Here is a 55,751-nt window from a genome sequence, read left to right as displayed (position 1 = left end):
CCCTCCCTCCGGGCCCACCAGCAGCAGGGTGGGCTCGGCGAGGCCTCGCGGGCAGGCCTGGGGCATGCCGGGGTGGGCCAGCAGGCCGCGGCGTTCGTCCAGCAGCCCCGGGAGCACGTCTTCGACGAAGGGGCGAAAGCCCTTCGCCAGCGTCACCTCCGGCATCACCGTATCGCGGGCCTGCTCCAGGCCCAGCACCAGGTGGGCCCGGATCTTCTCCGCCGTCAGCTCCGGTGACTGCCAGTAGCTCTTTTCAACGCGGCGGCTGTGCAGCAGGGTGATATGCTTCACGCCGAGTGCCGTGACATGCTCGAGGCTGCGCGCCAGCATGCGAGGGCGTGGTAGCGCCAGCACCAGGTGTACCGGCAGCGCCGGAGGCGGACGCTGGTCGAGGGCCGCGATGGCGAAGCGTGCCTCGTGCGCATCGACTGCGAGGAGTTCGCCGCGGCCGATGCCGCCACCCTCGATGCCCAGGGTGAGGCGGTCGCCGGGCCGGGCGCGGTGCACCTCACGCAGATGGGCCAGGCGGCGCGGGTCGCGGACCCGGGCGAGGCAGGTGCCCTCGAGGTCGGCGGGCGAGAGCAGGATCAGGTTCATGGGCCTTGTTTCCCTTGCATGGGCGGTGTCGCGGTGCACAATACCAGTATGGGGGCAGAGGCCCACCTCACGACAAGGAGCACCGCCGTGCGCGTGATACGCAAGTATGCCAACCGCAGACTCTATGATACCGAACAGAGTCGCTACGTGACCCTCGAGGATCTGCGCGGCCTGATCCTCGACGAGGTTCCCTTCCGTGTCGAGGATGCCAAGACCGGCGAGGACCTGACCCGGACCATCCTGCTGTCGATCATCATCGAGCAGGAGCAGGCCGACGGCGAGGCGGAGGTCTTCTCCAACGACCTGCTCGAGCAGCTGATCCGTGTCTATGCCATGTCCCAGCCGCTGCCGCTGGCCCGCTATCTGGAGCAGGGCACCCGGCTGATGCTCGAGCAGCAGAAGCACGTCCAGGACCAGTGGCAGCAGGCCATGCGCCACTCGCCCATGGAGCTGATGCGAGAGCTGGCCGAGGAGAACCTGCGTTTCTGGCAGCAGACCATCGGTCAGGCCGGCAACAAGGACGACGACGAGCCGAAGTGACGCCGGACGGCTCGGGAGGGCGGCGACGGCGACTTTCTGACATAATGCCGCGACGTTTCGAGATGCCCAAAGGTTGAACGGATGAAGGTTCTGATCATTGGCGGCGGTGGCCGCGAACACGCCCTGGCCTGGAAGGTCGCCCAGTCACCCCGGGTAGAAACCGTCTTCGTCGCGCCCGGCAATGCCGGTACCGCCCGCGAGCCGGGCCTGGAGAACGTCGATATCGCCGTCTCCGACCTGGAGGGCCTGGTGGCCTTCGCTCGGCAACGGGGAGTCGCACTGACCATCGTCGGCCCCGAGGCGCCGCTCGTCGAGGGCGTGGTCGATCGTTTCCGCGAGGCGGGATTGGCCATCTTCGGCCCGACCCGGGCCGCCGCCCAGCTCGAGGGCTCCAAGTCCTTTACCAAGGACTTCCTGGCACGCCATGCCATTCCCACCGCCGACTACCGGACCTTCACCGCGGTGGCGCCGGCGCTGGCGTATCTGGCCGAGAAGGGCGCGCCCATCGTGATCAAGGCCGACGGCCTGGCCGCCGGCAAGGGGGTGATCGTGGCCATGACCCTCGCCGACGCCGAGGCGGCCGTCCGGGACATGCTCGAGGCCAACGCCTTCGGCGATGCCGGCGCCCGGGTGGTGATCGAGGAGTTCCTCGAGGGCGAGGAGGCCAGCTTCATCGTCATGGTCGATGGCCAGACGGTGTTGCCCATGGCCACCAGTCAGGATCACAAGCGGGTCGGTGAAGGCGACAGCGGCCCCAACACCGGTGGCATGGGCGCCTACTCGCCGGCGCCGGTGGTCACCGACGAGGTGCATGCACGGATCATGGAGCGGGTCATCCTGCCCACCGTGCGCGGTATGGCCGCGGAGGGGCACGCCTACACCGGCTTCCTGTATGCCGGCCTGATGATCGATCCCCAGGGCAATCCGAAGGTGATCGAGTACAACTGCCGCTTCGGCGACCCCGAGACCCAGCCGATCATGCTGCGGTTGCAGTCGGATCTCGCCGAGCTGTGCCTGGCCGGCGCCCGGGGCGAGCTCGCGGGCAAGCGCTGCGACTGGGATCCCCGCGCCGCGGTGGGGGTGGTGCTGGCCGCCGGCGGCTATCCCGGCAGCTATCGCAAGGGTGACGCGATCGAGGGGCTCGAGTCCGCCGAAGCCACCGGCTGCAAGGTCTTCCACGCCGGCACCGCCGAGGAGGATGGCCGGGTTGTCACCGCCGGCGGCCGGGTGCTCTGCGTCACCGCCCTCGGGGAAGGGGTCTCGGCCGCGCGTGACCTGGCCTACCGGGGCGTGGAGGCCATCACCTGGGAGGGCGCCTTCTGCCGCCGCGATATCGCCTTTCGTGCCATCGCCCGCGAGCGCCGGGCCGGTTGATCGCCCCGTCCTGCACCCGACACCAACAACAAGACGAGGGAGCGAGCTGATGTCCCGCGAGTATCCGATCATTGCCGTGACCGGCTCCTCCGGGGCCGGGACCACCACGGTCAAGCGCACCTTCGAGCGCATGTTCGCCCGGGAGGACGTGCACGCCGCCTTCGTCGACGGCGATGCCTTCCACCGCTACACCCGGGAGGAATTGGCGCGGATCTTCCACGACGAACCCGATCGCAAGGATGAGCTCTCCCACTTCGCTGTGGAAGCCAATCTGCTCGATCGCCTCGAGGCGTTGTTTCAGGAGTACGGCGAGTTCGGCAGCGGCACCTTCCGCCACTATATCCACGCCGAAGACAAGCAGATGATCGAGGCGGGCTACCGGGTGGGGACCTTCACCGAGTGGCAGTCATTGCCCTGCGGCACCGACCTGCTGTTCTACGAAGGGTTGCATGGCGGCCTGGTGACCGCCGAGCACGACATTGCCCGCCATGTCGACCTGTTGGTGGGCGTGGCGCCGACCATGAACCTGGAGTGGATCCAGAAGATCGATCGCGACATCAAGCTGCGGGGTTACTCCCAGGAGGCGGTGATCGACACCATCCTGGGGCGCATGGGCGACTACGTGCGCTATATCCAGCCGCAGTTCTCGCGTACCCACATCAACTTCCAGCGGGTGCCCACGGTGGATACCTCCAACCCCTTCGAGGTACAGGACATCCCCACCGATGCCGAGTCCTTCGTGGTGATCCGCTTCCGCGACCCCTCCACGGTCGACTTCCCCTACCTGCTGGCGATGATCCAGGATGCCTTCATGAGTCGCCCGCACACCCTGGTGGTGCCGGGCTCGCGGCTGTCACTGGCCATGGAGCTGATTCTGGCACCGCTGGTCCGCCACCTGCTCGCCCAGCGGCGTTTCCGCTGAGTGGCTCTGATATCCCGAGTGAGAAATGGCAAGGCGCAGTAAGGTGACCATCACCGACATCGCCAAGCATGTGGGCATGACCAACATGACGGTGTCGCGTGCCTTGAACAAGCCCCACCTCGTCAAGCCGGCGACCCGCGACAAGATCCTGGCCGCGGCACGGGAGCTGGGCTATGTCCCCAACGCCTTCGCCATCCAGCTCAGGAGCCGCGAGAATCGCCTGATCGGCCTGGTCACGGCCAGCGTCGACAACCCCTTCTACAGCGAGGTCATCAAGGCGATTTCGCGTGCTGCGAAGCAGCAGAACTACACCATCATGCTGATCGATACCGATGGCTCGCCGGCCCTCGAGGAGGTGGCGATCGAGACCCTGCTCAGTTATCAGGTGGCAGGCATCATCCTGTCGCCTGTCTCCGACGGTGCCGGCTATCGCCCCGCCTATCTCGATAGGCTGCGCCAGGCCCGGCTGCCGATGGTGATGCTGGACCGCACCCTGAATGTGCCGGACTTCAGTCGCGTGATACTGGACAACCGCCGCGCCGGACGACTGCTCGGTGAGCTGCTGGCAGATCGGGGCATTCGTCGAGTACTGGCCCTGACGGGGCCGCGGGACTCACGGATCTCTCTCGAGCGCCTGGCAGGCTTCGAGGAGGCCTATCGTACCGCCGACGTAGAGCTTGTGCTCGAGTCGCGGGCAGGCGACTACACTCTGCAGCCCGCCTACCGCGACATGGCGGCCTATCTACGCCGGGGGACGCTTCCTGACGCCGTCTTTGGTTTCAATCAGCTGATCACCCTGGGGGCCATGCGCGCCCTGCATGATGCCCGTGTGTCCCGTGACGAGGTGATGGTAGTGGGAGTCGACCGCCTGCCCTATGCCGATATCTTCGAGGTGTCGGTGCCCTGTGCCGCCCATGATACCTACCAGGCGGGGCATGAGGCGTTCCGCTTGCTCTTCGAACAGATCCAGGACCCCACGGCTGCCAGCCGTGAGGTCGTGATCTCCGCCAAGCTCGTGAATTGATCGTTGCAGCGCCTATCCGTCATCTGCTGAGCAGGAGTGATATGCGATTGCTGACATCGGCCAGCCTCGTATAGCGGCCGAGGTACGGCTCAGCGCGCGTCTAGCCGCTCGGCGATGCGTGCCTCGAGACACTCTTGATCCTCGGCGAAACGGCGAATGCCCTCGGCCAGCTTGTCATTGGCCATGGCGTCCTGGTTGTGGTCCCAGCGGAAGGTGGGCTCGGTGAGCGGGGTCGGACGGGGGCCGCCGCTGCGTGTCATGGGCATCCTGGGTTTCAATTCGCCAGGCGTGGTGGCCAGCTCCTCGAGCAGCGTCGGCGAGATGGTCAGTCGTGGGCAGCCGGCCAGCGCCAGCACCTGGCTGATGTTGCGAAAGCTGGCGCCCATCACCACGGTGTCGTAGCCGCCCTGGTTGGCCCGTTGGCAAACACCACGCACGAACTGTACGCCGGGGTCGGTGTCGGGGGTGAAATCCTGACCGGTTTCCCTCTTGTACCAGTCGGTAACTCGGCCGACGAACGGTGAGACCAGGAAGACCCCGGCATCGAGACAGGCCTGGGCCTGGGCGTCGCTGAACAGCAGGGTCAGGTTGCAGTTGATGCCTTCCTTCTCCAGCACCTCGGCGGCGCGGATGCTCTCCCAGGTCGAGGCCAATTTGATCAGTACCCGGTCCTTGGCCACACCGCATCGCTCGTAGAGCTCAATCAGCTCGTGGGCCTTGTGAATGCTGGCCTGGGTGTCGAAGGACAGTTTCGCTGCCACCTCGGTGGAGACGCGGCCGGGCACCACCTTGACGATCTCGCTGCCCATGGCCACGGCGAGTCGGTCCACGGCGTGCTCGATCTGATCCTGGCGGTCGCTGGTCTCGGCCTTGACCGCGGCGAGTTCCCGATCGATCAGCGCCTGGTAACCCGGCAATTCGAAGGCCTTGAGGATCAGCGAGGGGTTGGTGGTGGCGTCATGGGGCCGGTAGCGCTGGATGGCCTCCAGGTCACCGGTATCGGCGACCATCAGGGAGTGCTGACGAAGGGCGTCGAGTTGAGGTGTCATGAAGTATTTTCCTCGATTGAGTGATCGGTCCCGTCAGGCGTAGTGATCGGTGAGAGCCCGACGATAACGGCCATAGGCCTCGTAATAGGCTGCCACGCGGTGGGGCTTGGGATCGGCCCGTGAATTTTCGTCGAGGTGAACGAGCCGTGCGGCCAGGTCCTCGAGAGAGGCGTCGGGGTAGCGCTCGCACCAGGCCGCCTGCACCGCCGCGCCCAGGGCGGCGGCATCGGTGACCTTTGGGCAGATCACCGGGGTGCCGGTGATGTCGGCGACCATCTGGCGCCACACCGCGCTCTTCGCCCCGCCGCCGATCAGGCGGATCTGGCTGGCCCCCTCTGCCAGGTCGCCGAGCAACTCGAGTCCGTAGCGCATGCCGAAGGTGGCGCTCTCGACCACGGCCCGACACAGGTTGGCCTGGGTGGTGTTGACGCTGGTCAGCCCCAGGAAGCTGCCGGTGGCCTGGGGCAGCGCCGGGACCCGCTCACCGTTGAAGAACGGCAGCACCGTGACCCCTTCGGCGCCGATCGGTGCACTAGCGAGGCGCTCACCGAAGGTCACCAGGTCGAGGCCGAACAGCTCGCGCACCCGGGTCGTGGCCGAGGTCACGTTCATGGTGCAGATCAAGGGCAGCCAGCCGCCGTGGCTGGCGCAGAAGTTGGCGACCTGAGCGTTGTCGACGATCACCGGCTCAGGGGAGTAGGCGCACACCGTGCCCGAGGTCCCCAGGCTCAGGGTCACCAGCCCCGGGGCGATGTTGCCGGTGCCGATGGCCCCCAGCATGTTGTCGCCGCCGCCGCAGGAGACTACCACGTCCTCGGCCAGCCCCAGCTCGGCGGCCAGCTCGGGACGCACCGTCCCGGCCGGCTCGTGGGCGTCGATCAGCCGCGGCAGCACCTGGTCCGGGTCGAGCTCCGGGGCGATCTCGGCGAACACGTCCTCGCGCCAGCGCCGCGCCCGGGTGTCGAAGTAGCCGGTGCCCGAAGCATCGCCGGCCTCGGCGACCCGCTCGCCGGTGAGCCAGAAGTTGAGGTAGTCATGGGGCAGCAGCAGGCTGCCGATGCGTCGGTAGGCCTCGGGCCGGGTGTCGCGCAGCCAGGCCAGCTTGGAGGCGGTGTAGCCGGTCTGCAGCACCAGGCCCAGCCGGTCGAGACAGCCCGACTCGCCGCCCAGGCGTTTGATCAGGACGGCGTTGTGGGTGGCGGTCTCGGTGTCGCACCACAGCTTGGCCGGGTGGACCGGCTCGCCCGCGGCATCCAGAGCCACCAAGCCGTGCTGCTGGCCGGAGACGCCGATGGCGCGGATCGTTCGAGTGTCGACCCCGGCCCGCTCCGCGGCCTCGCGGAAGGCGCCGCGGAAGGCCGCAATCCAGTCGGCCGGGGCCTGCTCGCGGCGGCCGTTGTCGCCCTCGTTGAGGGTATGGGGGCGGTTGGCCTCGCCTAGGATCCGGCCGCCCTCGACATCGACCACCACCACCTTGGTGCTCTGGGTGCCGCAGTCCACACCGATGTACATGTCAGGCTCCTTCTCCTTGCAGAACGCAGAATGCGGGACTAGTGAGACGTGAAGCCTCCGTCGATCGGCAGGCAGGCGCCGCTGATCATCGACGCGGCCGGGCTCAGCAGGAAAGCCACCGGCAGTGAGACTTCCCGGGGAGTGGCGAAACGTCCCAGGGGAATGGCGGCCAGCATGGGGTCGCGCTTGGCGGGATCCGCCCAGGCGCGCTCGGCCATGGGAGTCAGAGTCACCGTCGGATTGACGCTGTTGACGCGTATGCCCTTGGGGCCAAGCTCGAGGCACAGCACGCGGGTCATGGCATCCAGGGCGGCCTTGGAGGCGCAATAGCCCAGGTGTCCAGGCAGGGCGGCCATGGCCGCCTGACTGGAGACGTTGACGATACTGCCCTGGCGGCCGTGGGTGATCATGTGGCGTGCCGCTTCCCGCGCTACCATGGCACTGGCGGTGACGTTGGTGGCCAGGATTCGCTCGAGGTCCTCCCCCTTGACGTCCAGAGCGTCGTCGAGGATCGAGATGCCGGCACAATTGACCAGGCCGTCGAGGACGGGCATTTCGGCGAAGGCCTCGGTGACTGCGGCCTCATCGGTGATGTCGACGGCCAGGGTGTGGGCGCCCAGCTCTTGCTCGAGTTCGGCGAGCCTGTCCCGGTTGCGACCGAACAGCACCAGGCCGGCGCCGAGTTCGGCGAGGGACCGAGCGATGTCGAGACCGATACCACTGGTCGCCCCCGTGACGAGGATGCGCTGGTTCTGGAGTTCGAAATTCATGATGTGGTGTCACTCGCTCAGTGTGTCGTTGGCATTGAGCCGATGCATGATCGGCTTGAGCGTGGGGTAGAGCTGGCAATATAGGGAGAAGAGGTCGTCGTAGCGACGCGCTGCCACCTCGGAAGGCTTGGCGCGCTCGATCAGGGTGCCATGTCGCAGCGGTTCGGCGAGGTCGATCAAGCCGGTGGCTTGCCCGGCCAGCAGGGCGGCTCCCAGGGCCGCCTCCACGTTCTCGCGGTAGGTGTAGACCGGCATGCGGGTCACGTCAGCGATGATCTGCATCCACAGGTCCGACCGGGTGGCGCCACCGACCACGATCAGGTGGGCGTCGAGGGTCACTCCCTGTCGGGTGCCCGCCTCCATGTTGTGCCGCAGGGCGAAGGTCACGCCTTCCAGCACGGCGCGATACAGGTGATGGCGGCGATGATAGAGACTGAGACCGATGAAGCCGGCGCTGGCCTGGGCATCCCAGACCGGGCTGCGCTCGCCCATCAGGTAGGGCAGGAAGAGCAGGCCATCGGCGCCCGGGAGAAGCTCGCGGGCGGGCGGCTCGAGTTGCTCGAAGACGTCGCCAGGTGCTTCGGCGGTGGCCTGGGGATCGGCGCAGAAGGTATCGACAAACCAACTGACCGAGGCCCCGGCGGTCAGGGCGCCGCCGAAGGTGTAGAGGTCGCGGTCGCTGTTCAAGACATGCGGCATGCTGATCAAGCCCTGGCCGGCGTCGACGCGCTGGTTGATCACTCCCCAGCACATGCTGGTGCCTATCATGGCGACGTGATTGCCGGGGCGGGTCGCCCCCGCCGCCAGCGTGGCCATGGCCGCATCGACGCCACCAGCGACCACGGGGATATCGGCGCACAGGCCGAGCGAGTCGGCCAGGGAGGACAGCAGGCCACCGATCGACGCCCCCGAGTCCACCAGGCGCGTCGGCAGCTTGTCCCGGTCGAGGCCCAGGGCGTCAAGCATCTCGTTCGACCAGGTGCGTGCCGACAAGTCGTAGATGCCACCGATGTTGCCGGCCGAACAGTGGTCGATGGCGATCTCGCCACTCAGGCGATAGTTGATATAGCTGTTGGGCGGCAGCAGATAGCGGGTCTGCTCCCAGATCTCGGGTCGCTTGGCCTTGAGCCACATCATCTTGGTGAAGCCGTAGTAGCTGTCCACCCCGTTGCCGGTGATGTCGCCCAGCCGGGCCAAATCGATGTGCTCCTTCACCCACTGGACCTGGGCCTCGGCCCGGCGGTCCATCCAGATCAGGCAGGGATGCAGGGGGTGTATCTCGGAGTCAACCGGGATGCCCGAGCCGCCGTAGAGGCTGCTGACACACAGTCCTTTGACACTCCGGGGATCGATCCCGGGAGCGTCCAGGCAGGCACGCAGGCAGTCGAGCACGGCCTCCCACCACACGTCCGGCCACTGTTCGGCCCAGAGTGGGCGCGGTGTGTCGACGCGGTAGCCCTGACTATGTTCGGCCAAGATATGGCCATGGCGATCGATCACTAGCGCCTTGGTACTCTGGGTGCCGATATCAATACCGATAACGGTTTCCATGAGGTTCTCCTCTGGTCGGATGTCGCTGGTGCGCGGGGCTCAGGGTGTGCGTTTGCGGCTGATATAGATCGCCAGCAGGATGATCAGCCCCTTGATGACGGTCTGGAGATAGGGAGAGACGCCCATCAGGTTGAGGCCATTGTTGAGCACGCCGAGCAGTAGGGCGCCGATCAGGGTGCCGAGGATCATGCCGCGTCCACCGGTAATAGCGGCGCCACCCAGCACCACGGCGGCGATGGCATCGAGTTCGAAGCCGACCCCGGCGTTGGGCTGACCGCTCATCAGGCGAGAGGTCAGGATCAGCCCGGCGATGGCGGCGGTCGTGCCGCTCAGGGTGTAGACCAGCAACTTGTACCGGGAGACGCGAATGCCGGAGAGGCGAGTCGCCTCCTCGTTGCCGCCAATGGCATACAGGTAGCGCCCGGTGGCGGTGTGATGGAGCAGCACGAAGCCGAGTGCGTAGACGGCGATCATGAGCAGGATGGGGGTCTCGATCCCAGCCAGGCTGCCGCGCCCGAAGAAGGCGAACTCCGCGGGCAGCCCGGAGATCGGGTAGCCGCCGGTGTAGATCAGGGCCAGGCCGCGGGCGATGCCCATGGTCGCCAGGGTGACGATGATCGGCGGCATGCCGGCGAAGGCGATGAAGGCGCCATTGAAGGCCCCGAAGGCGGCACCCACCAGCAGCCCGAGCAGAATGGCCAGCGACGGCGGCACCCCGGCCACCATCAGCCCTGCCATGACGGTGCCCGAGAGGGCCATGACCGGGCCGACCGAGAGGTCGATGCCGCCGGTGAGGATGGCCAGGCTCATCCCTACCGCGATGATGGCGATGATCGAGGTCTGGCGGGCCAGGTTGGTCAGGTTGCTCCCCGTCAGGAAGTTGTCGTTGATGACCGCCATGGCGATGAAGACGATGATGAAACCGATCAGCGGGTAGAAGATCGGGGTACGGCGCCAGCTTTCCAGTCGCATCTTGAGGGACTGACGGGCGGTGCCAGGCGTTGAGGCGAGATGGCTCATGAGCTGAGTCCCCCCGTGGCATGGTGCATGATGGATTGTGAGTTGAGCTTATCGCCCGCGAGTTCGGCGGCGATGCGGCCGTGGTAGAAGACCGCCGCGCGATCGCACAAGCCGAGCACTTCGGGTAGTTCCGAGGAGATCATGATGATCGACACACCCTGGGCGGTGAGCTTCTTCATCAGGGCGTAGATCTCCGACTTGGCGCCGACGTCGATGCCGCGGGTCGGTTCGTCGAAGATCAGCACCTTGCACTGGTGACCGAGCCAACGGGCGATGACCACCTTCTGCTGATTGCCGCCACTGAGGTCGCCAACCGGTGTCTCGGGGCTGGGGGCCTTGACCCGGACCGACGCCATCAGTTGGGCGGCGGTACGGGACTCCTCGCCGCGTCGGATCAGCGGCATGGCCCCCTGGAATTGCGTCAGGTTGTTCAGGGAGATGTTCTCGCGGCACGAGAAGGGCAGGATCAGTCCCTGGGTCTTGCGGCTCTCCGGCAGCAGGCCGATCCCCTGCTTGAGCGCGCTGGCGGGGTGACGGAGCCTGACCGGCCTTCCCTCCATGCGCACCTGGGCATGCGCGGGCCGCGTCGCGCCGATCAGCCCCATGGCCAGTTCCGTGCGACCGGAACCCACCAGGCCGGCAAAGCCGAGGATCTCGCCACGGTGGAGCTTCAGTGAGTGCTCGGGGCCATCGGCGTCGAGGCGCAGGGCCTCGATGTCCAGCACCACATCGGCGTAGTCGGCATCGCAACGATGCTCGGGGAAGATGTTCTCGACGCGCCGGCCGACCATCTTCTCGATCAGGTCGTCGGGGGTGGTCGAGGCGACGTCGCAGTCATCGATCTTCTCGCCGTCGCGCATCACGGTGACGCGATCGCAGATGGTGAAGATCTCCTCCATATGGTGGGAGATGAACACCATGCCGACCCCTTGTTCGCGCAGTTCGCGCATGATGGTGAACAGGTGGTCGGCCTCGGTGGGGGTCAGGGTCGCGGTGGGCTCGTCGAGTACCAGGATGCGGGCATTCAGGGACAGGGCCTTGGCGATCTCGATGAACTGCTGGTCGGCGACGCTCAGCTCGGTGATGGGACGGTCCAGAGGAATCGAGACCTTGAGGTGGTCGAACAGGCGCTGTGCCTCGCGGATCATGCCACGCCGGTTTCGCAGCCCGAGCCGGTTGCGCAGTTCGCGTCCCAGGAAGATGTTGTCCACGGCATCCAGGTGGGGAATCAGGCTGAATTCCTGGAAGATGATGCCAACCCCGGCATCGAGGGCGTCCTGATAACCGTGGAAGTCCCGGTGCTCGCCGTTGATGATGATCTCGCCCTCATCCTGGCGGTAGATGCCACAGAGGATCTTCATCAGCGTCGACTTGCCGGCCCCGTTCTCGCCGAGCAGGGCATGCACCTCGCCGGCGTGGACATCGAGTGACACATCCTGCAGGGCCTTCACCCCGGGAAACGACTTCGAGATGTGTCTCAGTGAAAGCAATGGAGTCATGGAGATACCCTCGTGTGCCGCCCTGGGCGGCACACGTTGTCAGCGTCTACGGTCGGGTTACCAACTGAAGTCGACGGCCTTGTCGCTGTCGATCAGCTCCACGTCGATAGGGATCTCCGCGGGCGCGGTTTCTGCACCCCAATGCTTGGCTAGAGCCAGGCCGAGCCCCACACGTACCATGTCGCGGGGATACTGCGCCGAGGTGGCGATGAAGGCCGAATCTGGACGCTGAATGGCCTCGATGGCTTCGGGGTGACCGTCGACACTGACCAGCTTGATGTCCCGGCCGCTGGCCTCGATGGCGATCAGGGCGCCCAGGGAGCCAATGTCGTTGACGCTGAACAGACCGTCGAGATTCGGGTGGGCCTGAATGATGTTCTCTGTCACCGTCATGGCATGGGTACGCTCCTGGCGGCCGTTCTGCTTGGTCACGACCTCGATGCCGGCATACTCGTCGAGCGCATCGGTGCAGCCTTCGATGCGCTGCAGGATCGGCACGACCGGAATGCCATCCAGCAGGGCCACCTGACCTTCACCGTCGAGCTGTTGGGCCAGGTAGTCGCAGGCCAGGTAGCCGGCGTCATAGTTCTTGGAACCCACGAAACCGTCCACTGGCCCCTCGGCCTGGGCATCGATTGCGACCGTAGTGACGCCGGCTTCTTGGGCAGACAACACGGCCGTTTCAACCCCTACGGAGTCGGCGGGGTTGAGCAGCAGAATGTCGATGCCTCGCTGGATCATGTCCTCGACGTCGCTGACCTGTTTGGCGACGTCATGGCGTGCATCGGTGATAATCACTTCAGCCCCCAAGCTGTCGGCGGCGGTCTCGAGCGCCTCCTGCATGGTCACGAAGTACTCGTTGTTGAGCTCCTGGAAGGACATGCCGATGGTCAGGGTGTGGTCACTTGCCACCACGGTGCCCGTGGCCAGGGCGGCCCCGCAGGCGGTGACGAGAGCGGCCTGGCGGATGGGTGCTGTGATCTTGCTGATGTTCATGGTTGGCTCCAGATTTGTTCTTGTCACTTTGTATGGTGAGATGGGAAGGCGTTGATGCCACTGTATGTTAACGTCAACATTTTGAAGGCTAGAAAACCTTCCCCGATCGGTCAACGACCGTTAGACCATTGTCTAGCCCTTCGGCCATCATTGTTATCGTGGTCTCCGATGTCCTCCTTACATATCGAAATTGCTGGGAAGAACGACCATGTCACGAATGGTCACGTTGCGAGGTCGGGTCAGGATATACATGATCGCATCGGACACATCGGTCGGCTCGATGATGCTGCCGGACTCCTTCGCCTTGCGCAGATTTTCCTCTGGCCAGTCGGCCAGCAAAGCACTGTTGACAGGACCGGGCGAGACCGAGGCAACCCGGATGCCGTGTTTCAGGACCTGGCGGCGTACGGTCTGGACGAAGCTGGTCATGGCCCACTTGGAGGAGGCGTACACGGGTTCCCAGGGGACGGGAAAATGCCCTGCAACCGAGCTTGTCACCACGATGTCCCCGGTACCACGCTCGATCATATGTGGCAGAACATTATGGACGTTCTTCATCACGACACTGACGTTCAGGCTCACCATCCGGTCGATGGCGTCCGGGTCGGCATCGATCAAGTCACCACCGATATAGCTGCCGGCATTGGCGTGGAAGATATCGAGCTGGCCGGTCTTCTCCAGAGCCCGTGAGAGCAGCGTTGCGCAGTCCTGCGGATCGAGCAGGTCGATGACCAGTGGAATCGCCGCATCGCCTAGCTCGTCGCAGAGCGCCATCAGGGCGGCCTCATCGCGGTCGATCAGTACCACGCGGGCGCCCGAAGAAATCATCGCCCTGACACTGGCCAGTCCGATGCCCGACGCCGCTCCGGTGACCGCTGCCACCTTACCGGTCAATTCTTTCGTCATTACATTCTCTCCTTTAATTGCCATTGGTGACCACTTCGGCCCGAAGCGGTGCAAAGTGAGGCTGTGCTGACTTTGTAAATGTTGACGTCAACATTTACAAAGCTTAGCCACCCTCCGAGGGTGAATCAATGGGTGGTAGACCAATGTCTAGTAGGTGAAGTGATACTTCGCTGGGTCTTGCTGGTGGGCGGTATGGACTGACAAGCGTGTCGAGCGGGAGTAACCTCTAGCCTTGGAGGCATCGTTCAGTCCCATTCGAATCGGAGTGCGCCATGGATTGCCTGTTCTGCAAGATCATCAACCGCGAGATCCCTTCCGACATCGTCTTCGAGGACGAGGCGGTGCTGGCCTTCGAGGACATCAACCCGCAGGCCCCGACCCATGTCGTGATCGTGCCCAAGCGGCACATCGCCACCCTCAACGACATCGAGGAGGGTGACCTGGCCCTGGTCGGTCGGCTGCAGTACACCGCGGCCAGGCTGGCGAAGGAGCGTGGCTTCGCCGACGACGGCTACCGGGTGGTGATGAACTGCAATGACCAGGGGGGACAGACCGTCTACCATATACATATGCACCTGATGGGCGGTCGACGCTTTACCTGGCCGGCTGGGTAGTCGGCGCTCTGCGGGCAACCGCGCGAGATTCGGTGTTCGGCGCATCAGGTGCATCCTTCGACGCCACCGCTCGGTGGCGTTGTGCTGTGAGCGAAGGAGCTTCTGGTGCTCCCCCTCGCTCGGTTACAATGAAGTGGTCTTTCCCGGACCGAGGCGCGACGAGGCCGCCATGAACCGCAAGCTCTCCCGTACCGACAACCTGATCCATCAGTTCGATACCGTGGTGCGTACCCTGGTGCCCCATGCCGCTCGGGCCTTGCGTCCGACGCCCGCCGGCGAGGAGATCCGCGACGAGCCGATGAGCGAGGAGGAGCGGCGCCACGCCGCCGGACTGATGCGCATCAACCATACCGGCGAGGTCTGTGCCCAGGCGCTCTACCAGGGTCAGGGGCTGACCGCCAGGCTGCCGGAGGTGCGCGGCCAGATGGAGGAGGCCGCCCAGGAGGAGATCGATCACCTGGCCTGGTGCGACGAACGCCTCCAGGAACTGCATGACCATACCAGCCGGCTCAACCCGCTCTTCTATGCCGCCTCCTTCGGCCTCGGGGCCGTGGCCGGGGCGATCGGCGATCGCCTCAGCCTGGGCTTTGTCGCCGCCACCGAAGAGCAGGTGGGCAAGCACCTGGACGACCACATGGAGCGCTTGCCCCCCGGGGACCACCGTTCCCGTGCGGTGCTCCGGCAGATGGCCATCGACGAGGCCCATCACGCCCAACTGGCGCTGGAGGCCGGCGGTGCCCGCTTCCCGGCGCCGGTGAAGTTCGGCATGTCGTTGATGGCCAAGGTGATGACCAAGAGCGTCTATCGCCTCTGAGCCCGGTGTCCCATGTCCGAGGATATCCACCGCCGTTTCGTCGAGATCGCCGAGGGGCTGAGCCCCGTCCTGGCCGAGGCGCTGCGGCGAGCCGGGCCGGTGGCCTTCCGCGCCGACGCGAGCCAGCCCCTCGCCGAGCGCCTGTGCCGGTCGGTGGCGGGCCAGCAGCTGTCGGTGAAGGCCGCCCGCTCCATCTGGAACCGAGTGCTCGTCGCGGCAGACGGGGCTCCCTTGACGGAGTTTCTTGTCGAGACGAACGGCGAGGCGATCCGGGCCTGCGGCCTGTCCGCGGCCAAGACGCGCGCGATGTGTGCCATCGCCCGGGAGGCGCGAGCCGGCGGGCTCGAGGCGGAGGAGTTGCGCGGCCTCGATCATGCGGCGCGCTCACGCCGTCTCACCGCGCTCTGGGGCGTCGGCCAGTGGACGGCGGACATGATCGCGATCTTCTACTTCGGCGATGAGGACGTCTGGCCCGACGGGGATATCGCCGCCCGCAAGACCCTGGCGCGCCTCACCAGCCCCCGGCGCAAGACCGTGCGGACGGCCGCACGCTTCACGCCGCACCGTTCCCACCTCGCCCTCTACATGTGGCGCCACGCCGACGCCCCGCCGGTGTGAGGCGCCTCGCCCTCAGCCGTCGACGATGGTGAAGGAGTGGCTGACGTCGACGCCGCCCTTGGTCAGCATGATCGAGGCACTGCAGTACTTCTCGGCCGAGAGCTCCACGGCCCGCTTCACCTGATTCTCCTTCAGCCCCGTGCCGGAGACGGTGAAGTGCACGTGGATCCGGGTGAAGACACTGGGCACGCTGTCGGCACGCTCGGCCTCGACGGTGGCCACGCAGTCGACCACGGGGGCGCGGGACTTCTCGAGGATCTCCAGCACGTCGAAGGAGGTACAGGCGCCGAGGCCCATCAGCAGCATCTCCATGGGGCGCGGGCCGGTGTTGCGCCCGCCGTGATCGGGCGGCCCGTCGATGACTACGCTGTGACCACTTCCTGATTCGGCAACGAACTGACGACCGTCGGTCCACTTGACACTGGCTTTCATGAGATCGGTTTCCTTACTGTCGGTCCACGTAATGGGGCCTGCGGGCTAGCAGGGTTTCCGGCGTGGGACGGTGAAAAATGACAGGCAGCATAGCAGTTGTCTCCAGGTTGCTCAGCCCCGGCCGGCCCGCAGCCGGCGATCCAGTGCATCGAGGCGCTGGGGGGTGCCGACGTCGACCCAGGCGCCGCGGTGGTGGTGGCCGCCGACCAGGCCGGCGCGCATGGCGCGGCGCAGCAGCGGTGCCAGGGCGAAGGCGCCCGGTGCCTGGTCGGCCACCAGCGCCGGCTGCAGCAGGCTGATGCCGGCGAAGGTGAGCTGCGGCTCGCCCTGGTCATGGACCCGGCCGCGATCATCCAGGTGGAAGTCGCCGCCCGGATGGTGGTCGGGGTTATCCACCAGCACCAGGTGGGCCAGGTCGTCGCCGAGCGGCGGCAGGCAGGCGGGGTCGAGGTCGCACCAGATGTCGCCGTTGATCAGCAGGAAGGGTGCCTCGCCCAGCAGTGGCAGCGCCTGGAGGATGCCGCCGCCGGTCTCCAGGGGCGTCTCCTCTTGGCTCCAGGCAATGGAGACGCCGTAGTCGCTGCCGTCGCCCAGGGCCGCGACGATCTGCTCGGCCCGGTAGCTGACGTTGATCACCACGTCGGTGATGCCCGCCGCGGCCAGCCGCGCCAGGTGGTGGGCGATCAACGGTCGGTCGCCCACCGGCAGCAGCGGCTTGGGGCAGTGGTCGGTGAGCGGGCGCATGCGGGTGCCGAGCCCGGCGGCCAGGATCATCGCCTTCACGGGGTACCCTCCAGGCGCCGGGCCAGCGCCGGGCGGAAGTCATCCGCCAGCCAGGCGCGGAAGGCGTCATGGCCGGGCAGGCCCGTCAGGCTGTCGTCGAGGTGGTCGAGGAAGTGGGGCAGCCGCTCGAGATAGCCGTCGCGGCCGTCGCGCAGGGTCAGCCGGCAGAAGATGCCGAGCACCTTGAGGGCGCGCTGGGCGGCCATGGCCTGCACCTGGCGGAGAAAGGCCTCGGCCGTGGCGGTGGCCGGCAGGCGCCCGTCGGCCACCGCACGCCGGCGGAAGGCCTCGACCCAGGCGGCGAAGCGCGGCGGCGGGAAGCGGCAGTAGCGGCCGCGCAGCAGCGAGATCAGGTCGTAGCTGATCGGCCCCGCCACGGCGTCCTGGAAGTCGATCAGATAGAGCTCGCCGCGATGGACCATCAGGTTCATGGCGTCGAAGTCGCGATGCACCGTGACCGTCGGCTGGCTCAGGGCGGCGGCGATGAGTGCCTCGCGCAGCGCCGACCAGCCCGGCGGGGTGCCCATTCCGAGCCACGCGCCCAGGCACCAGTCGGGGAAGAGGTCGAGCTCGCGACCGAGCAGCACGGCATCGTAGGGCGGCAGCCCCTCGGCGGTGGCACGGTTCTGCAGGGCATGCAGCAGCTCCAGGGCGCGTTCGTGCCAGGCCAGGGTCTCGGGGTGGTCGTCGCCGTGGAAGTACCACTGCAGCGGGGTGTCGCCCAGGTCGTCGAGTTCGAGGAAGCCGGCGTCGAGGGCCTCGCCATGGAGCCGCGGCACCGGCAGCCCGGCGGCATGCCAGTGCCGGGCGATGGCCACGAAGGGACGGCTGTCCTCCTGCTCCGGGGGCGCATCCATCAGCATCCGCGTGTTGCCGTCGGGGAGACGCAGCCGGAAGTAGCGGCGGAAGCTGGCATCGCCGGCGGCCAGGGACAGTGCCAGGGCCTCGCGCGGCAGGCCGTGTCGCGCGGCGGCCCAGTGACGCAGTCGTTCGGTTCGCGTGGCGTGAGGCATTCTGGCTCCTGGTTCGATGGATGGGCGGGCCCGGTTGACGGTTCCGTGGCGTCACCGCATGCTGAGCCCACCGCCGCTGGCGTCCAGGATGCCGGGCGTCGACGGGACAGGCTCCGTGCGGCCTGTATAATACCGGTTCATCCCGCCAAGGACATCGAGGAACATGGGCAAGCGACTCACATGGACGGCCCTGGCCGGTCTGGCGACTTCCGGCCTGTTTGTCGGGCCGCTCTCGGCGGCGCCTCCCGAGCCGCTGCCGGCCGAGTCGCTGGATTGGCAACCCTGGGGCGACGATCGCCCCGCGGACGCCTTGTGCCGCGGGACCTACGTGATGCCCGACTACCGGCTGCCGCCTCCCGAGGGTGGCCGGGTCAGCAGTGAGTCGGACAGCGCCCACTACGGCGCGGACGGCGAAACCATCCTCGGCGGTGAGGTGATCCTGCGACGGGACACCGCCCAGCTCGAGGCGCCGCGAGTGCGGGTGCCGGGCTCGCGGGAGAGCGCCTTCGCCGAGGGTCCGCTGGCACTGCGTGACCAGAACCTGCTGGTGCGGGGGCAGGCCGCCGAGTTTTCCCTGACCAGTGACGCGGCGAGCATCGACACCGCCCACTACGTGGTGCACGACCGCCACCTGCGCGGCGACGCCGTACGCCTGGAGCGCCTCGACGACGGCCGCTATCGCCTCTCGGAGGCGAGCTTCACCACGTGCGACCCGGGCAGCGACCTGTGGCGGCTGATCGGCAACGACGTCGTGCTCGACCGCGAGAGCGGCTTCGGCACCGCCCGCCATGCCCGCATGGAAGTGGGACGGGTACCGGTCTTCTACTGGCCCTGGGTACGCTTCCCCATCGACGACCGCCGCCACACCGGCTTCCTGTGGCCGGCGCTCGGGCTCTCCAGCGATGCCCTGGACTATGCCCAGCCGTTCTACTGGAACATCGCCCCCAACTTCGATGCCACCATCACCCCGCGCTGGATCACCGACCGGGGGCTGCTGCTGGGAGGCGAGTATCGTTACCTCTTTCCCACGGACGCCGGCCAGATCGAGGGGGCCTTCCTCGACAGCGACGGCGGCGGCTCCAGTGACGACCCCGATGCCGCCTCGCGGCGCTACGAGGGGGAGGATCGCTGGTACGTCGACTACCGGCACGCCGGACGCTTCGATGCCCGCACCCGCTACCGATTGCGCTACGGGGCGGCCAGCGACGGGCGCTACTTCGACGACTTCGGCAGTGACTTCGGCGAGCGCGGTACCTCGAACATGCCACGGCTGGCGCAGCTCGACTATCGTGGCGACGTCTGGCAGCTCGATGCCCGGGCCCAGGGCTACCAGAAACTCGACGACCCGCTGCGCGATCGCGACAAGCCCTTCTACAGGCTGCCCAGCCTGACCGCCAACGCCCGCTGGTCCCAGGGGGGCGGCTTCTATCAGCAGTGGCGCTCCAACGCCACCTACTTCTGGCGGGACGTGGACGAGAACCGGGTGCCACTGCGCGAGTCCGCCGTCGGCTCTCGGCTGCACCTCTCGCCGGCGACGGGCTGGCGCTTCGATGAGAGCTGGGGGCACCTCGAGCCCCGGGTCGAATGGCTCGCCACCGCCTACGACCTGGACTACGGCGAGCGCCAGACCGAGCGCGACACCTCGTTGACCCGCAACGTGCCGGTGAGCTCCCTCGACGGTGGGCTGGTCTTCGAGCGCGAGCTGGAGCTCGGCGGGCGCGCCTATCGTCAGACCCTCGAGCCGCGGTTCAACTACGCCTATGTGCCGGCCCGGGATCAGCGCGAATTTCCCGAGTTCGACACCCGGGAGCGGGCCTTCTCCTGGAACCAGCTCTGGTCGCCACACCGCTTCTCGGGCCCCGACCGGGTGGGTGACCTCAACCGGCTCTCGCTGGGCGTCGAGTCGCGGCTGCTGGAAGACGAGCGTGGTCGCGAGCGCCTCTCGCTGGGGATGGGGCAAGCGGTCTATTTCGACGACCGCACCATCGACATGAACGGCGACCCGGACACCTTGCCCCCGGAGTCGGACGCCGAGCGCTTCTACAACGCCACCCGCGACCGCTCACCGCTGGTGACCCGGCTCGACTGGCGGATCACCGACCAGTGGCGCTCCCGCTGGGAGTGGCTCTATGACGATCGTCAGGAGCGTACCGAGCGAGCCTCCACGGATCTGCAGTATCGATCCCGCGCCGGTCACGTGGTGAACCTTGGCTACCGCTGGGAACTCCAAGGCTTCGATCCCTCGGCATTGCCGGGTGAGGATGACTTCCGCGACTACAACCGTGAGGAGTACGACCTGTCGGTCGCCTGGAAGGCGAGCCCCCGGGTCGACATGATCGGTCGCTTCCTCTACGACCAGACCAACAGCCGGGCCCTTGAGCAGCTCGCGGGTGTGCAGTGGAACGACTGCTGCTACGGTGTGCAACTGGTCTGGCGCGAGTGGATCGACGACAACGATACCGCCCGTGTCGAGGATGACTTCACCGATCGGGGAATCTTCCTGCGCTTCGTGTTCAAGGGCCTGGGTGGCGTGGGCCGTGAAGCCGACAGTTATTTCGAGGAGGCCATTCCGGGCTATCGCTCCACCGCCTTCTGACCCGGAGGCCGCCAATGAGAGAATCGATGAGAGGAAAGAACGCTATGCGCAGTCGACGTACCGCCATTCTGGGTGTCGGTCTGGCCCTGTGCCTGGGGGCCATGCTGCCCCTGGTGGCCCAGGCCCAGAACTTCCAGGCGATGGAGCGGGAGGCGCTGGACCGCATCGTGGCGGTGGTCAACCAGGGGGCGATCATGGAGAGTGAGCTGTCCGAGCGGGTCGCCCAGACCCGCAGCCAGCTCGCCGGTCGAGGCATCGAGGCGCCGCCCGAACGTGTCCTGCGCGAACAGGTGCTCGAGCGCATGATCACCGAGGAGATCCAGCTGCAGATGGCCCGCAATGCGGGGCTCGCCATCGACGACACCGAACTCAACCGCCAGGTGCGTGCCATCGCCGAGAGCAACGGCATGACCCTGGAGCAGTTCGCCGATGCCCTGGAGGCCGACGGCCTGACCCTGGCAGCGGTACGTGAGGAGGTGCGACGCGAGATGCTGCTGCGCGAACTGCAGCAGCGACAGGTCGCCAGCCGGGTCAACGTCAGTGACCGCGAGGTCGAGCGCTTCCTCGAGCAGCAGGGTGGTGGCCACGGCCAGGCGGTGATCAAGGAGCATCGTGCCCGCCATATCCTGATCGATATCACCCCGGATCGCGACGACGACCAGGCTCGCCAGCTGGCCGAACGGCTCCGCGATCGCATCGAGGGCGGCGAGAGCTTCGCCGCCCTCGCCCAGGAGTTCAGCAGCGATCGCGGTAGCGCCATCAACGGTGGCGAGCTTGGCTGGGTGCGCCCCGGTCAGACCGTGCCGGCCTTCGAGGAGGCCCTGGAGCGCCTCGAGATCGGCGAGATCTCGCCGCCGGTACGTTCCCAGTTCGGCTACCACTTGATTCAGGTGGGGGAGCGCCGCCAGCAGGACGTCAGCGGCGAGGCGCGTCGTGACCAGATCCGCCAGGCGCTGTTCCAGCGCAAGGCCAACGAGGAGCTGGAGGTATGGCTGCAGGAGATCCGCTCCCAGGCCTTCATCGACAATCGGCTCGCCGACCGTTGATGCCTGGTGCGGCGGGGCCCGTGCTGGCCCTCACCACTGGCGAGCCCGCCGGCATCGGGCCGGAACTCGCGCTGATGCTGGCGGCCGGGGAGATGCCGGCCGCCGGCATCGTGGCGGTGGGCGATGCCGCCCTGCTGGCCGAACGTGCCGCCCTGATCGGCCGCGAGGTCGAACTCGTCGAGTGCACGCCGGGCGAGCCGTTGCCCCTGCCTCGCCCCGGCGTGCTGCCGGTGTGGCCGGTGGCGCTGCGCGCGCCGTCGCGGCCCGGCGCACTCGAGGTGGCCAATGCCGCCTACGTGCTCGAGACCCTGGACGTGGCGGTTCGCGCCTGCCGGGAGGGCCATGCCGCCGGGATGGTCACCGCCCCCCTGCACAAGGGCGTGATCATCGAGGCCGGTCATGCCGACTTTCGCGGCCACACCGAATACCTGCGCGACGCCTGCGGTGTCGACGAGGTGGTGATGCTGCTGGCCACTGACCGCGCCCTGCACGCCGGCCGGCCCGGCTGGCGGGGCGGTGCCGCGTTGCGGGTGGCGCTCGCCACCACTCACCTGCCGCTGCGCGAGGTGAGCGACGCCATCACCGGGTCGCGCCTGACGCGGATCCTGCGGATCCTCGATGCCGACCTGCGGCGCTGGTTCGGCATCGAGGCACCGCGTATCGCCGTGTGCGGGCTCAACCCCCACGCCGGGGAGGGCGGTCACCTGGGGCGCGAGGAACTGGACGTCATCATCCCGGCACTCGAAGCACTGCGCGCCGAGGGCCTGGCCCTTGACGGGCCGCTCCCCGCCGATACCCTGTTCACGCCGCGCCACCTCGAGGGCGTCGATGCGGTGCTGGCCATGTACCATGACCAGGGGCTGCCGGTGCTCAAGTACGCCGGCTTCGGCCGCGCCGCCAACATCACCCTGGGCCTGCCGCTGGTGCGCACCTCGGTGGATCACGGCACGGCGCTGGAACTGGCCGGCCGTGGCAGCGCCGACCCCGGCAGCCTGCGCGTGGCCGTGGCCCTGGCCGCCGACATGGCCCGGCGCGGCACTGAAGTAGCACCCAGGTGAGGAGCGCCGGAGACAGACCGAAGCGGAGGTCCTACGCCAGGGATGGCGTCGGTAGCGCCCATGGAAGGGTTCACAGCGCCTCCGCACAGGTCTGTCTCCGGATCAGCACCGTATGACATCCAGAAGCAGACCACAGCGATAGAAGGACAACCCTGAATGGCATCCCGCCCCCCGGTTCACCGGGCCCGCAAGCGTTTCGGCCAGAACTTCCTGCGCGACCCGGGCATCGTCTCGCGCATCGTGCGTGCCATCGGGCCGCGGCCCGGCGACCGCCTGGTGGAGATCGGCCCCGGCCAGGGCGCACTGACCGAGCCGCTGCTCGAGGCGGCTGATGGGCGCCTCGAGGTGATCGAGCTCGACCGCGACCTGGTCCCCGGGCTGCGGGTGCAGTTCTTCAACTACCCCGGCTTCGTGATCCACGAGGGCGATGCCCTGAAGTTCGATTTCCGGGCGCTGCGGGGCGAGGGAGAGCCGCTGCGGGTGGTAGGCAACCTGCCCTACAACATCTCCACCCCGCTGATCATGCATCTGCTCCAGGCCGGCGACGCGGTCGCCGACATGCACTTCATGCTGCAGAAGGAGGTGGTCGACCGCCTGGCGGCCGAGCCGGGCGGCGCCGACTGGGGCCGGCTCTCGGTGATGGCCCAGTACCACTGCCGGGTCGACGCGCTGTTCGTGGTGCCACCGGAGGCGTTCGTGCCGCGGCCCAAGGTCGATTCCGCCATCGTGCGCCTGTCTCCCCATGCCGAACTGCCACACCGGGCGCACGACGAGGCGCTGCTGTTCACCCTGGTGCGCGAGGCCTTCGGCCAGCGGCGCAAGACCCTGCGCAACAACCTCAAGGGCCGCATCGAGGCGGCGGCCCTCGAGGGGCTGGGGATCGACCCCGGCCGTCGTCCCCAGACCCTGGCGGTGGGCGAGTTCGTGCGCATCGCCAATCACCTGGTCACCGCCGAAGGAGTGGTCCCATGACACTGACGCCCCCCGAAGAGCTCGGCAATGCCGTATGCGTCGACGTGGAGCCGGCCTTCCGCGTGGAGGAGTCGGCTCCCGACGAGCAGCGCTTCGTCTTCAGCTACACCGTCACGGTGCACAATCACTCCCGGCGCAGCGTGCAACTGCTCGCCCGCTACTGGAAGATCACCCAAGGCAGTGGCAAGGTGCAGGAAGTGCGCGGCAAGGGGGTGGTGGGGCAGCAGCCGATGATCGGCCCGGGCCAGACCTTTCGCTACACCAGTCGAGCGATCCTCGATGGGCCGGTGGGGGTGATGGAAGGGGCCTACACCTGTGTCGATACCGCCAGCCAGCGCCCCTTCGAAGTGGCCATTGCGCCCTTCCGGCTGGCCGGTCCCAACCAGGTGCACTGAGTCACCCCACGCGTCGCAAGGAGCGGAGATGACCACCTACGCCATTGGCGATCTGCAGGGCTGTCATGTCGAGTTCGTCGAGCTGCTCGAGCGGCTCGACTTCGACCCGCGCCGCGATCGGCTGTGGCTCGTCGGTGACCTGGTCAACCGCGGGCCCGCGTCGCTGGCCTGCCTGCGCGAGGTGATGGCGCTGGGCGAGGCGGCCACTACGGTGCTCGGCAACCACGACCTGCACCTGCTCGCGGTGGCCCGCGGGGACGAGAGCGAGAAGCGCAGCGATACCCTCTCGGACATCCTCGCCGCCCCGGATCGCGAGCGCCTGCTCGACTGGCTGCAGTCGCGCCCCCTGTTGATTCGCGATGCCGCGCCCCATGGTCGGGGGGGCGAGGCGGTGATGACCCATGCCGGGGTGCCGCCCCAGTGGTCGGTGGCCCGAGCCGCCGATCTGGCCGGGGAACTGGCGGCGACGCTGGCCGGCGAGCACGCCGGGGCCTTCCTCGCGCGGATGTACGGCAACCGGCCGGCCCGTTGGCGCGACGATCTCGAAGGCCACGACCGGCTGCGGGTGATCGTCAACACCTTCACCCGTATGCGCTTCATCGATGTCGACGGGCGGCTCGATTTCACCGCCAAGGAGGGGCTCGATAGTGCCCCTCCCGGCTTCGCCCCCTGGTTCCAGTATCCGCGTGCCGATGACCCCTGGCTGCTGTTCGGCCACTGGGCCGCCCTGCAGGGGCGAGTACCCGGCAGTCGGGTCCGTGCCGAGGCGCTGGACACCGGCTGCGTCTGGGGCGGCCGCCTGACGGCCCTGAACCTGGCGAACGGTGAGCGCGTCAGCGTGCCGAGTCGCCGGGGCCGCCCCTGATTCCCATTTTCCGACCGATGTCCCGGAGCTGCCATGAACGTGCCCACCTTTCGTCATCTGGACATTCCGACCCTGGAGGCGTGGCTCGCCGGTAACACGTCGCTCACCCTGGTCGATATCCGCGACCCCGTGAGCTTTGCCGAGGGCCATATTCCCGGTAGCCGCCACCTGGACAACGACGGGGTGCCGGCCCTGCTCGATGAGACCCCCAGGGAACGGCCGATGGTGGTGATCTGCTACCACGGGCACTCTAGCCAGCAGGCGGCCTCCTGGCTGGCCGGTCAGGGCTTCATCGAGGTCTACAGCCTCGATGGGGGCTTCACCGACTGGCAACGGCGGCATCCCGAGCGGGTGGAGCGCTGAGCCATGGTCGGGGCGCGGGACCCGCACCTGCAGGGGCTCGAGGTCTATCGGGTCGGCGGTGCAGTGCGCGATGCACGGCTCGGCTGGCCGGTCTACGACAACGACTGGGTGGTGGTCGGCGCCACCCCGGAGGCGATGACTCGCCGGGGCTTCAAGCCGGTGGGTCGCGACTTCCCGGTCTTCCTGCATCCCGATACCCACGAGGAGTACGCCCTGGCCCGCACCGAGCGCAAGTCCGGCCACGGCTACACCGGTTTCGTGGTGCACGCGAGCCCCGAGGTGACCCTGGAGGAGGACCTCGCGCGGCGCGACCTGACCATCAACGCCATGGCCGAGACGCTGGAGGGTGAGCTGATCGATCCCCACGGCGGGCTGGCCGACCTGGAGGCGCGTCGGTTGCGCCATGTGTCGCCGGCCTTCCTCGAGGATCCGTTGCGGGTGCTGCGTACCGCGCGCTTCCTGGCCCGCTATGCCGGGCTCGACTTCGTCATCGCCGACGAGACGCGGGCGCTGATGGCCGAACTGGTGGATAGCGGCGAGCTGGCCCATCTGGTGGCCGAGCGGGTCTGGGCCGAGACCGAGAAGGCCCTCGGTGAGCCCTGGCCGGAGGTCTATTTCCAGGCCCTGGACGAGTGTGGTGCCCTGGCCCAGTTGTTACCGGAACTGGTGGCCGATCGTGAGGCCCTGGACGAGGCGCTGGGACGCCTGCACCGGCTGCCCGAGGACATCGAGGCCGAGCAGGAGATCCGCTGGCGCTGGGCACGGCTGGTGGAGCACCTGGGAGAAGCGGCTCGGACGGCTCTGGCCGAGCGGCTGCGCCTGCCCAGGGCCCATGCCGCTCTGGCGCGTCAGGCCGCCCTGACCCGGGAGCTCAGGCTGGCGGCCGGGCGAGAGGCACCGGACGGCGCGAGGGTGCTGGCCTGGCTCGATGGCATCGATGCCTGGCGACGCAGCGAGCGTGTCGCCCCGCTGATCAGCCTGGTCAGCCTGGATGCCCCCGAGCTGGCCGAGGACCTGGCACTGGCCTGGCGGCTGGCGGCACAGATCCTGCCGAGGGCGCTGATGGAGGAGGGGTTCCGGGGGCGTGCGCTCGGCGAGGAGCTGGCCCGGCGCCGTCGCGAGGCGATCGACGCCGCCCTGTGAAGACGGAGGTCGCCGCCATCGACGGTTCGGGGACTAGTCGGCCCGGGAGATCGTGCGGCCGGCCCAGACGAACTCCACCGGCCAGAGGCGCTGCTCGCCGGCCTCGAAGGCCGCCCAGTGGGCGCGGTAGGTCCGGCCGGTGAGCGGATGGCATGCTGTCGGCAGCAGTTCGGCCAACGGCAGCAGCACGAAGGCGTGGTGCAGGATCTCGTCGCGCGGCAGCTCGACGCCGTCGTGGACGCCGGTGCGGTCACCCACCGTGAGCAAATCGATGTCCAGGGTGCGGGGGCTGAACTTGGGGCTGTCCTTGCGTCGCCCGTTGGCGAACTCCAGCCGCTTGCACCAGGCCTGCAGCTCGCCCACCGGCCAGTCGCTGTCGAATACCGCCACCAGGTTGTAGAAATTGCGGCCGTCCTCGAAGCCCACCGGTTCGCTCTCGAAGACCCGCGAGATGGCCAGTTCGCCGAAGGTGGCCGCCAGCGCATCCAGGCAGGCGCCTACATGGCGATCGCGGTCGATGTTGCTGCCGATGCTGACGCTGACGGCGGTCATCGGGTCTCCTCCGGCGGGGTGCCGCGCTCGATGCGCACGCCCACCGCCGCCGCGGCAGGTACGGCCCCGGGCTTGCGCACGGTCAGGCGCAGCCAGGCGATGGCGAATTCCGCGCGCAGGGTGGCCGCGAGCCGCTCGGCGAAGGTCTCCACCAGGGCGAAGTCGTGCTCTCCGGCGAAGGCCGCGATGCGCGCGCTGATGGTGGCGTAGTCCAGCGTCAGGGCGATATCGTCGTCCGCCGCAGCGGGGCGGATGTCGGTGGCGAGTTCCAGGTCGAGCACCAGGCGCTGGGTGATGGTGCGTTCCCAGTCGTAGACCCCGATCACGGTGTCCACGCCGAGCGACTCGATCAGCACAAGATCCATGGATGGGGCTTCCGGGCTGGGGGGTGGTAGAGACGGTTGTGGCGGCGATTGTACGCGAGCCGGTCGCGGGACGACACCGCGAGGGCGACGTTCCGCTGTCCTGTCGCGTCCGTGGCTGGCAGAATCCGTCGTCAGACAATCACCAGAGGTCGGCCCGTGGCGGTGCACCCCGAATTCCTACTTCCGCTGGTGGCGCTGGGTTATCTCAGTGGCACCTGGCTCGGCGCCCTGACCGTGTGCCGGCTCGCCGGGGTGCGTGACCCGCGCCTGGCCGGCTCCTGCAACCCCGGCTTCTCCAATGTACTGCGCCTCTATGGTCGGCGCCTGGCCCTGGCGACCCTGCTGGTGGATGCGGTCAAGGGCATGCCGGTGCTGTGGCTGGCCATGGCCCTGGGGATGCCGCCCTGGGCCCAGGGCCTGGTCGGCCTCGGCGTGCTGCTGGGCCACAGCTATCCAGCCTGGCATCGCTTCCGTGGCGGCAAGGCGGTCGCCAGTGCCTTCGGCGTGATGCTGGTGTTGACCCCCTGGGTGGCGCTGGTCTGCGCGGCGTGCTGGTCGCTGCTAGCCTGGCGGGTGCGCACCGCCGCCATCGCTTCCCTGGCCAGTGCCGCCCTGGCGCCGCTGGCCAGCCTCTGGCTGGCGCCGGACTATGCCGGGGTGGTGATCGCCTTCACCCTGCTGGTGCTGGCGCGCCATGTGCTCAATATCCGCCGGCTGAGCCGGGGTGACGAGCCGGGGCTGTAGCCTTGAGTGCCGGGCAATAAAGCGAAGCATCGCGGAGAGGCAGGATAACGAAGCGAAGCGATATATGCCCGGGAACGCTGGCAACGAGCGCTGCTGCGCACGTCAATCGACAGGGATGTCGATCGAGGGGCACTCGTGAGGGGCACTCGTGAGGGATTATGTTGTGCCCCGACGTGCCAGCGGCACGCGAAGTGGCAGGGTTTCGTTTCCGGGATCGCGCGTCTCGTTACCCTGCCTGCCGCCGGCTCAGTCTTGGCTCGGTGCTTCCAGGGTGTCCATCGGCCAGCGTGGCACGGCCTTCATGATGCCGATCTCGTCGTGCTCGCCGGCCAGCAGGCGTTGCGCCCCCACATAGGCGATCATCGCCCCGTTGTCGGTGCAGAAGCGCCCGCGGGGGTAGTAGGCGCGGGCGCCGCGCTTGGCGCATTCGCGCTCCAGTCGCTGGCGGAGCCGCACATTGGCGCTCACCCCGCCGGCCACCACCAGCCGCTTGAGACCGGTCGCATCGAGCGCCCGTCGGCACTTGATCACCAGGGTGTCGACCACCGCCTCCTCGAAGGCGCGGGCTACGTCGGCCCGGGCCGGTGCGTCAAGTGCCTCGGCCGCCTCCAGCTCGCGAATCGCCGTCAGGGTGTGGGTCTTGAGCCCCGAGAAGCTGAAGTCCAGGCCCGGCCGGTCGGTCATCGGCCGCGGAAAACGGAAGCGCTGCGGGTCGCCCGTTTCGGCGAGGCGAGCCACATGGGGACCACCGGGGTAGTCCAGGCCGAGCATCTTGGCGGCCTTGTCGAAGGCCTCGCCGGCCGCATCGTCCACCGACTCACCGAGCAGCCGGTAGCGCCCCAGTCCCCGCACCTCCACCAGCTGGGTGTGGCCGCCGGAGACCAGCAGGGCGATGAAGGGGAAGGCCGGCGGGGCGTCCTCGAGCATCGGCGCCAGGAGGTGGCCCTCCATGTGGTGGACGCCGAGCACCGGGATGCCCAGTGCCCGGGCCATGCCGTGGGCGGTGCTGGCCCCCACCATCAGTGCGCCCACCAGCCCGGGACCGGCGGTATAGGCGATGGCGTCGAGATCGCGGCGGCCCAGGTCGGCCTCGTCGAGCACCTGCTGGATCAGCGGCAGCAGCCGGCGGGTATGGTCGCGGGAGGCGAGTTCGGGCACCACGCCGCCATAGTCGGCGTGCATGGCGACCTGGCTGTAGAGCGCGTCGGCCATCAGGCCGCGCTCACTGTCGAAGATGGCGACGCCGGTCTCGTCGCAGGAAGTCTCGATGCCCAGTACGCGCATGGTGTGATGACTCGGGTGTGCAGGGAAGGCCCGTATTCTACGCGCTTTGGCCGAGAGACGGCAGGGTCGGGGCGGAAACGATTTGCAAAGCCGGGGCGTCGGGACTAAACTATTGTGCGCTGCAAGACTGGGTCGTGCACCCAGGTGGTGATTTTCCGTGACGCTCCCGCCGAGCCTGCTAGTGCCGTTCCGCCTCGAGGTGGGGTGGGGGCGCGCGAAGGTTCGGACATGGCGTTTGCGGCAGGAGCCACCCGCAGGGGTGTGCGTACTAACCGAACTCAAGTTTTCTAAGGTAGGTGAGTGCTTAATGCCTTCTGTCAAAGTACGTGATAACGAGCCGTTTGACGTCGCGCTGCGTCGCTTCAAGCGTTCCTGTGAAAAAGCCGGTGTTCTCTCCGAGGTTCGTCGCCGCGAGAACTACGAGAAGCCGACCGCAGAGCGCAAGCGCAAGGCGGCGGCTGCCGTCAAGCGCCACGCCAAGAAGCTTCAGCGCGAGCGCAAGCGTTTCGAACGGCTCTATTGATCCGTACTGGAGTCGGCCGTAGCGCGCTGCGCGGGCCGTCTCAGGAGGGACGCCAAGCGGCCGCCATTCGGTGGCCGCTTGTTTTTTCCGCCGTGTTCGTTGCCGCTCCGCTCGAGGTGGTTCACCAGGATGGCCGGTCAGATTCCGCAGCGTTTCATCGATGACCTGCTCGCTCGCGTCGACGTGGTCGAGGTGGTCGGCGAGCGCGTGCAGCTGAAGAAGGCCGGGCGCAACTACTCCGGGCTCTGTCCCTTCCATCAGGAGAAGACGCCGTCGTTCACCGTCAGCGCTGACAAGCAGTTCTACCACTGCTTCGGCTGCGGCGCCCACGGCAACGCCCTGCGCTTCCTGATGGAGTACGACAAGCTGCGCTTTCCCGAGGCCGTCGAGCAGCTCGCCTCCCGCCTCGGCATGGAGGTCCCTCGGGAGGGCGCGGACGATCCCCGGGCCCAGGCGCGGGAGCGCAAGCGCCAGGAGGGGGTCAACCTGCTCGAGCTCTCGGCATCCTTCTTCCGCGAGCGGTTGAAGATGCCGGAAGCCGGCGCCGCCCGGGACTACCTGGCGCGCCGTGGCCTGTCACCCGAGGTGCAGCAGGCCTTCGGCATCGGCTATGCCCCCGGCGACTGGGAGGCGCTCAAGCGCCACCTGGGGAAGCGAGGGATTCCCGAGGCGGTGCAGGTGGAGTACGGCCTGCTGGTGCGCCGGGAGGAGAGCGGGCGCACCTACGATCGCTTTCGCGACCGGGTGATGTTCCCGATCCGTGACATCAAGGGGCGAACCATCGCCTTCGGCGGGCGGGTGCTGGGTGATGCCCGGCCCAAGTATCTGAATTCGCCCGAGACGCCGGTGTTTCACAAGGGGCGCGAGCTCTACGGCCTGTACGAGGCGCGCCAGGCCGAGTCGCGGCTCGAGCGCCTGGTGATCGTCGAGGGCTACATGGACGTGGTGGCCCTGGCGCAGTTCGGCATCCGCAATGCCGTGGCGACGCTGGGCACCTCGACCAGCGAGGAGCATCTCTCCCGGCTGTTCCGGCTGGTGGGCGAGGTGGTGTTCTGCTTCGACGGCGACCGGGCCGGTCGCCAGGCGGCGACCCGGGCGCTGGAGACCGTGCTGCCGCTGATGATCGACGGGCGTCAGGCACGCTTCCTGTTCCTGCCCGAAGGCGAGGATCCGGATACCCTGGTGCGCCGCGAGGGGGCGGAGGCCTTCAACGACCGGATCACCTGTGCGAGCCCTTTGTCGGAGTTTCTCTTCGACCAAGCGGCCGCGGGGCGCGACCTGGCGCGGGTCGAGGATCGCGAGCGCTATGCCAGCCAGGTGCTGGCGGCGCTCGGCAGGCTGCCGGAGGGCGTGCTGAAATCGCTGATGCTCAGTGAACTCTCGCGGCGTGCCGGCGTCGACCAGTCGAGCTTCGAGAGTCTGATGGCGCGTGCCGCCCCGTCGTCTGTCGAGGCGAGCGAAGGGGGTAGCGAGGCCGGTGTGCCGGGAGACGAGGCGCCGCCCCCGAGGGGGGCGAGCCGGCGCGGGGCTGGCGGCGGGTCGCTGAGCCTGGTGGCGCGAATGCTGCAGCTGCTGGTGCACGAGCCGTCCCTGATCGAGCGGGTGCCCGAAGGTGATGACTGGTGCCCGGCGGAGGATGGCGATGGTGTGCTGTGTCGGGACGTGATCCGGCTGCTGCGGGCGGGCCGCTACCGCAGCGCCCAGGTATTGCTGGCGCACTTCCATGGCACCCCGGAGGGCGAGCGGCTGGCCGTGCTGGCCAGGCGCGAGCCATTGGTTCCCAAGGCTTTTCGTGCCGAGGAACTGGATAACTGGGTCCAGTACTTTCGGCGCCACAAGCTGAAACCGACTCACCAGCAGGAAATTGATGCGCTGCTGGAGAGGCAGCGGCAGGGGGAGCGTCTGACGGACGAAGAGCGGCAGCGGTTGATGCAGCTGCTGGCTCAGGCCGACTAGCGGCTGTCGCGGGAGGAGCGGCAGCGGTTGATGGCGCTGCTCACCGAACTGCACGGCTGAGATCCGGGGCCTCGGCTTGTGGAACCTTGGCGCCGGGGTTGAATTCTCTCCTACCATCACCATCTAAGGGGAGAGGTCCCGGACGCCGGCGTAACCTGACAACCTAACACACCTGAATGACCGCGCAAATAGATTGAACTGGCAGAAAGGTGCTTTCTACCGCTATACTGTTCGGCTTGTTGAGTTTTCTCCACCTCAGTGCTTCAGGTGCTTCATTCTTCTTCGTCGAGATAGGGTTTCTATGGCTGGAAATGCGCAGCAGCAGTCACGTCTGAAGGAGTTGATCGCGCGCGGCAAGGAACAGGGTTACCTGACCTATGCCGAGGTCAACGACCATCTACCCGAGGATATCGCCGACCCGGATCAGGTGGAAGACATTATCGGCATGATCAACGACATGGGTATCAGCGTCGTCGAGGAGGCTCCCGACGAGGATACCTTGATGATGTCCGATCACTCCGCCGACGAGTCGGCTGCCGAGGAAGCCGTGGCGGCGCTGGCAGCGGTGGAAAGCGATGTTGGCCGTACCACCGACCCGGTGCGCATGTACATGCGCGAGATGGGAACCGTGGAGTTGCTGACTCGCGAGGGCGAGATCGAGATCGCCAAGCGTATCGAGGAGGGCACGCGCGAGGTGATGTCGGCGCTGGCCTACCTGCCCGGCGCGGTGGAATCCATCCTCAAGGCCTACGACGCTACCCAGGACGAGGAGGCGCCCGGGCGGCTGTCCGACCTCTTCTCCGGTTTCATCGATCCCGATGAAGGCATCCCCGGCGTGGCCGAGGCCGAGATTCCCGAGCCCGAGGTCAGCGACGAGCTCGATGCCGACGAGGACAGTGACGGCGACGAGGACGACGAGGACGACGACTCCAGCACCAACGAGGGGGGGCCGGACCCCGAAGAGGCGCGGGCGCGCTTCGAGCAGATCCGCGAGCAGAACGCCCTGGTGCTGGCCGCCATCGAGAAGCACGGGCGCCGTTCCCCCGAGGCGCTCGCCGAGCAGGCGCGCCTGGCCGAGCTGTTCTCGCCGATCAAGCTGGTGCCCAAGCACTTCGAGCGGCTGGTCAACCAGGTCCGTATCAGCGTCGAGCAGGTGCGGACCCAGGAAAAGGCCGTGATGCAACTCTGCGTCAAGAAGGCCAAGGTGCCGCGCAAGACCTTCATCAAGGCCTTCCCCGGCAGCGAGTCCCGTCCGGAGTGGCTGGACGATTTCGCCGCGGCGAACCCGAAGTATGCCGACCGTCTCGAGCCGCTGCGCGGCGATATCCAGCGTGCCCAGCGCAAGATCGCCTTCGAGGAGGAGATGGTCCAGCTGCCGGTGACCGAGATCAAGGAGGTCAACCGTCGTCTCTCCATCGGCGAGGCCAAGGCGCGCCGGGCCAAGAAGGAGATGGTCGAGGCCAACCTGCGCCTGGTGATCTCCATCGCCAAGAAGTACACCAATCGTGGCCTGCAGTTCCTGGACCTGATTCAGGAGGGCAACATCGGCCTGATGAAGGCGGTGGACAAGTTCGAGTACCGGCGTGGCTACAAGTTCTCGACCTACGCCACCTGGTGGATCCGTCAGGCGATCACCCGCTCGATCGCCGACCAGGCGCGCACCATCCGTATCCCGGTGCACATGATCGAGACCATCAACAAGCTCAACCGCGTCTCGCGACAGATGTTGCAGGAGATGGGGCGCGAGCCGACGCCGGAGGAGCTCGGCGAGCGTCTCGAGATGCCCGAGGACAAGGTACGCAAGGTGCTCAAGATCGCCAAGGAGCCGATCTCCATGGAGACCCCCATCGGGGACGACGACGACTCGCACCTGGGCGACTTCATCGAGGACGGCAGCATTCTGCTGCCCATCGACTCGGCCACGGGCGAGGGGCTGATCGAGGCCACCCGCAACGTGCTCGGCGGCCTCACGGCCCGCGAGGCCAAGGTGCTGCGCATGCGCTTCGGCATCGACATGAACACCGATCACACCCTCGAGGAGGTCGGCAAGCAGTTCGATGTCACCCGCGAGCGGATCCGTCAGATCGAGGCCAAGGCACTGCGCAAGCTGCGCCACCCCAGTCGTTCGGAGCCCCTGCGCTCCTTCCTCGACGAATAAGCCCCTCGCTCCAGAACGACGACGCCCGCGGCCATGGCCGCGGGCGTCGTCGTTGGGGCGGCACGACAGGACTAGCCGGCCCGACGCGCCAGGTGCCAGCGCCGGGCGAGCAGCGCCAGCTCGACTACCGCGATCAGGATCAGCGCGTAGCCGAACAACTCGACCACCTCCTCGGCGGCGTCCTTGAAGGTGCGCGCGTAGTGCTCTTCGAGCACCGCTTCCCAGAAGGCGCTGCGTCCGTAGAGCCGCGAGAAGACATAGGTGGTCAGTACCCCGGCGGCGAACAGCCCGAAGGAGAAGCTGTTGGAATAGGCGGTGAATTCGACGAGAAAGTGCCGGCGCTGGCGGATCACCCGGAAGAGGATCGGCACGATCACCAGCGTCACCAGGACCTTCCAGGTGTGCTCGGCGACATAGGCGTCCAGCCAGTAATCCTGCTCGCGGATCAGCGAACTGAAGACGAAGGCGAACATCAGCAGCGTCAGGGTGGGCAGTACCCTCAGCACCTGGCGGGTATAGAGCAGCAGTGCCGAGGCGATCGCCAGCAGCGCGCTCTGGGCCAGCTCGGTGAAGCCGCGTTCCGAGAAGCGCACGCCATGGAAGTGGAGTGCCTCGATATAGGCCCCTTGGGCCAGGGCGGCGATCAGCAGGATGTAGAGGGTGGCGCGCACGCAGGTAGCAGCGAAGCCGATCGGCCAGCCCTGGCCGGGAGGCATCTCGTGGGGCATCAGGAAGTTCCGCGGTGATAATGACATGCAGTGGTGTATGGCATTGTATCGCCATCGCCATGCGCTGCCTATGGCTGGTTCAGTCCGGCGTGGCGGTTCGCCTCGCTTCCTCGACGATCCAGTCGTGCACCGCCAGCACCCGGCGGTCGTCCAGGGCGCCCTGGGCGTGCACGATGCCGTAGTTCATGCCGGTGGCCACCCGCTGCGGGAAGGGGGCGATCAGGGTGCCGCTACCGAGTTCGCCGCTGATCAGGGTCTGGCGGGCGATGGCCACGCCCATGCCGGCGGTGGCTGCCTCCATGATCAGCTGGTTGCGATTGAAGGTATAGCCACGGCGGACGTTGACATGGGTCGCCTCGATGGCCTGGAGGTAGTGCTCCCACTCGGCATAGTCGTGGCTGCCGCGCCAGGCGGTGACGTCGTGCAGCAGCGGGTACCAGGCCAGGTCCTCGGGGCGACGCAGCGGCGGGCGACCACGCAACAGGGCAGGGGAGCAGACCGGAAAGATCCGCTCCCCCATCAGCGGCGTAATCGAAAAGCCGGGATAGTGGCCGTCGTTGAGGTCGAGGGCCAGGTCGAAGTCGCCCTCACGCAGCGAGATGTTGCTGTCCTCGGCGATCACGTGCAGCTCGATGTCGGGAAAGCGTGCCTGCAGCCGCGGCAGGCGCGGCATCAGCCACCTGGCGAGGAAGGAGGGGATCGAGCGCAGGCGGATGATGCCGCTCATCACCCCGGAGCGCAGCCGCTTCACCTCGAGGCCCACCGCCTGGTAGGCCTGGTCGACCACCGCCGCCAGCCGCTTGCCCTCCTCGGTGAGCTCCAGCTGGCGCGGGCGGCGCCGGAACAGCTTGAAGCCCAGGCGCTCCTCCAGCTGCTTGATCTGCTGGCTCACCGCGCCGGTGGTCACGTGCAGCTCCTCGGCGGCCCGGGTGAAGGAGAGGTGGCGGGCACTGATCGCGAACACCTTCAGCCAGGCGTGGGTCTGGGCATTGAGATGACGGCTCATGGTTCAGCTCTGCTAAATTCAAGACAAGATATTATCGATTGTGCTGGTTTGCGAGTGCGATGAACATAGCGATACGCCTTATCGAGGCGCCTTGTCATGCACGGTGCGTCAGCGAGATGATTTAGCCAAGCTCATGTGTCGTGGAAAAGTTGTCATGATGGCGACGGCCGATGTCGCCCTGGAGCAAGCGAGATGTCCATCAGTGTGTTCGACCTGTTCAAGATCGGCGTGGGCCCGTCCAGCTCCCATACCGTGGGGCCCATGCGGGCGGCTCACGACTTCGTCGAGGAGTTGCGTGCGCGGGACCTGCTGGAGCGGGTGGCGCGCCTCGAGGTGCAACTCTTCGGCTCGCTCTCGGCCACCGGCATCGGCCACGGCACCGACCGGGCGGTGATCATGGGACTGATGGGCGAGCGTCCCGATCGCATCGACCCGGCGATCATCGCCCCCTGTATCGAGGAGCTGCTCGAATCCGGTAGTCTGCTGCTGGACGGTCGCCTGGCGATTCCCTTCAACTGGTCCCGGGACATGCAGCTGCACGACGAGAGCCTGCCGCACCATCCCAATGCCATGCGCCTGATCGCCCATGGCCACAGTGACGAGTTGCATCGCAACACCTACTACTCGGTGGGTGGCGGCTTCGTGGTCGACGAGGCCCAGGCCAGCTCCGGCGAGCTGGACAGCGACTCGACCCCCTTGCCCTACGATTTCAACTCCGCCGCCGAGCTGATGGCGCTGTGTCGCATGCATGACCTGCGCATCAGCGAGCTGATGCTGGAGAACGAGAAGGCGTGGCGCAGCGAGGCCGAGGTCCGGGGTGGACTGTGGGATATCTGGCAGGCGATGCAGGCCTGTGTGGAGACCGGCCTGCACAACGAGGGCATCCTGCCTGGCGGACTCAACGTGCGCCGCCGCGCCGCGGCCCTGCATCGCCGTCTGCTGGCCATGGAGGACGACGGCAGCCTGATCGCCTCGACCTTCTCCGCCATGGACTGGGTCAACGTCTTCGCCCTGGCGGTCAACGAGGAGAATGCCGCCGGCGGACGCATGGTCACGGCGCCCACCAACGGCGCGGCCGGCATCATCCCCGCGGTGCTGCACTATTACATGAAGTTCCAGTCTGGTGCGAACGAGCGCGACGTGGTCGATTTCCTGCTCGCCGCCGGGGCCGTGGGCATCCTGTGCAAGAAGAACGCCTCCATCTCCGGTGCCGAGGTGGGGTGTCAGGGCGAGGTGGGCTCGGCCTGCGCCATGGCGGCGGCGGGACTCGCCGAGGTGATGGGAGGCAGCGTGGGCCAGGTGGAGAACGCCGCCGAGATCGGCCTGGAGCACAACCTGGGCCTGACCTGCGATCCGGTGGGCGGACTGGTGCAGGTGCCCTGTATCGAGCGCAACGCCATTGCCTCGGTCAAGGCGATCAATGCCGCCCAGATGGCCCTGCGCGGTGACGGCGAGCACTTCATCTCGCTCGACAAGGTGATTCGCACCATGCGCGACACCGGGGCCGACATGCAGGAGAAGTACAAGGAAACCTCCCGCGGCGGCCTCGCGGTCAACGCCATCGAGTGCTGAACCGGCCTCCACAAGCCTTGTAGAACAAGCGGCTACTTCGATCAGGCGCGGCGCCCCAGGTGGGGCGCCGCGTTTTTGTTTGCAAGCTATTGATGTGGCTTGTCTCTACGCCATTGGTCGAGTTCGCCCAATCGGCTATTGCCGAGCGGTTCCGACTTCTCTAGCTTACGTTAACGTAAAGGTTAGAGAGTTCTCCGGGGTCGATCGTCGAGAGTGACCGCGGACCCCGATGCCGGCCAGGCCATAACAACGACAACGGCGACAACAACGACAAACGCATCAACGGCGGATCGCCAGCGGCGGTCCAGAGAGGACGACACATGACCCAGGAGTTCATACTGGAGACTCGCGGGTTGACCAAGCAGTTCCGCGGCTTCACTGCCGTGGACGACGTCAACCTGCAGGTCCGGGACGGGCATATCCACGCCTTGATCGGCCCCAACGGCGCCGGCAAGACCACCGTCTTCAATCTGCTCACCAAGTTCCTGCCGCCGACTCGCGGCGAGATCCTCTACCGCGGCAAGCCGATCACCGGCCTGAAGGCCAACGAGATCGCCCGCCTGGGCCTGGTGCGCTCCTTCCAGATCTCCGCGGTGTTCGCCCACATGACCGCCATGGAGAACGTGCGGGTGGCCCTGCAGCGGCCCATGGGCACCTCCTTCCACTTCTGGAAGTCCGAACGCACCCTCGACCACCTCAACGACCGGGCCATGGAACTGCTCGACGAGGTGGGGCTGCGCGAGTACGCCGACGTGCTCACCGTGGAGATGCCCTACGGCCGCAAGCGGGCGCTGGAGGTGGCCACCACCCTGGCCCTGGAGCCGACCCTGATGCTGCTCGACGAGCCGACCCAGGGCATGGGCGCCGAGGACGTCGACCGCATCGTCGAGCTGATCCGCCGGGTGGCCCGTGGCCGCACCGTGCTGATGGTGGAGCACAACCTCAGCGTGGTCAGCCGGCTGTGCGATCGCATCACCGTGCTGGCCCGCGGCGCGGTGCTGGCCGAGGGCGACTACGCCACGGTCTCCGCCGACCCGCGCGTCAAGGAGGCCTATATGGGCAGCGAAGCCGAGGAAGAGGAGGCCAGCGCATGAACCAGGTAGCCGAACGGATCGATTCCTATCGATACCAGGACCATGACGGGGCGGAGCTGTTGCGGGTCAGCGACCTGCACGCCTTCTACGGCGAGTCGCACATCCTGCACGGCGTCGACTTCGACGTGAAGCGCGGCGAGCTGGTCACGTTGCTGGGGCGCAACGGCGCCGGGCGCAGTACCACCCTCAAGGCGATCATGAACATGGTCGGTCGGCGCACCGGCTCGATCATGATCAACGGCAACGAGACCCTCTCCATGCCGCCGCATCGCATTCCGCGGCTGGGCGTCGGCTACTGCCCCGAGGAGCGCGGCATCTTCGCCAGCCTCGACGTCGAGGAGAACCTGCTGCTGCCGCCCACGGTGCGCTCCGGTGGCATGTCGATCGACGAGATCTACGCGATGTTCCCCAACCTCTACGAGCGCCGGCGCAGCCAGGGCACCCGGCTCTCGGGCGGCGAGCAGCAGATGCTGGCCATGGCGCGCATCCTGCGCACCGGGGCGCGGCTGCTGCTGCTCGACGAGATCACCGAGGGCCTGGCCCCGGTGATCGTCCAGGCGCTCGGCGAGGTGTTGGTCAAGCTCAAGGAACGCGGCATGACCATCGTGCTGGTGGAGCAGAACTTCCGCTTCGCCGCGCCGCTGGCCGATCGCCACTTCGTGATGGAGCACGGGCGCATCGTCGAGGAGATCCCGGCGGCCGAGCTTCCTTCGCGGCGTGACCACCTGCACACCCTGCTGGGGGTCTGAATCCCCGGTTCGTTTCCCATCATCGACTTCCGACAGCAACAGTTGGCAACAGCAGCATCATTCGGCAACAACAACAAACGGCCCCGCGTCGGGGCAGTGGAGACCAAGATGACCCTTATCAGGAAGACCCTCGCCAGCAGCATCGCCATCGCCGCCGCCACCGCCATGGTGGCGACCACCGCTCAGGCCGAGATCAGCGATGGCGAGGTGCGTATCGGCTACCTGGCCGACATGTCCGGCACCTATCGTGACCTGGCCGGTCCGGGCGGCCTGGAAGCCCTGCGCATGGCGGTGGAGGATTTCGGCGGTAGCGTCAACGGCGCGCCGATCGAGATATTCAGCGCCGACGACCGCAACAGCGCCGACGTCGGCGCCAACACCGTGCGCGAGTGGGTCGACCAGCGCAACGTGGACCTGGTCGCCGGCCTGGTGGCCTCGTCGGTGACCATCGCCGTGACCAAGGTGCTCGAGGAGAACGACGGCCTGGGCATCGTGTCGGGCTCCGCGGCCTCGAGCATCACCAACGAGCACTGCACGCCGAATCATATCCACTGGGTCTATGACACCTACCCGCTGGCCAATGGCACTGCCAAGGCGGTCGTCGAGCAGGGTGGCGACAGCTGGTTCCTGCTTACCGCCGACTATGCCTTCGGTCATGCCCTGGAGGGCGATGTGGAGAAGGTGGTCACCGACAACGGCGGTACCATCACCGGCAAGATCCGCCATCCGTTCCCGACCAGTGACTTCTCCTCCTATATCCTCCAGGCCCAGGGATCCGGCGCCAAGATCGTCGGCCTGGCCAACGCCGGTGCCGACACCGTCAACGCCATCACCACCGCCAGCCAGTTCGGCCTGACCCAGTCAGGCCAGCAGCTCGCCGGGCTGCTGATCTTCCTCAACGATATCCATGCCATGGGCCTCGAGGCCACCCAGGGCCTGCTGCTGACCACCGGCTGGTACTGGGACATGGACGACCAGGCGCGCGAGTGGGCCGAGCGCTACTACGAGCGTACCGAGCGCATGCCGACCATGGTCCAGGCCGGCATCTACTCCAGCACCATGCATTACCTGAAGGCGATGGAAGAGGTCGGTACCGACGACCCCATGACGGTCAAGGCGAAGATGGCAGAGACCCCGGTCAATGACTTCTTCTCCCGTAATGGCCGCATCCGCGAGGATGGCCGCATGGTCCACGACATGTACCTGGCACAGGTGAAGTCGCCCGCCGAGTCCTCCGGTGAGTGGGACGTGTACGAGATCCTCGCCACCATCCCCGCCGAAGAGGCCTACCGGCCGCTCGCCGAGAGCCAGTGCAAGCTGGTCAACAACTGAGCGGAACCGGCGGCGGCTGTGGCCGCCGCCCCTCTGACGGGAGGTCCATGAGATGACGATGATATTCGGGGTGCCGTTGGCGGTATTCATGGGCCAGCTGCTGCTGGGCCTGATCAACGGTGCCTTCTACGCCCTGCTGAGCCTGGGGCTGGCGGTGATCTTCGGCCTGCTGAAGATCGTCAACTTCGCCCACGGCGCCCAGTACATGCTGGGGGCCTTCGCCGCCCTGCTGGGCTTTCGCTACCTGGGGATCAACTACTGGGCGGCCCTGCTGCTGGTGCCGCTGGTGATCGGTGGCCTGGGAATGGTGGTCGAACGGCTGCTGCTGCGCCGCATCGCCCACCTCGACCACCTCTACGGGCTGCTGCTGACCTTCGGCCTGGCGCTGATCTTCGAGGGCACGCTGGTCAATTTCTTCGGGGTTTCCGGGGCCAGCTACCCGATTCCTTCCGCCCTGCAGGGCGGTTTCCAGCTGGGCTTCATGTTCCTGCCCACCTACCGTGCCTGGGTGCTGGTGGCGGCACTGGTGGTCTGCCTGGGGACCTGGTTCGTCATCGAGCGCACGCGTCTCGGCGCCTACCTGCGTGCCGGCACCGAGAACCCGGCGCTGATGCAGGCCTTCGGCGTCAACGTACCGCTGCTGGTGACCCTGACCTACGGTTTCGGCGTGGCGCTGGCCGCTTTCGCCGGGGTGTTGGCCGCGCCGCTCTACCCGGTGTCGCCGACCATGGGCTCGAGCCTGCTGATCGTGGTCTTCGCGGTGGTGGTGATCGGCGGCATGGGCTCGATCCTCGGCGCCATCCTTACCGGCCTGGCCATGGGCCTGATCGAGGGCCTCACCAAGGTGTACTACCCCGAGGCTGCCAATACCGTGATCTTCCTGGTGATGATCCTGGTTCTGATGCTGCGTCCCGCGGGACTCTTCGGCAAGGAGGCATGACGTCATGTCCGCGACCCAGACCCTGACCCCCGCCATGCAGCGCAGTCGCAACGCGCGCCTACGCCGCAGCATGCTCTACCTGGCCCTGATCGCCATCGGCCTGGCGGCGCCCTTCGTCGCCTATCCGGTGTTCCTGATGAAGGTGTTGTGCTTCGCGCTGTTCGCCTGCGCCTTCAACCTGCTGCTCGGCTATGCCGGCCTGCTCTCCTTCGGCCATGCGGCCTTCCTCGCCACCGGGGGCTATGTCACCGGCTTCCTGCTGTCGAGCTACCCGGGGCTGACGCCGGAGATGGGCATCCTGGTGGGTACCCTGGCCGCCGTGGTGCTCGGTGTGCTGTTCGGGGCCCTGGCGATCCGCCGCCAGGGGATCTACTTCGCCATGGTGACCCTGGCGCTGGCGCAGCTGATGTTCTTCGTCTTCGTCCAGTCGCCCTTCACCGGTGGCGAGGATGGCCTGCATGGCGTGCCGCGGGGTGCGCTGTTCGGCGTCATCAGCCTGCGCGACAACATCAGCATGTACTACTTCGTCTTCGCCGTGTTTCTGCTCGGCTTCGCGCTGGTCCAGCGTACCGTGCACTCACCGTTCGGCCAGGTGCTCAAGGCGATCCGCGAGAACGAGCCCCGCGCGGTCTCGCTGGGCTACAACGTCGACGCCTACAAGCTGGTAGCCTTCGTCATCTCGGCCGGCCTGGCCGGCCTGGCCGGCTCCACCAAGACCGTGGTCTTCCAGCTCGCCTCGCTCACCGATGCCCACTGGCACATGTCCGGCGAGGTGATCCTGATGACCCTGCTGGGTGGCGTGGGCACCTTGTTCGGCCCGGTGGTGGGGGCGGGCCTGGTGGTCAGCCTGCAGCACCTGCTGGCGCAGTCGCCGCTGGGCAACTGGGTCAGCGTCATTCTTGGGGTCATCTTCGTGATCTGCGTGCTCAGCTTCCGCAGCGGCATCGTCGGCGAGATCGCCAAGAGCGTGCGCAAGAACTTCAAGTGAGCCCCGCGCATGGCCTATCGGGCGCCCACGGGGCGCCCTCCTTGTGGCGGTCGGGAAGGGCGGCCACCAGGGCGGTCAGCGCGGTGCCGGCAACGTCTCGGCGATATGTTCGACCAGGTAGTCGATGAACTGGCGCACCTTGGGCGACCGGTGGCGATGGCGCGGGTAGACCGCCCACACCGCGGTGTCGCTGTGACGGTAGGTATCGAGTACCGCCACCAGGGCACCGCTTTCCAGATGCTCCTCGACGTAGTAGTCGGGCAGTTGGGCGAGCCCCAACCCCTTGAGGGCGGCATCCAGCAGGGCCGGGCCGGAGTTGGCTTCCCAGGCCCCTTCCACCCGGACCTCGCGACGCACCCCGTCGACGTCGAAGCGCCAGTGGTCCCGGGAGCCGACCAGGCAGCGGTGGTGGGCCAGCTCGGCGAGTGAGTGGGGCTGTGAGATCCGGGTGAAGTAGTCGGGGGAACCCACCACGTACTCGCGTCGCTCGCAGATTCGCCGGGCGATCAGCGTCGAGTCCTTGAGCGTGCCCATGCGAATGGCGATGTCGTAGCCCTCGTCGATGATATCCACCTGCCGGTTGGTGAAGTGCATGCGCACCTCGAGCTGCGGGTGCTGGCAGAGAAAGTCATTGATCAGCGGCGCGATGAACCGCTCGCCGAAGGTGGTGGCCGAGGTCAGCTTGAGCACCCCGCGCGGGCGGGCCTGGAGATCGTTGATGGCCGCCTCGGCCTCGCGGAAGCCGTCGAACAGGTGGTGGCAGTGCTCGTAATAGAGGGCGCCGGCATCGGTCAGGCGGATCTGGCGGGTGGTGCGGTAGAGCAGGGTGGTGCCCAGTTGATTCTCCAACTGGCTGACCAGCCGGCTGACATGGGAGTTGGAGACCTTGAGGTGGTTCGCCGCCGCGGCGAAGGTACCGAGGCGCACCACTTCCACGAAGGCTTCGATTCGATCCCAGCGTTGCATCGGTACTCCGAGGGCGAGTGGATTATTGCTCATTGGCAATAATGTAGTGTAGTTGGTGCAGTTTATCTCAGGGTGCCGCGTTACCTAGACTGAAAACTGTCCTCCATACACGCATGCCATCCAGGAGAGTCATATGAAATCACGCGCCGCCGTCGCCCTGGCCGCGGGCCAGCCGCTGGAGCTGACCGAGATCGACGTCGAGGGGCCCAAGGCCGGCGAGGTGCTGGTGCGCATCGCGGCCACCAGCGTCTGCCACACCGACGCCTTCACCCTCTCCGGGGCCGACCCGGAGGGCAACTTCCCGGCGGTGCTGGGCCACGAGGGGGCCGGCATCGTCGAGGAGGTGGGGCCCGGCGTCACCAGCCTGCGCCCCGGCGACCACGTCATCCCGCTGTATACCGCCGAGTGCGGCCAGTGCAAGTTCTGCCTCTCCGGCAAGACCAACCTCTGCGGCAGCGTGCGCGCCACCCAGGGCAAGGGGGTGATGCCCGACGGCACCTCGCGCTTCTCGCTCGACGGCCAGATGCTGCACCACTACATGGGCACCTCCACCTTCTCGGAGTACACCGTGCTGCCCGAGGTGTCGCTGGCGGTGGTCTCGAAGGAGGCACCGCTGGACAAGATCTGCCTGCTCGGCTGCGGGGTGACCACCGGCATCGGCGCGGTGATGAACACCGCCAAGGTCGAGCCGGGCTCGACCGTCGCCGTGTTCGGCCTGGGCGCCATCGGGCTGGCGGTGATCCAGGGGGCGGTGATGGCCAAGGCCAGCCGGATCATCGCCATCGACGTCAACCCCGACAAGTTCGCACTGGCCAAGCAGTTCGGCGCCACCGAGTTCGTCAATCCCAAGGACCATGGCGACCCGATCCAGCAGGTGATCGTCGACCTGACCGACGGCGGGGTCGACTACTCCTTCGAGTGCATCGGCAACGTGAACGTGATGCGCTCGGCGCTGGAGTGCTGCCACAAGGGCTGGGGCGAGTCGGTGATCATCGGCGTGGCCGGGGCCGGCGAGGAGATCTGCACGCGGCCGTTCCAGCTGGTGACGGGGCGGGTGTGGAAGGGGTCGGCGTTCGGCGGGGTCAAGGGCCGCACCGAGCTGCCGGGCTACGTGGAGCGCTACATGAACGGCGAGATCAACATCGACGACTTCATCACCCACGACCTGCCCTTCGAGCAGATCAACGAGGCCTTCGAGCTGCTGCACAAGGGCGAAAGCATCCGGACGGTGCTGCACTATTGATACACGCGCCCGAAGCCGCGCGGGTGATACGCGCCCGAAGCCGCGCGATTGACAAGCGTACGAAACCGCGCGAAGGAAGTCAGCCATATCGTTCCACCCCAGGCAGTGGCCAGTGGCCACTGCCGTGGGCATCAAGGGAGAATCGCCCATGACCATGACCGAAAGTCTGGAACTGGTGTCGGCCAACAAGAGCTTCGGCGGCTGGCACAAGCGCTACCGCCACCGTTCCCGGGCGCTCGATTGCGAGATGGTGTTCGCCATCTACCTGCCCCCCCAGGCGGAGACCCAGCGTGTCCCGCTGCTGTGGTGGCTCTCCGGGTTGACCTGCACCGACGAGAACTTCATGCAGAAGGCTGGCGCCCATCGCGTCGCCGCGGAGCTGGGCATCGCCATCGTCTGTCCGGACACCAGCCCCCGGGGCACCGACCTGCCCGGTGAGCACGACAGCTATGACTTCGGCTCCGGGGCCGGCTTCTACGTCAACGCCACCCGCGAACCCTGGAAGCAGCACTACCGCATGTACGACTACGTGTCCGAGGAGCTGCCGTCGGTGGTGCGCCAGCACTTCCCGGTCAACGGTCGCGAATCGATCAGCGGACACTCCATGGGCGGCCACGGTGCCCTGACCATGGCGCTGCGCCGTCCTGGTCACTACCGCTCGGTGTCGGCCTTCGCCCCCATCGTCAACCCCACCCAGTGCCCCTGGGGCCAGAAGGCCTTCTCGGGCTACCTGGGCGATGACGTTGGCAGCTGGACTCAGTACGATGCCTGCGAGCTGGTGGCCCGGGGCGCCTCGAGCCAGCCGCTGTTCGTCGATCAGGGCGAGGCGGACGACTTCCTCGATGAGCAGCTCAGGCCCGAACGGCTGGAGGCGGTGTGTGCCGAGCACGAGCACCCGTTGACGCTGCGGCGACAGCCCGGCTACGACCACAGCTACTTCTTCATCGCCTCCTTCATCGAGGACCACCTGCGCTATCACGCCGAGCATCTGAGCAAGGCCTGAGCGGGCGGCGGGGCCGTGGGCTTCGGCTGGCATCGCGACGATACCGGCCCGGTTCTGGTAGTGCCCCTCGAAGCGTCAGGGAACGATTGTGTTCCCCCCCTTCGACGTGCAACTATCAGCGGCACTGCAGGGTGGCAGCCAGTGGGGTCGGGATTCCCGGCCTGGCCATGAGCTTTTGCAGCTAACGACAACTCCGAAAATCGTGACACCGACCCTCGCGAGGCGTCGGGGTTTGGAGGGACAACGATGAAACACGATCCTCGAGCCCCCGCTGACCACGACAGGACGCAGACCCTAGGTTTCCTCCTGCTGGACAACTTCACGCTCATCTCTCTCGCTTCCGCCATCGAGCCGCTGCGCATGGCCAACCAACTGGCCGGTCGCGAACTCTACCGCTGGTACACCCTGAGCGTCGACGGGGAGCCGGTCAAGGCCAGCGATGGCCTGCAGGTCACCCCGGACGTGGCGATCACGGTGCCGTTGACGCTGGACATGGTCATTGTCTGCGGCGGTGTCGGCCCGAGCCGCAGCGTGCAGCGCGAGCACGTGACCTGGCTGCAGTCCCAGGCGCGGCTCTCCCGCCGACTCGGTGCCATCTGTACCGGCAGCTGGGCCCTGGCCAAGGCCGGGCTGCTGGACGGCTACGAGATCAGCATCCACTGGGAGTGCCTGGCCGCCATGCAGGAGGCCTTTCCACGGGTCGTGCTGACTACCCGGCTGTTCTCCATCGACCGCGACCGGGCCTCGTCCTCGGGTGGCACCGCACCGCTGGACATGATGCTCAACCTGATCGGTCGCGACCATGGCCGGGAACTCGCTGCCGGTATCTCGGAGATGTTCATCTGCGACCGGGTGCGCAACGAGCACGACCACCAGCGGGTGCCGCTCAAGCACGTGCTGGGCACCACCCAGCCCAAGCTGCTGGAGATCGTCGCCCTGATGGAGGCCAACCTGGAAGAGCCCATCGGCCTCGATGAGCTGGCCGACTATGTGGACGTCTCCCGCCGTCAACTGGAGCGGCTGTTCCAGAAGTACCTGCACTGCTCGCCGTCGCGCTACTACCTCAAGTTGCGCCTGACCCGGGCCCGTCAGCTGCTCAAGCAGACCCCGATGTCGATCATCGAGGTGGCCTCGGCCTGCGGCTTCGTCTCGACACCGCATTTTTCCAAGTGCTACCGGGAGTTCTTCGGCATGCCGCCCCGCGACGAGCGCCTGGGCAGTGGCACGCTCAACCTCTCGCCGGTGGCCCTGGAGAAGGAGGCGGCTGCCCTGTTGCAGGGGGCGGCGGCCTTCGAGGCCGTGCCGCTGGAACCGGTCTCCAGTGCCGTGGTCGCCCTCGACCAGGCACGGGGCGAGCCCACCTATGCCAGCGTACGGTTGAAGCCATGAGGAGGGCTTGATGCGGTTTGCCGTAATCCTGCGGCCATCCGGTCTTTCCCCTTGCGAGGCCCCGACGTGATCCGTGTGCCGTGGCGCCGGGCGGGGCGCCTGCTGGCGCTGGTGCTGCTCGGCTTCGTCGGGCTCTCGCTGCTGCTGGTGCTGTTGTTTCGGGTGCTGCCGGTGTTCGGCTCCATGGTGATGGTCGAGCGCAAGGTGCAGTCCTGGGCGGCCCGTGAGCCGATCCGCATCGAGCACCAGTGGCGTGCCCGGGAGGCACTCTCCGACCATGCCAAGCTGGCGGTGATCGCCGCCGAGGATCAGCGCTTCCCGATGCACCGGGGTTTCGATGTCGACGAGATGCGCCGCGCCTGGGAAGCCAGCCGCAACGGCAACCGCCTGCGCGGGGCGAGTACCATCAGCCAGCAGACCGCCAAGAACCTCTTCCTGTGGACCGGGCGCAGCTGGCTGCGCAAGGGCCTGGAAGCCTGGTTCACCCTGCTGATCGAGACGCTGTGGCCCAAGGAGCGCATCCTTGAGGTCTATCTCAACATCGTCGAATGGGACCATGGCGTCTTCGGCCTGGAGGCCGCCGCCCAGCACTACTTCGGCGTCTCGGCAGATCAGCTCACTGCCTACCAGGCCAGCCGCCTGGCCGCCATCCTGCCCAATCCGCGCGCCTGGGACGCCGCCCGCCCCAGCCCTCACGTGGAGCGGCGCAGCGCCTGGATCCGCCAGCAGATGAGCAATCTGGGCGGTATCGCCTACCTGGAACAGCTCTAGCACTATCTTTCCTGGCACTATCATTCGCTCATGGCGGTTCTCGCGCATGGCTATCGTCGCGATCGCGAAAGCGATGACGTTTTTGGAATTCTCTCCGTCGCTTCCAAGCGCCGGACCGGGGGTGGCCGGGGATATGCTGCCGGCAAGTCGACCACAACCCCGGAGCCCCCGACATGACCCCCAGAGAGCTGCACGACGACGCCATCGTCATCGATGGTCTGATCATCGCCAAGTGGAACCGCGAGCTGTTCGAGGACATGCGCCGCGGCGGCCTGACCGCCGCCAACTGCACCGTCTCGGTGTGGGAGGGATTCCAGGCCACCGTCGACAACATCGTCAAGTCCAGCGCCCTGATGGCCGAATGCAGCGACCTGGTGCATCCGGTGCGCACCACCGCCGACATCACCCGGGCCAAGGAGGAGGGCAAGACCGGCATCATCTACGGTTTCCAGAACGCCCACGCCTTCGAGGACCAGATCGGTTACGTCGAGGTCTTCAAGCAGCTCGGCGTGGGCATCGTGCAGATGTGCTACAACACCCAGAACCTGGTGGGCACCGGTTGCTACGAGCGTGACGGCGGGCTGTCCGGCTTCGGTCGCGAGATCGTCGCCGAGATGAACCGTGTGGGCATCATGTGCGACCTCTCCCACGTCGGCGAGAAGACCTCCACCGAGGTGATCGAGGCCTCCACCAAGCCGGTCTGCTACTCCCACTGCCTGCCCTCCGGGCTCAAGGAGCACCCGCGCAACAAGTCCGACGCCGAGCTCAAGTTCATCGCCGACCGCGGCGGCTTCGTCGGCGTGACCATGTTCACCCCCTTCCTGCGCGCCGGCGTCGACGCCACCGTCGACGACTACGTCGAGGCGATCGAGTACGTGATGAACATCGTCGGCGAGGATGCCATCGGCATCGGTACCGACTTCACCCAGGGCCACGGCCAGGACTTCTTCGAGTGGCTCACCCACGACAAGGGTTATGCCCGCCGCCTGACCCGCTTCGGCAAGATCATCAACCCCGAAGGCATCCGTACCATCGGCGAGTTTCCCAACCTCACCGAGGCGCTGTTGCGTCGCGGCTTCAGTGAATCGCAGACCCGCAAGATCATGGGCGAGAACTGGGTGCGCGTGCTCAAAGACGTCTGGGGCGCCTGATAACACCTTTCTCACTTTGCATCGCCCGAGGGGGCGACGGGGGCAGGCCGAAGAGGAGGTCCTTTTCCAGGGAAGGAAGAGGTAGCGCCCAGGGATGGGTTCACAGCGCCTCCTCGCAGCCCTGCCGCCGGAAAGCCCCTGTCGACTGACGACCAAGAACAACGAGTTTAGAGGACTACCACCGTGACCAAGATGGCCCCCGAACTGCCCATTGACGTGGATGCCGAGACCGGCGTCTGGACCACCGATGCCCTGCCGATGCTCTATGTGCCGCGGCACTTCTTTATCAACAATCACATGGCCGTCGAGGAAGCCCTGGGCGCCGAGAAATACGCCGAGATCCTCTACCACGCTGGCTACAAGAGTGCCTGGCACTGGTGCGAGAAGGAGGCCGAGTGCCATGGCCTCGAGGGCGAGGCGGTGTTCGAGCACTACATGACGCGACTCTCCCAGCGCGGCTGGGGCAAGTTCATCACCGAGGTGATCGATCTCGACGCCGGCACCTGCCGGGTGCGCCTGGAGCACAGCGCCTTCGTCTATCAGCTGGGCAAGGTGGGTCGCAAGATCGAGTACATGTTCACCGGCTGGTTCGCCGGTGCCATGGACCAGATCCTCGCCGCCCGCGGCAGCGACCTGCGCACCGTCGCCGAGCAGACCCAGAGCGCCGCCGAAGAGGGCTGCGAGGTGGGCTATTTCGAGACCCAGCCGCTGACCGGCACCGCCCGCTAAGTCCCGGGAACGAGGAGAGAGAACCATGGCATTCGACGCGATCTTCCAGCCGATCGAGATCGGCAAGCTCACCATCCGTAACCGGGTCGTCAGCACCGCCCATGCCGAGGTGCATGCCACCGACGGCGGCATGACCACCGACCGCTACGTCAAGTACTACGAGGAGAAGGCCAAGGGCGGCTGCGGCCTGTGCATCTGCGGCGGCTCCTCGGTGGTCTCCATCGACAGCCCCCAGGGCTGGTGGAGCTCGGTGAACCTCTCCACCGACCGGATCATCCCGCACTTCCAGAACCTGGCCGATGCCGTGCACAAGCACGGCGGCAAGATCATGATCCAGATCACCCATATGGGGCGCCGCTCCCGCTGGGACGGCTACGACTGGTCGACCCTGCTGTCGCCCTCCGGCATCCGCGAGCCGGTGCACCGCTCCACCTGCAAGACCATCGAGGAGGAGGAGATCTGGCGCATCATCGGCGACTTCGCCCAGGCCGCCCGCCGGGCCAAGGAAGGCGGCCTCGACGGCGTCGAGCTCTCCGCCGTGCACCAGCACCTGATCGACCAGTTCTGGAGCCCGCGGGTCAACAAGCGCGAGGACCAGTGGGGCGGCAGCTTCGAGAACCGCATGCGCTTCGGCATGGAGGTGCTCAAGGCGGTGCGCGCCGAGGTCGGCGACGACTTCGTGGTGGGCATGCGCATCTGCGGTGACGAGTTCCACCCGGACGGCCTCTCCCACGACGACATGAAGCAGATCGCCGCCTACTACGATGCCACCGGGCAGGTGGACTTCTTCGGCGTGATCGGCTCCGGCTGCGACACCCACAACACCCTGGCCAACGTCATTCCCAACATGTCCTACCCGCCGGAGCCCTTCCTGCACCTGGCGGCGGGCATCAAGGAAGTGGTCAGCGTGCCGGTGATCCACGCCCAGAACATCAAGGACCCCAACCAGGCCCAGCGCATCCTCGAGGGTGGCTATGTGGACCTGGTGGGCATGACCCGGGCGCATATCGCCGACCCGCACCTGATCGCCAAGATCAAGATGGGCCAGATCGACCAGATCAAGCAGTGCGTGGGCGCCAACTACTGCATCGACCGCCAGTATCAGGGCCTCGACGTGCTGTGCATCCAGAACGCCGCCACCTCCCGCGAGTACATGGGCCTGCCGCATATCATCGAGAAGTCCGAGGGACCCAAGCGCAAGGTGGTGGTGGTGGGCGGTGGCCCCGGCGGCATGGAGGCGGCCCGCGTCGCCGCCGAGCGCGGCCATGAGGTGACCCTGTTCGAGGCCGCAGATAGCCTCGGCGGGCAGATCACCATCGCCGCCCAGGCCCCGCAGCGCGACCAGATCGCCGGCATCACCCGCTGGTATCAGCTGGAGCTGGCGCGCCTGAACGTCGACCTGCGCCTGGGCACCCGCGCCGACGAGGCGACCCTGCTCGACCTGCGCCCGGATATCGTGGTGCTGGCCACCGGCGGTCATCCCTTCCTGGAGCAGGACCCGCAGTGGGGCTACTCGGAGAATCCCGAGGAGAGCCTGGTGGTCAGCACCTGGGACATCCTCTCGGGCAAGGTCGCCCCGGGCAAGAACGTGCTGATCTACGACACCATCTGCGAGTTCTCCGGGCTCTCGGCGGCGGACTACCTGGCCGACAAGGGCGCCAAGGTGGAGATCGTCACCGACGACATCAAGCCGGGCGCGGCGGTGGGCGGCACCACCTTCCCGACCTACTACCGCAGCCTCTACGAGAAGGAGGTGATCATGACCTCCGACCTGCTGCTGCACAAGGTCTACCGCGAGGGCGACGGCCTGGTGGCGGTGCTCGAGAACGAGTACACCGGCGCCCTGGAGGAGCGGGTGGTCGACCAGGTGGTGGTGGAGAACGGCGTGCGTCCCGACGAGGGCCTCTACTATGCCCTCAAGGAACAGTCCCGCAACAAGGGCCAGCTGGACCTGGAGGCGCTCTACGCCATCCAGCCCCAGCCCTGCCTGAGCGAGGCGGGCGACGGCTTCCTGCTGTTCCGCCTGGGCGACTGCACGGCGCCGCGCAATACCCATGCGGCCATCTACGACGCCCTGCGGATCTGCAAGGACTTTTAACTCGAGCGCGAAGCCGGAGACGCAGGCGCCGGGGGGCAGGCCGTAGCGAGGGTCATTTGCCATGGATGGCAAATGTAGCGCCCAGGGACGGGTTCACAGCGCCCTCGCAGAGGCCTGTCGCCGGAGCAGCCTCGTCGCTCAAGCTAGTCGTTCCAGACATGAGGTGAGTACCATGCTCGAGACTCTGTTGCCGATCCTGATCTTCGCCGCCCTGGCGCTGGCGGTGATCGGCGCCTGGCGGCGCGTTCGCCTGTGGCGCCAGGGGCGGCCCTCTGCCGTGCCGCTGCTCAAGGGGCTGGCGGCCATGCCGCGCCGCTACCTGGTCGATCTGCACCATGTGGTGGGGCGCGACAAGGTGATGTCCAATACCCACGTGGCCACCGCCGGTGGCTTCGTGGCCGCTGCCGTGCTGATGATCCTGGTGCATGGCCTGGGCCTGGCCCAGGGCGTGCTGGGCTGGTTGCTGCTGGCGGCCAGCGCCACTATGTTCGTGGGCAGCCTGTTCGTGGCCAAGCGGCGCCGCAATCCACCGGCGCGCCTGTCCAGGGGCCCCTGGATGCGCCTGCCCAAGAGCCTGATGGCCTTCTCATTGGGCGTCTTCCTGATCACCCTGCCGACGGTGGGCCTGCTGCCCGCCGACTTCGGTAGCTGGATCCTGGCGTTGGTACTGGCCGCGGTGGTGGTCTGGGGCCTGGGCGAGATGGTCTTCGGCATGACCTGGGGCGGGCCCATGAAGCACGCCTTCGCCGGCGCCCTGCACCTGGCCTTCCACCGTCGCCCCGAGCGCTTCGGTGAGGGCAACCGCTCGACCGGCCTCAAGGCGCTGGATCTGGACGCTTCCGACGCCAAGCTGGGCGTCGAGACGCCCGCCGACTTCACCTGGAACCAGCTGCTCGGCTTCGACGCCTGCGTGCAGTGCGGGCGCTGCGAGGCGGTCTGCCCGGCCTTCGCCGCGGGCCAGCCGCTCAACCCCAAGAAGCTGATCCAGGACATGGTCGTCGGCCTGGCCGGTGGCAGCGATGCCAACTACGCCGGCAGCCCCTACCCCGGCAAGCCGGTAGGCGAGCACCATGGCAATCCCCATGGGCCGATCGTGGCTCGCGAGGGCAAGGCCCTGGTCGATGCCGAGACCCTGTGGTCCTGCACCACCTGCCGTGCCTGCGTCGAGGAGTGCCCGATGATGATCGAGCACGTCGACGCCATCGTCGACATGCGCCGCTTCCTGACCCTGGAGCACGGCAATACCCCCAACAAGGGGGCCGAGGTGCTCGACAATCTGATCGCCACCGACAACCCCGGCGGCTTCGACCCCGGCTCGCGGCTGCACTGGGCGGCGGACCTCAACCTGCCGCTGATGGCCGACGTCAAGCAGGCCGAGGTGCTGCTGTGGCTGGGCGACGGCGCCTTCGATATGCGCAACCAGCGCACCCTGCGGGCCCTGGTCAAGGTGCTGCGCGCCGCCGAGGTGGAGTTCGCGGTGCTGGGCACCGAGGAGCGCGACAGCGGCGACGTGGCGCGGCGCCTGGGCGACGAGGCGACCTTCCAGTCCCTGGCCAGGCGCAATATCGCCACCCTCGCGAAGTACCGCTTCCAGCGCATCGTCACCTGCGACCCCCACAGCTTCCATGTGCTGGGCAACGAGTACGGCGAGCTGGGTGGCAACTATCGGGTGAACCACCACAGCACCTTTATCGCCGAGCTGTATGACGCCGGCCGGCTGGCCTTCGCGCCCTGGAAGGGCGGCAGCGTCACCTATCACGACCCCTGCTACCTGGGCCGCTACAACGGCGAATACGAGGCGCCGCGCAACGTGCTCAAGGCGCTGGGCATCGAGGTCAAGGAGATGGAACGCTCCGGCTTCCGCTCGCGCTGCTGCGGCGGTGGCGGCGGGGCGCCGATCACCGATATTCCCGGCGAGCGGCGGATTCCCGATATGCGCATGAACGACGTCAGGGAGACCGGCGCCGAGCTGGTGGCGGTGGGCTGTCCTCAGTGCACCGCCATGCTGGAGGGGGTGGTGGATGCCAGCGCCGAGGTGCGCGATATCGCCGAGCTGGTGGCCGACGCCCTGGTGGCGCGTCCCGCCGCCGGTGCGACCCACCGGCCCCAGGCCGAGGAGGTGATCTGATGAGCGAGATTCGTCGCCGCGATCCACGTCGCGAGTGGATTGCCCGTAACCGCCTGCATCCCGAGCACCTGAGCGTGCTCGCCGCACTTGGAGAAATCGGGGGTGGCGGGGCCGCTAGCGAGTGGCTGGGTCCCAACGGGGTCATTCGCAAGAATCCCCATGCCATCGGCTTCATCGGCCCCAATGGCGTCAAGCGCATCGACCGCAGTGGCGCCCAGCAGGGTGGCCAGGCCGCGGGCGGTGCCCGGCAGGCGGCCCAGGATAGCCGTCGCAACGTCACCATCGAGGCCCCGGCCTTCCTGGTGGCGGTGGTGCCGGAACTCGCCGGCGGGCGCCTCTCTGGCCACGACAAGGACCTGCTGGGCCTGGCCCGGCGCCTGGCCGATGCCGACCCCGAGCGCCCCGGCGCCGTGCTGGCCGTGGTGTTCGGCGAGCACAAGGAGGAGGCGTTTGGCGAGGCGGGCATCGATCGCCTGCTGCACCTCGCCGACGACGCCTATGCCGGCTTCGCGCCCGAGGCCCGGCTGGCGGCGCTCTCCGCCGTGGAGCGGGAGCTGGCGCCGCGCCACTGGCTCTTGCCCGACTCCCCGCTGGGCGGGGCCGACTTGGGCCGTCGCCTGGCGATGCGCCTGGGCGAGCGGCCCGCCACCGGCGTCTGGCAGCTCGAGGCGTCCGAGTCCGGCTGGCGCTGTACCGCCCGCGGCGCGGCGGAGAGCCTGGATATCCAGCGGCCCTTGCCGCGGGTCGCCCTGGCGCTCGCCGAGTGCGCCGAGCCGGTGGACGAGACCCGTCACGCCGCCGAGCCCCTGAGCCTGGCGGAGGTGATTCCCAGCGCCTTCTCGCGTATCGAGGACCTGGGCCAGGTGGCGGTCGATCCCGCCGGCGTCGCCCTGGCCGAGGCCGAGTTCATCCTCTCCGCCGGCAACGGCGTCAGGGACTGGGACGGTTACCATCGTGCCGCCGAAGTCCTCGGGGCCACCGAGGGGGCCTCGCGGGTGGCCGTGGACGACGGCTTCATGCCGCGGGATCGCCAGGTGGGCGCCACCGGCACCTGGGTCACCGCCCGGGTCTATGTGGCGGTGGGCATCAGTGGTGCCATCCAGCACCTGCAGGGCATTCAGAGCTGCGACAAGGTGGTGGCGATCAACCGCGACCCCGGCTGCGACATGATCAAGCGTGCCGATCTCGCGGTGATCGGCGATGCCGCCGAGATCCTCGCCGCCCTGGTCGAACGGGTGGCAACACGGCGAGCGGAACAACAGAGCGGAGGGCGTCGCGATGCAGCCTGAACATCAAGCCTTCGAGGTGGCGGTGCTGGTCTCGGTGGGCCGTCACCCGGTCACCGGCCGGGCGCGTCGTGCCGATCAGGATGCCCGCGGTGTCGAGGTGGCGCTGGCGCTGCCGGGTGCCCGGGTGCGCCTGCTGCACGCCGGCCCCGGTGGCGACGACAGCGAGACCGCCCTGCGAGGGTACCTCGGGATGGGGCTGGACCAGCTGACCCTGGTGGAGCAGCCGGCAGGGGCCGACGTGGTGCCGGCCCTGGCCCGGCGACTCGCCGCGGCACCGCCGCAACTGGTGATCGCCGGGGCACGCGCCGAGCGCGGCGAGGGCTCGGGGCTGCTGCCCTATGCCCTGGCCGAGCGCCTGGGCTGGCCGCTGGTCAATGGCCTGGCCGAGGTGGAAGGCATCGAGAACGGTGTGGCGACGGTGCTGCAGGCCCTGCCCCGGGGCCAGCGGCGACGCCTTCGGGTGCGGCTGCCGGCCATCATCACCGTGGACGGCGCCGCCCCCGCGGCGCGCCAGAGCGCCT

The 55,751-nt window shown here is 67.4% G+C and carries 53 protein-coding genes (2 of these 53 only partly in view); 35 read left to right on the top strand and 18 right to left on the bottom strand.

Annotation, left to right across the window (positions count from 1 at the left end; all coding sequences use genetic code 11):
• Positions 1-597, bottom strand: the 5' portion of a protein-coding gene (locus tag AC5W54_RS05575; protein WP_495961086.1) for a 16S rRNA (uracil(1498)-N(3))-methyltransferase. The gene continues 117 nt to the left of window position 1, outside the view; 597 of the gene's 714 nt are visible here — the first part of the coding sequence; it begins with the start codon at positions 595-597; its stop codon lies off the left edge, out of view.
• A gap of 87 nt (positions 598-684) precedes the next feature.
• Between AC5W54_RS05575 and phaR the strand changes: the two genes are divergently transcribed.
• The 4 genes from phaR to AC5W54_RS05555 all read left to right on the top strand — a co-directional run bounded on the left by phaR (position 685) and on the right by AC5W54_RS05555 (position 4,457).
• Positions 685-1,137: a polyhydroxyalkanoate synthesis repressor PhaR gene (phaR, locus tag AC5W54_RS05570; RefSeq protein ID WP_495961085.1), complete on the top strand. Its 453-nt coding sequence runs from the start codon at positions 685-687 to the stop codon at positions 1,135-1,137.
• An 81-nt stretch (positions 1,138-1,218) separates the two neighbouring features.
• A complete protein-coding gene (gene purD, locus AC5W54_RS05565; protein ID WP_495961084.1) occupies positions 1,219-2,511 on the top strand; it encodes a phosphoribosylamine--glycine ligase in 1,293 nt (430 codons plus the stop codon).
• A 49-nt stretch (positions 2,512-2,560) separates the two neighbouring features.
• The gene (locus AC5W54_RS05560; protein WP_495961083.1) at positions 2,561-3,433 is read left to right on the top strand and encodes a phosphoribulokinase; all 873 of its coding nucleotides are present in this window, start codon (positions 2,561-2,563) and stop codon (positions 3,431-3,433) included.
• 25 nt (positions 3,434-3,458) lie between these two features.
• Entirely contained in the window at positions 3,459-4,457 is a 999-nt protein-coding gene (locus AC5W54_RS05555; RefSeq protein ID WP_495961082.1) for a LacI family DNA-binding transcriptional regulator, read from the top strand.
• Positions 4,458-4,546: 89 nt separating this feature from the next.
• On the opposite strand, the gene tal is transcribed toward AC5W54_RS05555, so the two are convergent.
• From tal to AC5W54_RS05515, 8 genes are all read right to left on the bottom strand, one after another.
• On the bottom strand, positions 4,547-5,506 hold the full coding sequence (tal, locus tag AC5W54_RS05550) for a transaldolase (protein WP_495961081.1): 960 nt from the start codon (positions 5,504-5,506) through the stop codon (positions 4,547-4,549).
• A gap of 33 nt (positions 5,507-5,539) precedes the next feature.
• Positions 5,540-7,018, bottom strand: a complete 1,479-nt coding sequence (gene xylB / locus AC5W54_RS05545) for a xylulokinase (RefSeq protein WP_495961080.1) — start codon at positions 7,016-7,018, stop codon at positions 5,540-5,542.
• Positions 7,019-7,056: 38 nt separating this feature from the next.
• Entirely contained in the window at positions 7,057-7,788 is a 732-nt protein-coding gene (locus AC5W54_RS05540; RefSeq protein WP_495961079.1) for an SDR family oxidoreductase, read from the bottom strand.
• Between the two features lie 9 nt (positions 7,789-7,797).
• The gene (locus AC5W54_RS05535; RefSeq protein WP_495961078.1) at positions 7,798-9,339 is read right to left on the bottom strand and encodes an FGGY-family carbohydrate kinase; all 1,542 of its coding nucleotides are present in this window, start codon (positions 9,337-9,339) and stop codon (positions 7,798-7,800) included.
• Between the two features lie 39 nt (positions 9,340-9,378).
• Positions 9,379-10,359 carry an ABC transporter permease gene (locus AC5W54_RS05530; protein ID WP_495961077.1) on the bottom strand — a complete coding sequence of 327 codons (981 nt, stop codon included), beginning with the start codon at positions 10,357-10,359 and terminating at the stop codon, positions 9,379-9,381.
• Positions 10,356-11,858: a sugar ABC transporter ATP-binding protein gene (locus AC5W54_RS05525; RefSeq protein ID WP_495961076.1), complete on the bottom strand. Its 1,503-nt coding sequence runs from the start codon at positions 11,856-11,858 to the stop codon at positions 10,356-10,358. The genes AC5W54_RS05530 and AC5W54_RS05525 overlap by 4 nt, the downstream gene beginning before the upstream one ends.
• 57 nt (positions 11,859-11,915) lie before the next feature.
• Entirely contained in the window at positions 11,916-12,854 is a 939-nt protein-coding gene (locus tag AC5W54_RS05520; protein WP_495961075.1) for an ABC transporter substrate-binding protein, read from the bottom strand.
• A 177-nt stretch (positions 12,855-13,031) separates the two neighbouring features.
• A complete protein-coding gene (locus AC5W54_RS05515) occupies positions 13,032-13,760 on the bottom strand; it encodes an SDR family oxidoreductase (RefSeq protein ID WP_495961074.1) in 729 nt (242 codons plus the stop codon).
• Positions 13,761-14,032: 272 nt separating this feature from the next.
• On the opposite strand from AC5W54_RS05515, the gene AC5W54_RS05510 reads away from it, so the two are divergent.
• From AC5W54_RS05510 to AC5W54_RS05500, 3 genes are all read left to right on the top strand, one after another.
• Positions 14,033-14,374: a histidine triad nucleotide-binding protein gene (locus tag AC5W54_RS05510; protein ID WP_495961073.1), complete on the top strand. Its 342-nt coding sequence runs from the start codon at positions 14,033-14,035 to the stop codon at positions 14,372-14,374.
• Positions 14,375-14,543: 169 nt separating this feature from the next.
• Complete coding sequence (gene coq7 / locus AC5W54_RS05505; RefSeq protein WP_495961072.1) at positions 14,544-15,188, top strand: 2-polyprenyl-3-methyl-6-methoxy-1,4-benzoquinone monooxygenase; 645 nt, start codon at positions 14,544-14,546, stop codon at positions 15,186-15,188.
• Positions 15,189-15,200: 12 nt separating this feature from the next.
• The gene (locus tag AC5W54_RS05500) at positions 15,201-15,806 is read left to right on the top strand and encodes a DNA-3-methyladenine glycosylase family protein (RefSeq protein WP_495961071.1); all 606 of its coding nucleotides are present in this window, start codon (positions 15,201-15,203) and stop codon (positions 15,804-15,806) included.
• A gap of 12 nt (positions 15,807-15,818) precedes the next feature.
• Here AC5W54_RS05500 and AC5W54_RS05495 read toward each other — a convergent pair whose 3' ends face one another.
• The 3 genes from AC5W54_RS05495 to AC5W54_RS05485 form a co-directional block, all read right to left on the bottom strand.
• On the bottom strand, positions 15,819-16,238 hold the full coding sequence (locus tag AC5W54_RS05495; protein ID WP_495961070.1) for an OsmC family protein: 420 nt from the start codon (positions 16,236-16,238) through the stop codon (positions 15,819-15,821).
• A 111-nt stretch (positions 16,239-16,349) separates the two neighbouring features.
• Entirely contained in the window at positions 16,350-17,021 is a 672-nt protein-coding gene (murU, locus tag AC5W54_RS05490; RefSeq protein WP_495961069.1) for an N-acetylmuramate alpha-1-phosphate uridylyltransferase MurU, read from the bottom strand.
• Positions 17,018-18,034: an aminoglycoside phosphotransferase family protein gene (locus AC5W54_RS05485; protein ID WP_495961068.1), complete on the bottom strand. Its 1,017-nt coding sequence runs from the start codon at positions 18,032-18,034 to the stop codon at positions 17,018-17,020. Before AC5W54_RS05485 ends, murU begins: the two co-directional genes overlap by 4 nt.
• 163 nt (positions 18,035-18,197) lie before the next feature.
• On the opposite strand from AC5W54_RS05485, the gene AC5W54_RS05480 reads away from it, so the two are divergent.
• From AC5W54_RS05480 to AC5W54_RS05445, 8 genes are all read left to right on the top strand, one after another.
• Positions 18,198-20,630 (top strand): LPS-assembly protein LptD, encoded by a 2,433-nt coding sequence (locus AC5W54_RS05480; protein ID WP_495961067.1) that lies wholly within the window; start codon positions 18,198-18,200, stop codon positions 20,628-20,630.
• 44 nt (positions 20,631-20,674) lie between these two features.
• Positions 20,675-21,676, top strand: a complete 1,002-nt coding sequence (locus AC5W54_RS05475) for a peptidylprolyl isomerase (protein WP_495961066.1) — start codon at positions 20,675-20,677, stop codon at positions 21,674-21,676.
• A complete protein-coding gene (gene pdxA, locus AC5W54_RS05470; RefSeq protein WP_495961065.1) occupies positions 21,676-22,734 on the top strand; it encodes a 4-hydroxythreonine-4-phosphate dehydrogenase PdxA in 1,059 nt (352 codons plus the stop codon). Before AC5W54_RS05475 ends, pdxA begins: the two co-directional genes overlap by 1 nt.
• A gap of 156 nt (positions 22,735-22,890) precedes the next feature.
• Positions 22,891-23,706, top strand: a complete 816-nt coding sequence (rsmA, locus tag AC5W54_RS05465) for a 16S rRNA (adenine(1518)-N(6)/adenine(1519)-N(6))-dimethyltransferase RsmA (RefSeq protein ID WP_495961064.1) — start codon at positions 22,891-22,893, stop codon at positions 23,704-23,706.
• Positions 23,703-24,101 carry a Co2+/Mg2+ efflux facilitator ApaG/CorD gene (gene apaG, locus AC5W54_RS05460; protein WP_495961063.1) on the top strand — a complete coding sequence of 133 codons (399 nt, stop codon included), beginning with the start codon at positions 23,703-23,705 and terminating at the stop codon, positions 24,099-24,101. The genes rsmA and apaG overlap by 4 nt, the downstream gene beginning before the upstream one ends.
• A 28-nt stretch (positions 24,102-24,129) precedes the next feature.
• On the top strand, positions 24,130-24,966 hold the full coding sequence (locus AC5W54_RS05455) for a symmetrical bis(5'-nucleosyl)-tetraphosphatase (RefSeq protein ID WP_495961062.1): 837 nt from the start codon (positions 24,130-24,132) through the stop codon (positions 24,964-24,966).
• Between the two features lie 33 nt (positions 24,967-24,999).
• Complete coding sequence (glpE, locus tag AC5W54_RS05450) at positions 25,000-25,329, top strand: thiosulfate sulfurtransferase GlpE (RefSeq protein ID WP_495961061.1); 330 nt, start codon at positions 25,000-25,002, stop codon at positions 25,327-25,329.
• Positions 25,330-25,332: 3 nt separating this feature from the next.
• Positions 25,333-26,472, top strand: coding sequence for a tRNA nucleotidyltransferase/poly(A) polymerase-related protein (locus AC5W54_RS05445; RefSeq protein ID WP_495961060.1), 1,140 nt, complete (start codon positions 25,333-25,335; stop codon positions 26,470-26,472).
• 33 nt (positions 26,473-26,505) lie between these two features.
• On the opposite strand, the gene folK is transcribed toward AC5W54_RS05445, so the two are convergent.
• Positions 26,506-27,024, bottom strand: coding sequence for a 2-amino-4-hydroxy-6-hydroxymethyldihydropteridine diphosphokinase (gene folK / locus AC5W54_RS05440; RefSeq protein WP_495961059.1), 519 nt, complete (start codon positions 27,022-27,024; stop codon positions 26,506-26,508).
• The gene (gene folB / locus AC5W54_RS05435) at positions 27,021-27,389 is read right to left on the bottom strand and encodes a dihydroneopterin aldolase (protein ID WP_495961058.1); all 369 of its coding nucleotides are present in this window, start codon (positions 27,387-27,389) and stop codon (positions 27,021-27,023) included. Before folB ends, folK begins: the two co-directional genes overlap by 4 nt.
• Before the next feature lie 156 nt (positions 27,390-27,545).
• Between folB and plsY the strand changes: the two genes are divergently transcribed.
• Entirely contained in the window at positions 27,546-28,133 is a 588-nt protein-coding gene (gene plsY, locus AC5W54_RS05430; protein ID WP_495961057.1) for a glycerol-3-phosphate 1-O-acyltransferase PlsY, read from the top strand.
• Between the two features lie 246 nt (positions 28,134-28,379).
• Here the strand turns inward: plsY and tsaD are convergent, their stop codons facing one another.
• Entirely contained in the window at positions 28,380-29,417 is a 1,038-nt protein-coding gene (gene tsaD, locus AC5W54_RS05425) for a tRNA (adenosine(37)-N6)-threonylcarbamoyltransferase complex transferase subunit TsaD (protein ID WP_495961056.1), read from the bottom strand.
• Between the two features lie 307 nt (positions 29,418-29,724).
• Here tsaD and rpsU point away from each other — a divergent pair, with 307 nt between their 5' ends.
• The 3 genes from rpsU (at position 29,725) to rpoD (ending at position 34,054) form a co-directional block, all read left to right on the top strand.
• Positions 29,725-29,940, top strand: coding sequence for a 30S ribosomal protein S21 (gene rpsU, locus AC5W54_RS05420; RefSeq protein ID WP_086622362.1), 216 nt, complete (start codon positions 29,725-29,727; stop codon positions 29,938-29,940).
• A gap of 129 nt (positions 29,941-30,069) precedes the next feature.
• Positions 30,070-31,896, top strand: a complete 1,827-nt coding sequence (dnaG, locus tag AC5W54_RS05415; protein ID WP_495961055.1) for a DNA primase — start codon at positions 30,070-30,072, stop codon at positions 31,894-31,896.
• A 301-nt stretch (positions 31,897-32,197) separates the two neighbouring features.
• Complete coding sequence (rpoD, locus tag AC5W54_RS05410; protein ID WP_495961054.1) at positions 32,198-34,054, top strand: RNA polymerase sigma factor RpoD; 1,857 nt, start codon at positions 32,198-32,200, stop codon at positions 34,052-34,054.
• A 71-nt stretch (positions 34,055-34,125) separates the two neighbouring features.
• Here the strand turns inward: rpoD and AC5W54_RS05405 are convergent, their stop codons facing one another.
• Together AC5W54_RS05405 and AC5W54_RS05400 are read right to left on the bottom strand one after the other, a co-directional pair.
• On the bottom strand, positions 34,126-34,782 hold the full coding sequence (locus AC5W54_RS05405; protein WP_495961053.1) for a hypothetical protein: 657 nt from the start codon (positions 34,780-34,782) through the stop codon (positions 34,126-34,128).
• Between the two features lie 79 nt (positions 34,783-34,861).
• Positions 34,862-35,788 (bottom strand): LysR substrate-binding domain-containing protein, encoded by a 927-nt coding sequence (locus AC5W54_RS05400; RefSeq protein WP_495961052.1) that lies wholly within the window; start codon positions 35,786-35,788, stop codon positions 34,862-34,864.
• 192 nt (positions 35,789-35,980) lie between these two features.
• Between AC5W54_RS05400 and AC5W54_RS05395 the strand changes: the two genes are divergently transcribed.
• From AC5W54_RS05395 to AC5W54_RS05370, 6 genes are all read left to right on the top strand, one after another.
• Positions 35,981-37,360 carry an L-serine ammonia-lyase gene (locus tag AC5W54_RS05395; RefSeq protein WP_495961051.1) on the top strand — a complete coding sequence of 460 codons (1,380 nt, stop codon included), beginning with the start codon at positions 35,981-35,983 and terminating at the stop codon, positions 37,358-37,360.
• Positions 37,361-37,680: 320 nt separating this feature from the next.
• Positions 37,681-38,454, top strand: coding sequence for an ABC transporter ATP-binding protein (locus AC5W54_RS05390; protein WP_495961050.1), 774 nt, complete (start codon positions 37,681-37,683; stop codon positions 38,452-38,454).
• Positions 38,451-39,203, top strand: a complete 753-nt coding sequence (locus AC5W54_RS05385; RefSeq protein ID WP_495961049.1) for an ABC transporter ATP-binding protein — start codon at positions 38,451-38,453, stop codon at positions 39,201-39,203. The genes AC5W54_RS05390 and AC5W54_RS05385 overlap by 4 nt, the downstream gene beginning before the upstream one ends.
• A gap of 108 nt (positions 39,204-39,311) precedes the next feature.
• Complete coding sequence (locus AC5W54_RS05380; RefSeq protein ID WP_495961048.1) at positions 39,312-40,535, top strand: ABC transporter substrate-binding protein; 1,224 nt, start codon at positions 39,312-39,314, stop codon at positions 40,533-40,535.
• A 52-nt stretch (positions 40,536-40,587) separates the two neighbouring features.
• Positions 40,588-41,475: a branched-chain amino acid ABC transporter permease gene (locus tag AC5W54_RS05375; protein ID WP_495961047.1), complete on the top strand. Its 888-nt coding sequence runs from the start codon at positions 40,588-40,590 to the stop codon at positions 41,473-41,475.
• A 4-nt stretch (positions 41,476-41,479) separates the two neighbouring features.
• Positions 41,480-42,463 (top strand): branched-chain amino acid ABC transporter permease, encoded by a 984-nt coding sequence (locus tag AC5W54_RS05370; protein ID WP_495961046.1) that lies wholly within the window; start codon positions 41,480-41,482, stop codon positions 42,461-42,463.
• A gap of 75 nt (positions 42,464-42,538) precedes the next feature.
• Here the strand turns inward: AC5W54_RS05370 and AC5W54_RS05365 are convergent, their stop codons facing one another.
• Positions 42,539-43,429 carry a LysR family transcriptional regulator gene (locus AC5W54_RS05365; protein WP_495961045.1) on the bottom strand — a complete coding sequence of 297 codons (891 nt, stop codon included), beginning with the start codon at positions 43,427-43,429 and terminating at the stop codon, positions 42,539-42,541.
• 133 nt (positions 43,430-43,562) lie between these two features.
• On the opposite strand from AC5W54_RS05365, the gene AC5W54_RS05360 reads away from it, so the two are divergent.
• From AC5W54_RS05360 to etfB, 10 genes are all read left to right on the top strand, one after another.
• Complete coding sequence (locus tag AC5W54_RS05360) at positions 43,563-44,672, top strand: S-(hydroxymethyl)glutathione dehydrogenase/class III alcohol dehydrogenase (RefSeq protein WP_495961044.1); 1,110 nt, start codon at positions 43,563-43,565, stop codon at positions 44,670-44,672.
• A 148-nt stretch (positions 44,673-44,820) separates the two neighbouring features.
• The gene (fghA, locus tag AC5W54_RS05355; RefSeq protein WP_495961043.1) at positions 44,821-45,675 is read left to right on the top strand and encodes an S-formylglutathione hydrolase; all 855 of its coding nucleotides are present in this window, start codon (positions 44,821-44,823) and stop codon (positions 45,673-45,675) included.
• A gap of 246 nt (positions 45,676-45,921) precedes the next feature.
• Entirely contained in the window at positions 45,922-47,064 is a 1,143-nt protein-coding gene (gbdR, locus tag AC5W54_RS05350) for a choline metabolism transcriptional regulator GbdR (RefSeq protein ID WP_495961042.1), read from the top strand.
• Positions 47,065-47,130: 66 nt separating this feature from the next.
• Positions 47,131-47,835: a monofunctional biosynthetic peptidoglycan transglycosylase gene (gene mtgA / locus AC5W54_RS05345; RefSeq protein ID WP_495961041.1), complete on the top strand. Its 705-nt coding sequence runs from the start codon at positions 47,131-47,133 to the stop codon at positions 47,833-47,835.
• 173 nt (positions 47,836-48,008) lie between these two features.
• Positions 48,009-48,986, top strand: coding sequence for a dipeptidase (locus tag AC5W54_RS05340; RefSeq protein WP_495961040.1), 978 nt, complete (start codon positions 48,009-48,011; stop codon positions 48,984-48,986).
• Positions 48,987-49,169: 183 nt separating this feature from the next.
• Entirely contained in the window at positions 49,170-49,715 is a 546-nt protein-coding gene (locus AC5W54_RS05335) for a DUF5943 domain-containing protein (RefSeq protein WP_495961039.1), read from the top strand.
• Positions 49,716-49,740: 25 nt separating this feature from the next.
• Positions 49,741-51,813, top strand: a complete 2,073-nt coding sequence (gene dgcA, locus AC5W54_RS05330) for a dimethylglycine demethylation protein DgcA (protein WP_495961038.1) — start codon at positions 49,741-49,743, stop codon at positions 51,811-51,813.
• 172 nt (positions 51,814-51,985) lie between these two features.
• A complete protein-coding gene (locus tag AC5W54_RS05325) occupies positions 51,986-53,941 on the top strand; it encodes a (Fe-S)-binding protein (protein WP_495961037.1) in 1,956 nt (651 codons plus the stop codon).
• Positions 53,941-55,230 (top strand): electron transfer flavoprotein subunit alpha, encoded by a 1,290-nt coding sequence (gene etfA / locus AC5W54_RS05320; RefSeq protein WP_495961036.1) that lies wholly within the window; start codon positions 53,941-53,943, stop codon positions 55,228-55,230. Before AC5W54_RS05325 ends, etfA begins: the two co-directional genes overlap by 1 nt.
• Positions 55,220-55,751, top strand: the 5' portion of a protein-coding gene (gene etfB / locus AC5W54_RS05315) for an electron transfer flavoprotein subunit beta (protein WP_495961035.1). The gene runs 263 nt beyond the window's last position; only the first 532 of its 795 coding nucleotides appear in the window; its start codon is at positions 55,220-55,222; its stop codon lies off the right edge, out of view. Before etfA ends, etfB begins: the two co-directional genes overlap by 11 nt.

This window comes from Halomonas sp. LMYGS-3, assembly GCF_059509875.1.
Note: the sequence above shows the minus strand (reverse complement) of the source record. Positions and strands in the feature narration are given on the sequence as shown.

Excerpts from the sequence above, each read along its gene's own strand:
- purD (WP_495961084.1), top strand. The coding sequence starts at position 1,219 with ATGAAGGTTCTGATCATTGGCGGCGGTGGCCGCGAACACGCCCTGGCC.
- AC5W54_RS05560 (WP_495961083.1), top strand. The coding sequence starts at position 2,561 with ATGTCCCGCGAGTATCCGATCATTGCCGTGACCGGCTCCTCCGGGGCC.
- AC5W54_RS05555 (WP_495961082.1), top strand. The coding sequence starts at position 3,459 with ATGGCAAGGCGCAGTAAGGTGACCATCACCGACATCGCCAAGCATGTG.
- tal (WP_495961081.1), bottom strand. The coding sequence starts at position 5,506 with ATGACACCTCAACTCGACGCCCTTCGTCAGCACTCCCTGATGGTCGCC.
- xylB (WP_495961080.1), bottom strand. The coding sequence starts at position 7,018 with ATGTACATCGGTGTGGACTGCGGCACCCAGAGCACCAAGGTGGTGGTG.
- AC5W54_RS05540 (WP_495961079.1), bottom strand. The coding sequence starts at position 7,788 with ATGAATTTCGAACTCCAGAACCAGCGCATCCTCGTCACGGGGGCGACC.
- AC5W54_RS05535 (WP_495961078.1), bottom strand. The coding sequence starts at position 9,339 with ATGGAAACCGTTATCGGTATTGATATCGGCACCCAGAGTACCAAGGCG.
- AC5W54_RS05530 (WP_495961077.1), bottom strand. The coding sequence starts at position 10,359 with ATGAGCCATCTCGCCTCAACGCCTGGCACCGCCCGTCAGTCCCTCAAG.
- AC5W54_RS05525 (WP_495961076.1), bottom strand. The coding sequence starts at position 11,858 with ATGACTCCATTGCTTTCACTGAGACACATCTCGAAGTCGTTTCCCGGG.
- AC5W54_RS05520 (WP_495961075.1), bottom strand. The coding sequence starts at position 12,854 with ATGAACATCAGCAAGATCACAGCACCCATCCGCCAGGCCGCTCTCGTC.
- AC5W54_RS05515 (WP_495961074.1), bottom strand. The coding sequence starts at position 13,760 with ATGACGAAAGAATTGACCGGTAAGGTGGCAGCGGTCACCGGAGCGGCG.
- AC5W54_RS05510 (WP_495961073.1), top strand. The coding sequence starts at position 14,033 with ATGGATTGCCTGTTCTGCAAGATCATCAACCGCGAGATCCCTTCCGAC.
- coq7 (WP_495961072.1), top strand. The coding sequence starts at position 14,544 with ATGAACCGCAAGCTCTCCCGTACCGACAACCTGATCCATCAGTTCGAT.
- AC5W54_RS05500 (WP_495961071.1), top strand. The coding sequence starts at position 15,201 with ATGTCCGAGGATATCCACCGCCGTTTCGTCGAGATCGCCGAGGGGCTG.
- AC5W54_RS05495 (WP_495961070.1), bottom strand. The coding sequence starts at position 16,238 with ATGAAAGCCAGTGTCAAGTGGACCGACGGTCGTCAGTTCGTTGCCGAA.
- AC5W54_RS05485 (WP_495961068.1), bottom strand. The coding sequence starts at position 18,034 with ATGCCTCACGCCACGCGAACCGAACGACTGCGTCACTGGGCCGCCGCG.
- AC5W54_RS05480 (WP_495961067.1), top strand. The coding sequence starts at position 18,198 with ATGGGCAAGCGACTCACATGGACGGCCCTGGCCGGTCTGGCGACTTCC.
- AC5W54_RS05475 (WP_495961066.1), top strand. The coding sequence starts at position 20,675 with ATGCGCAGTCGACGTACCGCCATTCTGGGTGTCGGTCTGGCCCTGTGC.
- pdxA (WP_495961065.1), top strand. The coding sequence starts at position 21,676 with ATGCCTGGTGCGGCGGGGCCCGTGCTGGCCCTCACCACTGGCGAGCCC.
- rsmA (WP_495961064.1), top strand. The coding sequence starts at position 22,891 with ATGGCATCCCGCCCCCCGGTTCACCGGGCCCGCAAGCGTTTCGGCCAG.
- apaG (WP_495961063.1), top strand. The coding sequence starts at position 23,703 with ATGACACTGACGCCCCCCGAAGAGCTCGGCAATGCCGTATGCGTCGAC.
- AC5W54_RS05455 (WP_495961062.1), top strand. The coding sequence starts at position 24,130 with ATGACCACCTACGCCATTGGCGATCTGCAGGGCTGTCATGTCGAGTTC.
- glpE (WP_495961061.1), top strand. The coding sequence starts at position 25,000 with ATGAACGTGCCCACCTTTCGTCATCTGGACATTCCGACCCTGGAGGCG.
- AC5W54_RS05445 (WP_495961060.1), top strand. The coding sequence starts at position 25,333 with ATGGTCGGGGCGCGGGACCCGCACCTGCAGGGGCTCGAGGTCTATCGG.
- folK (WP_495961059.1), bottom strand. The coding sequence starts at position 27,024 with ATGACCGCCGTCAGCGTCAGCATCGGCAGCAACATCGACCGCGATCGC.
- folB (WP_495961058.1), bottom strand. The coding sequence starts at position 27,389 with ATGGATCTTGTGCTGATCGAGTCGCTCGGCGTGGACACCGTGATCGGG.
- tsaD (WP_495961056.1), bottom strand. The coding sequence starts at position 29,417 with ATGCGCGTACTGGGCATCGAGACTTCCTGCGACGAGACCGGCGTCGCC.
- rpsU (WP_086622362.1), top strand. The coding sequence starts at position 29,725 with ATGCCTTCTGTCAAAGTACGTGATAACGAGCCGTTTGACGTCGCGCTG.
- dnaG (WP_495961055.1), top strand. The coding sequence starts at position 30,070 with ATGGCCGGTCAGATTCCGCAGCGTTTCATCGATGACCTGCTCGCTCGC.
- rpoD (WP_495961054.1), top strand. The coding sequence starts at position 32,198 with ATGGCTGGAAATGCGCAGCAGCAGTCACGTCTGAAGGAGTTGATCGCG.
- AC5W54_RS05405 (WP_495961053.1), bottom strand. The coding sequence starts at position 34,782 with ATGCCCCACGAGATGCCTCCCGGCCAGGGCTGGCCGATCGGCTTCGCT.
- AC5W54_RS05400 (WP_495961052.1), bottom strand. The coding sequence starts at position 35,788 with ATGAGCCGTCATCTCAATGCCCAGACCCACGCCTGGCTGAAGGTGTTC.
- AC5W54_RS05395 (WP_495961051.1), top strand. The coding sequence starts at position 35,981 with ATGTCCATCAGTGTGTTCGACCTGTTCAAGATCGGCGTGGGCCCGTCC.
- AC5W54_RS05390 (WP_495961050.1), top strand. The coding sequence starts at position 37,681 with ATGACCCAGGAGTTCATACTGGAGACTCGCGGGTTGACCAAGCAGTTC.
- AC5W54_RS05385 (WP_495961049.1), top strand. The coding sequence starts at position 38,451 with ATGAACCAGGTAGCCGAACGGATCGATTCCTATCGATACCAGGACCAT.
- AC5W54_RS05380 (WP_495961048.1), top strand. The coding sequence starts at position 39,312 with ATGACCCTTATCAGGAAGACCCTCGCCAGCAGCATCGCCATCGCCGCC.
- AC5W54_RS05375 (WP_495961047.1), top strand. The coding sequence starts at position 40,588 with ATGACGATGATATTCGGGGTGCCGTTGGCGGTATTCATGGGCCAGCTG.
- AC5W54_RS05370 (WP_495961046.1), top strand. The coding sequence starts at position 41,480 with ATGTCCGCGACCCAGACCCTGACCCCCGCCATGCAGCGCAGTCGCAAC.
- AC5W54_RS05365 (WP_495961045.1), bottom strand. The coding sequence starts at position 43,429 with ATGCAACGCTGGGATCGAATCGAAGCCTTCGTGGAAGTGGTGCGCCTC.
- AC5W54_RS05360 (WP_495961044.1), top strand. The coding sequence starts at position 43,563 with ATGAAATCACGCGCCGCCGTCGCCCTGGCCGCGGGCCAGCCGCTGGAG.
- fghA (WP_495961043.1), top strand. The coding sequence starts at position 44,821 with ATGACCATGACCGAAAGTCTGGAACTGGTGTCGGCCAACAAGAGCTTC.
- gbdR (WP_495961042.1), top strand. The coding sequence starts at position 45,922 with ATGAAACACGATCCTCGAGCCCCCGCTGACCACGACAGGACGCAGACC.
- AC5W54_RS05340 (WP_495961040.1), top strand. The coding sequence starts at position 48,009 with ATGACCCCCAGAGAGCTGCACGACGACGCCATCGTCATCGATGGTCTG.
- dgcA (WP_495961038.1), top strand. The coding sequence starts at position 49,741 with ATGGCATTCGACGCGATCTTCCAGCCGATCGAGATCGGCAAGCTCACC.
- AC5W54_RS05325 (WP_495961037.1), top strand. The coding sequence starts at position 51,986 with ATGCTCGAGACTCTGTTGCCGATCCTGATCTTCGCCGCCCTGGCGCTG.
- etfA (WP_495961036.1), top strand. The coding sequence starts at position 53,941 with ATGAGCGAGATTCGTCGCCGCGATCCACGTCGCGAGTGGATTGCCCGT.